The organism is Cytobacillus sp. FSL W8-0315 (assembly GCF_038002905.1).
GTDB classification, from domain to species: domain Bacteria; phylum Bacillota; class Bacilli; order Bacillales; family Cytobacillaceae; genus Cytobacillus; species Cytobacillus pseudoceanisediminis.
The window spans coordinates 115,343-171,990 of sequence record NZ_JBBOOC010000003.1 but is presented as its reverse complement, the minus strand read 5'-3'; the positions used below and the strand labels follow the sequence as shown (position 1 = coordinate 171,990).

The window sequence follows — 56,648 nt, the reverse complement described above, 5'->3', positions numbered from 1 at the left end:
ACTGCCAGGGAAACAGCAGTTATCGACCTGGGTTATCGCAAGGTTGAACGGAGCAGTGATGAAGAAACAGGAAAACAGAGCCTTAGGAACATCTCAAAAGGACAGAGCTTTACGGTACAAACGGCTGAATTGTCCGCCAAGCTTACTGAACCTCCTCTTCGCTATTCCGAAGCTGACATATTGACCCAGATGGAAAAATACAGCTTGGGAACACCTGCGACTAGAGCGGAAATCATTGAACGGCTCCTTGATACGGAAGCGATCGAAAGGCAAAATGGACGTCTGTTTCCGACTAAAAAGGGCAAACAGCTGATGGACCTGGTGAATGAAGATCTGAAATCACCGGAACTGACTGCTAAATGGGAACAGGAATTGGAGAAAATCGCACGCGGAAAAGCAGATCCCAAAGAGTTTTTGCAGAATATCCGCAAGCAGACACGGACATTGGTTTCAGAGATTAAAAAGAGCGATAAATCTTACCGTGCCCATAATCTCACGGGCTCAAAATGTCCAGAATGCGATTCCTTCCTAAAAGAAAGAAATACCAAGGACGGAAAAATACTTGTCTGTTCCAATCTTGATTGTAATTTCCGAAAGCGCAAAGATCCAAAGCTTTCAAACCGCCGCTGCCCTCAGTGCCGCAAAAAAATGGAAATCCACCAGGGCAAAGCAGGAGCCTACTTCCAGTGCCGGCCATGCAATGTGGTGGAAAAAGCACAGGACAAAAAGAAAGCCGTCAACAAACGGGAAGAGCGAAAACTTGTTCAGAAATACACCCAGAAGGAAGATTCCTTTGGAACAAGCCTTGGCGATTTGCTTAAGGCTGCCATGGAAGATAAGGATTAATATATAGCCCTGGCTGATGCCAGGGCTCTTTCTTTATGAACAGGCATACACAGCTTGTCCTCTCCATAGCATGTACTAATACTGAAAGGAGAGTGAAGAGATGTTAACCAGAGTGGCAGACCGTTTCTCCAAGCTTGTGGAAAGGTATCTCCCGGACGCCTTTGTCATTGCGGTATTAATGACTCTGTTTGTGTTTATTGCAGGGTTTTTCATGAAGCCTTCCGAACCTGTTGAGCTATTTAAATCCTTCGGTGACGGCTTCTGGGTGTATCTTGCTTTTACCATGCAAATGGTGCTCCTCCTAATGACAGGCATGGCGCTTGCTTCAGTTCCTTCTGTACAGCGTATACTTGAAAAGCTGTCCTCAAAAGCGAAGACAGCCAACCAGGCCTACGTGCTGACTTTTCTCGTTTCATCTGCTGCTTATTATATTAACTGGGGCCTTGCTGTTGTCGTTGGCGCCATTATTGCCCGTGAAGTTGGGAAAAGAAATCAGAACGCACACTTCCCCCTATTGGTGGCTGCAGCCTATGCACCAACTGCTCTTTATACGGCTGGTTTATCAAGCTCAATTGGTTTGACTGTTGCGACCAAGGGCCATTTTCTCGAGGAAGCGGCTGGCGTCATCCCCACTTCGGAGACCATTTTCCATCCTGGAACAATTGCGATTTTAATTGCTCTTGTAATGACTATGCCACTTTTCATTGTGCTGATGGCACCCAAAAAAGGCATTATCTCATACGTTCCCCCTAAGGCACCCAAGCAGGACGCTGAACAGAAGGAAGTTTTAAAAACTCCCGCCGGAAAGCTTGAAAGAACACCCTTTCTCGGCATCATTACCGGATTAATCGGGGTAATCTATATCATATTTGAGTTTGTAAACGGGCGTGACCTTGACTTGAATATTATCAATATTGCCTTTTTATCGTTAGGCCTCATCCTTCATAAATCGCTCGTACAATACGCCAATGCTTTTAAAGAAGCGGGTTCTGCCATTTCTCCTATCATTCTGCAATTTCCATTTTACGCCGGGATTATCGCCGTTCTCGGCAGCTCCGGGTTAGCAGAGTCTATAATTAATGGGATGGCATCCATAGCAAGTAAAGACACCTTTGATATATTCACCTATTGGTCCGCCGGTCTCGTCAATATTCTTGCTCCTTCAGGCGGCGGGCAGTGGGCATTGCAGGGGCCGCTTCAAGTGCCTGCCGGTCTCCAGCTTGGTGTGGATCCTGCCATTACGGCTATGGCTGTAGGCTGGGGTGATGCCTGGACGAATCTGATCCAGCCTTTCTGGGCCCTTCCTATACTGAGTGTGGTTGGCCTTCATATTCGTCATATAATGGGCTACTGTGCATTACTGGCCATATGGGTTGGCATAGTTACTACGGTCTTGATGTTTTTTGTATATTGATTAAGAAAAGCCAAGCCTAATCAAGGCTTGGCTTTTTTGGAAAAAGTCTTCTTGTGTTTTTTACAATTTTGGTAGTATGATAGCGTTATTCTGAGATTGAAGTTGGGGAAACAGCATGAAAATAAAAGATTGGGATAAGAATTTAAAAGTAAGGTTATTTGGGGAAGCGCTTATGAATATTACATTCTGGATGTTCTTCCCGTTTTTAACGATTTATTTCGCGGATGAATTCGGAAAAGACAAGGCTGGTTTATTGCTCATTTTTTCTCAGGTATTCTCCGTACTTGCCAACTTAATGGGCGGTTATACAGCTGACCGCTTTGGCCGCAAGAAAATGATGGTTCTCTCTGCATTTGGACAGGGACTTTCATTCATCATTTTTGGATTTGCCAGTTCACCCTGGCTCGATTCTCCGGTGCTTGGCTTTATCTGCTTTGCTTTTGTGGGAATATTCGGTTCATTTTATTGGCCGGCAAGCCAGGCAATGGTTGCAGATGTGGTCGAGGAAAAGGACAGAAGCCAGGTATTTGCTATTTTTTACACTTCAATTAATATTGCAGTTGTGGTGGGTCCCATTTTAGGAGCCATTTTCTATGTCCATTACCGTTTTCAGCTTCTTATGGCCGCCGGCATTATCTGTATCCTATTATCTTTCATCCTTTCCCGGTGGACAAGGGAAACATTGCCAATACAAATACTTATAGAAAGCGGAAATAGTAAATGGCATGCAGTTTTATTAAAGCAAACGAAAGATTATGGCATTATCTTCAGGGACAAAACCTTTCTCCTTTTTATCATAGCAGGTGTTCTGGCTGCACAGACTTTTATGCAGCTTGATCTATTAATACCTGTCTATACAAATGAAGCAGTTCATAATCAGGCGCTTTTTAAATGGAATGACTGGTCCTTTTCTGTTCAGGGAGAACAGGCTTTTGGCATTCTGCTGTCTGAGAACGGCTTCCTCGTAGCCTTATTTACCGTAGCCGTAACGAAAATGATGTTAAAGTACAAGGAAAGAAATGTCTTTATCTTATCATCTCTTACTTATGCAGCAGCCATTATCATGTTAGGGCAAACGCAATGGATATGGGGATTAATTCTGGCTATGGCCGTTTTCACTATGGGTGAATTAATGACAGCCGGCCTTCAGCAGAGCTATGTATCAAAAATTGCTCCAGATCATATGCGGGGCCAGTACTTTGCAGCTGCCTCCCTTCGATTTACAATCGGGAAAACCATTGCACCTATCTCCATTCCGCTTACAGTCTGGATCGGATATGACTGGACATTCTTCATACTGGCGCTGCTGGCTGTTGTAAGTGCGTTTTTGTATTGGCTGATGTTTGCTTTGCCTGAAAGAAATAATGCATCCCATGCCAAACAGGAATCTGTATAAGGTTCCTTTTTAATTATGTCTCCGTCCATAGATGGAGACCCAAGGTTCTCGAGCACGAATTTCAATTCAATAGGTTTCTTTTTGCGAACAGAACAGCTACAATGAAAATGAAGATTCTGACAAAGGAGAATACATAATGAGTCATTTTCAAACGAATTTAGAGAAATACGCAGAGCTTGCCGTAAAAGTTGGTGTAAACGTACAAAAGGGACAGACGCTTGTAATTAACACAACGCTTGATGCAGCTGAACTGGTTCGTACAATTGTTAAAAAGGCCTATGAAGCAGGAGCTCATAACGTAGTTGTGAACTGGAGCGATGATGCGGTCACTCGCACAAAGTACGACTTGGCACCGGATGAGTCTTTCTCCGAATACCCTGAATGGCGTGCGAAGGAAGTCGAAGATTTAGCTGAAAAGGGTGCGGCATTCATGTCAATCGTTTCGGCAAGCCCTGATTTGCTGAAAGGCGTGAAATCAGAACGAATCTCAAGCTTCCAGAAAGCTGCAGGACAGGCGCTGGCAAAATACCGCAAATTCATCCAGTCCGATAAAGTAAGCTGGACAGTCATTGCAGCTCCATCTAAAGCCTGGGCAAACATGGTATTCCCTGACGCACCGGAAGAATCACGTGTGGATATGCTTTGGGAAGCTATATTCAAAGCAACTCGCGCTGATTTGGATAACCCGGTTGAAGCCTGGAAAAAGCATGATGAAACACTTCATGAAAAAGTGGATTATTTGAACAGCAAGCGATATCAGAAGCTTCATTATAAAGCTCCAGGTACAGACCTGACAATCGAGCTTCCAAAAGGCCACTTATGGGTGGGGGCAGGCAGCATAAATGAACAGGGACACGAATTCATGGCTAACATGCCAACTGAAGAAGTATTTACGGTACCTTACAAGACAGGTGTTAACGGCACGGTTTCCAGCACAAAACCTTTAAGCTATGGCGGAAATATCATCGACAAATTCAGCCTGACATTTGAAAACGGCCGTATTATCGATGTGAAGGCCGAAGAAGGCGAAGAGATTCTTAAGCAGCTTGTTGAGACAGATGAAGGCTCCCACTATCTTGGTGAAGTGGCTCTGGTTCCTTTCAACTCGCCAATTTCACAGTCCAACCTGCTTTTCTATAATACTTTATTTGATGAAAATGCTTCAAACCACCTTGCGATCGGCAGTGCGTATGCATTCTGCATTGAAGGCGGCAAGAAAATGTCCAGTGAAGAACTGGCTGAAAACGGCTTGAACGAAAGCTTAACACATGTTGACTTCATGATCGGCTCCGCTGAAATGGATATCGATGGAATTACTGAAGACGGCAACGCTGAACCCGTGTTCAGGAAAGGTGATTGGGCATTTTAAAGCGGAACCGCATTGCCCGGAACGCAGACTAAGTACGCCACGTCCTGTGGCAACGTCTGCATGACCCACATCCTGTGGGCCTCAAGCACAAGACGAGCCTCCCGGAAAGGCGTCCTTTGCCTTTTGGGTGGCTTGCCCGAAATGTGGAGGCGACTGCCCAGGGACGACAGGCATAAGACGGTTCCTGTAAGAAGGCGTTATTCCTTCTGAAAGGAAATGGCTTATGACCCCGAGTCCCTAGGAGCCGGAGCTAGACAAGCTTGTGACCCTGAGGGGGTAGGCTGCTTGCGCTAGACGGTTCTTGAAGTTCAAAGTATAATACTTTGTTATTTTACAAAAAAATCATGCGGTCAATGTGCCGCATGGTTTTTTGTTTTCATCAATACTATTTCACTAACGTTTCCTTCTAAATCAGAAATGAATTCGATGGAATATTTATCTGCCAGGTAGGTGGAAATGGTTTTACCTGACAGCACCTCTTCCCTTACTTCAAGAGGAGTGCCAAACATAGCAGTAATCTCGTCAATGAAAGTTCTCACCCGCTGTCCAGGAATAGAAATTGCGGTTACATTTCCGGTTTCCCGTTCAAAATAATAGCTGATTTCAGGGTACATGACAAAAGGGCTTCCATTTTCAAACCCTTCCTTAATATAATTTGGATCTGACTTCTTAATTTCAGATATGTTTGTGCCAATTGGATAAGGGCTTCCGAGCGGAATTCCCTGTTTGGCTTTTTCAATGGCATCCACGCTGAGTGCCAGGTTTTTAAAAGGATAGTATAGGGCTTCCTCTTTTAACCACAGATTCATCCAGTCGATATCAGAATGATCTTCTTTGTTCAGCTCTATTCGGTCATGCAGGCTCATCGAAAGGGTTTCTTCATTAAATAGCCATGTTGAAATAACCCATCTATCATTCTTATTTTGGGCAGTTTGAAGATACTTCTGATTAATATTTTTTATTTTCGCTTTGGAGGAAGTGACCACTTCTTTTTCTGTATTGATTTTAAGCACTTCTCCATCTTTAATCGCCAGCAGCTGGCCCTTAACCGCATTTTCCCCCTTGGGCTGAAAAATCGAAATGATGGTTTTATTCCTCATTTTCTGAGTGTAAACCTGCTCCTTCGAAGGGTTAAATGACAATTCAGCACTGTTATTCAAAGCTTCCTGTCTATAAGCCTCTTTCGACCCTTTCTCAGCCAGGTAAACTGAGTAATGTCCTGTAAAATAAGAATCGCCTTTCTTCCCTTTCGCACTGTCCTCTTCCAGAATGGTTCTTCTTTCATCTTCAGCATATAGATAAACTGTATATTTCATTTTTCCATCTGTTGCGTCCACCTGGAATAGTGACTTGCCTTCAAGCCAAACAGTATCTTTTTTCTCTTTCCCGACCTCTTGTACAGCTGATGTATTCTGTTCAGCTTCCACTTTATCTTCTTTTTCAAATTTTATTTCTTCTGTATTTAAAGATGCATTTATTTCATTTGAACATCCTGCTATAACGGATGACAGCATGGCAATCATGATCATATTTATTAAACTTTTCATCATATTCTCCCTAATGTTATAAAAACATTTCCATTTAAAGTCAAATGTTACAATTACGTTTCAACTAATTAAGTGTAACAAATAGGGATCGTTTCTACAAACCTATCAATATGCTCATTTTTTTACAAAAACAAGGGTTTCCTCCCGTTTCCTTTATATATGACTCTTCTCCTGCTTTACTTACACGGTTGAATAAAACGCCATATGCCCTATTTATCAGCGTTTTACAGTAAGAGACAAGAGGCCCCGGAATAGTTTCCGGAGCCTAATGCTTATATTTCTGCTGGTGCCGATGCATGTTTTTCGGTCAATAGACTTACAGATACGTATGCAGCAAGTGACAAAGCAATAGGCAATACGACTGTATTCATGCCTAATGCATTTGGATAAAAAGTATGGAATAAAATATACGAAGCAGTTCCGGTTATCATCGAGGCCACAGCCCCATATCTATTTCCCTTAGCCCAATATAGGCCCAGCACAACTGGCCATATGAATGCTGCTTCCAGTCCCCCAAAAGAAAAGAGATTCAGCCAGATCAGCAAATCGGGCGGACTGAGAGCCATGATGCAAACCAGAATTCCAAGCAGGGCTGTAACCGCAAAACTCAGTTTCTTTATGGCAGCTTCTTTGGCATCAGGCTTAATGTAATTAATATAGACATCTTTCACAATCGCCGAGCTGACCAGGAGGAGCAGGGAATCCACTGTTGACATGATGGCAGCCATCGGTGCAGCCAGTACAATTCCCGCAAGCCATGGAGGAAGAACTTCCATGGCAATCAACGGCATAACTTTATCTCCCACTTCAATCCCCGGAAGAATAGGACGGGCAAATACGCCAATTAAATGCATGCCAAGCATGATAAAGCCGACTACTATTGTTCCGATTATAATGGCCCTGTGCATGGCTCTGGCATTTTTATATGACATGGCCCTCACTGCGACCTGAGGAAGGCCTACAACTCCAACTCCCACAAGAATCCAGAATGAGGATACATATAAAGGAGTCAATCCGCCATCAAAGCCAAACGGTGTAATCAGATTCGGATTTTCTGAAGACAGGTCGCTGATAATATTCGGTATTCCTCCACCTGCCACAATAACAGCAACCAGAAGGATCATGGTGCCGATGAACATGATTCCGCCTTGGACAGCATCCGTTACGGCAACAGCACGGAAGCCGCCAATAACCACGTAGACCATAACAGAAGCCGCAAAAATGAATAAAGCAGACAAATAGCTTAATCCTGTCAGTGACTCAATTAATCTTGCTCCGCCAACCCATTGGGCAGCCATGGCAGAAAAAAGGAAAATAATGATGCTGAGAGAGGATAGCCAGACAACCCATCTGCTGTTATATCGTTCTTTTAGGTAATCGATGAGCGTCACAGCATTATACTTTCTTGCTGTGATGGCAAACTTTTTCCCCAGCACCATGAGAACGAAATAACCTGTGACAACCTGTGACATCGCAAGCAGCACCCAGCCAAGCCCCTGTGTGTAAGCAACGCCGGGACCTCCAATGAAACTGCTGGCACTTCCGTAGGTTGCAATCATCGTCATAGCCAGAATAAAACCGCCAAGCTGCCTTCCTCCAAGAAAATAATCCTGCAGGAACGAACTCCCGGTATCAATCTTTCTGCTGGACCATAAGCCTACGAGAAAAATAATAATTAAAAAGATGAGAAGAGGAAAAATTACCTGCCAATTCATTCAGATTCTCCCCCTTCCCCGTTTTCTTCAAACGGCACTTCTTTAAACAGGAACTTAACAGCTGCTGTTACCAGAATCACCATTACGGCAAATCCTGCTGCGCAGCTCCAGAAAAACCAGGCAGGCAACCCCCAAATATATGTATACTCACCAGCAGGCCCAGACCCCATCCCATAGGCAAACCCATACCACCATACAAAATTGAAGAGCACCAGACCAATGCCAATCCACGCCTCTCTCTCTGCGATTTTAAAGCGCGGATCTTTTTTATGTATGCCTTTCTTCATTTTGTCCCCCTTCAGAGCTTTATTATAGTAACGTACCATAAAATACAGAATATTCCCTGAATATAATCCCACTTATGTATATTTTCTGCAACAAAAAAAGCAGATTGCTCTGCCTTTTTGATATTATTTTAAAATTTCACTTTAAGCAAGCTAGGATCTTAACGATTGTCAATTGTCTCCGGGTAAAGGTCATGGTTCATTAAACGGTAATCTGCCATTTTTTCATATTTCGTCCCCGGCTTGCCGTAGTTGCAATACGGATCAATGGAGATTCCGCCACGTGGCGTAAATTTGCCCCAAACCTCAATATAGCGCGGGTCCATTAATTCAATAAGGTCGTTCATAATGATGTTCATGCAGTCTTCATGGAAATCGCCATGATTTCTAAAGCTGAAAAGATATAGCTTTAATGACTTGCTCTCTACCATTTTCTGATCCGGAATATAGCTGATATAGATGGTCGCAAAATCCGGCTGTCCTGTTTTCGGGCAAAGACTCGTAAACTCAGGGCAATTAAACTTTACAAAATAATCGCGGTTTGGATGCTTATTGTCAAAAGCCTCCAGAATATCAGGCGAGTATTCAAAAAGATATTTTGTACCCTGATTTCCCAATAGCGTAATATCCGTTAATTCCTCATCTTTTCTTCCTGACATAAAAAAGCCTCCCTTTATACGATCCCGCTGATCTTAAGAAGAGGTCCAAAAGTACAGCTTAAAAAATAAAAACCATATCCTCTTATGGATATGGTTGATTCTTATAATCAAAGCCATAGTTTTTTATAGAGGGTGAAGCTATGAACCTCTCCCGCTCACACGGGAATATTCGAAATATAATTGTCATTGTTACTATAGAGAAAAAGCCTGTTTCTGTCAATAGGGGCTTCTTTATCTGGTTTTCATTTATTCTTCTATAGTATAATTACGTTAATTTTCTTAGAAAGGTGACATGTTATGTGGAATGAGTTTAAAAAATTTGCCCTGAAGGGAAATGTGCTTGATTTGGCTGTCGGGGTTGTTATCGGAGCTGCCTTCGGAAAGATTGTATCTTCTCTTGTAGATGATATCATCATGCCGCTTGTTGGATTGCTGATGGGCGGAGTTGACTTTACGGATCTGATGGTAAAAGTCGGAGGAGCTGAGGTCAAATACGGTTTATTCATACAGAATGTGGTTGATTTCTTCATCGTGGCATTCTCTATTTTCATCTTTATCAGGATTATCAACAATCGTTTTAAAAAGAAAGAAGAAGCAACACCTGCACCAGCTGTGGATAAAAACGTTGAGCTATTAACGGAAATAAGAGACCTTTTAAAAAACCAATAAATGATGAAACTTATATAATAGTTCTGACGTATATACATATACAAATGATTTTAGGGGAGAAATGAAACAAATGTATGTACAGCAAACCGCAAATAATAGTTATTTGCCTTCTGTTTTACGGGCATTCGCCTTATCATTGGGTATTGCTTTTATCGGAACGATGGCGGGTGTTTTCGTCCCTCCAGCCCTGTTTTTGCCGCTCATGATTCTTGAACTCGGAATGCTGCTTTTCGCTTTCCTGCTTCGCCGCAAAAAGGCCATCGGGTATCCATTCCTTTATGTATTTACATTTATTTCAGGGATGACGACCTATCCGATTGTTGCCCATTACCTGGCTGCCATTGGCCCGAACCCCGTACTGGTCGCACTTGCAGCGACAACGGTTGTGTTTACAGGCCTGGCTGTATACGCTACGACAACCAAGCGGGATTTATCTTTTCTTGGCGGCATGCTGATGGCAGCATTGCTTGCCCTTATTGCAATCTCTATTTTCAGCATCTTCTGGCCGTTAAGCTCTAACGCGATGCTGGCATTCTCCTTCATCGGAGTGCTTGTATTCAGCGGATATGTGCTATTCGATTTCAACCGCATGAAGCATTATGGAGTTTCACCGGAAGAAGTGCCTTTAATGGCTCTTAACCTATACCTTGATTTTATTAACCTGTTCATTAATATTCTTCGTATTTTTGGAATTTTGGGGAGCAGGGACTAAACAGGAGTGCGAACTCCTGTTTTTTTATGTGCAAGCTTCATTTCTTTATTCCTTCAAAAAGATTAGGTATGATCAGAAGTAAATCCGAAAGGCGGGATAATAATGAATTATATTTTGGAAACCCAAAATCCTGATAAAAATATTACACTTGAACAGGCCATTAATGGCCAATATACAATGGCTGTTTTCGTCCGCCATCTTGGCTGACCGGTGTGCAGAGAATATCTTGCGCAGTTGCGCGAGCGCATAAGTGAATTGGAAGCCAGAGGTTTTCAAGTCATTGTCATTGCTCCTTCTAAAGGAACATTCATCAATCAATTCCTTGAGCAATTCGGCCCGTTCCCTTTTCCAATCCTTGGCGATCCATCCCGGGAAGCTTATAGAGGAATGGGACATAAAACAATGCCAAAGTGGAAGCTCCTTTCAAAAGCAGCATTTGGATTTATAACAGGAAAAGTGAAGGGGTTTGTCCCTGATAATGAAAAACAGAAGGAATTTGTCATGAAATCCATGAAGACCCAGGATGTCTACATTCAAGGCGGGACATGGCTTTTCTCGCCACAGGGAAAGATTTTATGGAAGCATATTGATGAATCCCCTGAAAATCACGCAAAGATTGATGATGTTTTAAAGAAAATGGACGAAGTTAAAGCTTGAAAGGCAGTCAATTACTTGGCTGCCTTTCCTTTTGTTAACTCCCATATTTCACGCAAAACCGGCATCTCTTCCATTTCCTTCTCCGTTACAAGATCCCATTGAATCCCGTTTGGTTTTGGATATGGCGTGTTGGTTTTGATCAGTTCCTTTTCAGTGGCAATCCAGTCGACAGTCAGATCATATGGATCCCTCGGGATATCTGCCTCTATCACCTGAGCGCTATTCACTGTTCCAATTACAGGGATTTCTGGATTTCCCAGCTCTCTGATTATCGCATATTCACGGTCGGCATAGCCCTCCCCTTTTCCGACACGCCGCCCATCCCGGTGAAGGCCCACTGATCCGGCAAAAAACAAATCAATTTTCGGCAATTCGGTGAGAGGAACTTCTTTACCATATGAGTGGATATGCTTAAGACTCGCTGCTTTTCGCTCCTCCCCGGCTGGGACCCATTCCGGCTTTACCATAATAAATCCTGCTTTCAGCCTTGGAGTTGGAACCAGCAATGTCTTTCCATCTTTCAAAATTTGTGCACGGACCGGCAGCTGCGGAGAATCAGGATTTACCTTAATTACCTTAGCTTCTTTATATTCAGGCATAGTAAAAACAAATGCAGCCGCTTTTTCAGCTCCTTTGAAATTGGGGATTCTATTTTTTAAAGGAAACGGAAAGCGTCCAAGCTTGTTTTCCTCGAGAAAATTCCATATGTACTCACGGATTTCTTTCTTCGTATTCATTGCGTTTCACTTCCTTTCTTTTATTTTATCCATAAGGGATAAAACTGAATAGAAAAAGAACTTCATTTTTTAAAAGAAATAGGTTTTAAGTCAAGATCTCGTGGTAAACAAATAATGCAAGGCCAATAACAAAACAGAAGGGACTGGTTGACGATGAAAAGCGTAACAGCGACTTCAAGGTTCGTCATTGGCATTGCAAGAAACCAGGGAGGGTTTGCAGAGCGTTCGAAAGGCACTCTCGTCTATAACCGATATATTTAAGATCGGTTCGGCCCTATGCAAATCATAATCCTCAGGTTGTCCGTCATCGGACTTAAAAAAGGTGCAGACCAATCGGTTTGCATCTTTTTTAATGCCTTAAATCCCCTAAAACCCCTCTTCTTTTCTCCCTATCTGCTAAAAAAATTCCTGATCATTGTTTAGACATGTATTTTTTTCACCATAATGGCAAATAAAAGGAGGTTTCTAGATAAATGTCTGAACATGAACAAAAACAAGAATCAACCATGTCCCGGAGGAGATTCATCCGTAATTCCGGGTTAGTTGCCGGCGGTTTGGTAGGAGGCGGCATTCTTGGCGGCTTAATTGGCGCAAACATGAATAAAGACGGTACAGCAACGGAAGAGAATGCCCATACAAACGGGCATGATCAGGTTGCCTATCAGCAGTCACCTTTATATTTCACAAACCCCGAGATATTCGGAATCCTTCAGGCGGCCGTTGAGAGAATTTATCCAAAGGATGAAAATGGCCCTGGCGCTAATGATTTGGATGTTCCATTTTTTATTGACCACCAGCTTGCGGGCTCATGGGGAAACAATACAAGGGAATATATGCAGGGCCCTTTCTTCCCAGGCTCAAACTTTCAGGGTTACCAGTCCCCTTTAAAACGGCATGAAGTCTTTGATGTCGGCCTTGTTGCCCTGCAGACCTACAGCAATGATAAGTTCAATAAGCCTTTCGCTGAACTGGAGGGTGAACAGCAGGATGAAATCCTTACCGCTTTTGAGGAGGATAAAGTAGAGCTCCGGGGTGTTACTTCCAGGACATTTTTTAATATTCTCCGGGCAGCAACTATTGAAGGCGTTTACGCAGATCCTGCCTATGCCGGAAACAAGAATATGGAAGGCTGGAAAATGAAAGACTTTCCTGGCCATCAGATGAGCTATATCAATCAGATTGAGTCTGAAAAATTTGTGAAAATTGAACCAAATAGCCTCCATTCATATACGAAATAGAACTATCTCTTAAGGAAGTGATAAAAAATGGCTAAAACATTGCCTAAAACAGATGCCGTCATTGTAGGAGTTGGATGGGCCGGCGGAATCATTGCGGCTGAACTAGGGAAACAGGGATTAAAAGTGGTCGGCCTGGAGCGGGGAAAAGAGCGCGGTGTCAAGGACTACTATGTTGTCCATGATGAACTTCGCTATGGAATCCGCTATGAATTAATGCAGGACCTTTCAAAAGAAACGATTACCTTCCGTAACCAGGGGAAAGAAAGAGCTCTTCCGATGCGTCAGCTTGGTTCCTTTTTGCTTGGTGAAGGCTTAGGAGGATCCGGTGTCCACTGGAATGGCCATACTTTCCGCTTTTTGCCTTATGACTTCGAAATTAAATCACAGACGGTAAAAAAATATGGAGAAGCAAAGATTAAGGGGCTTCAAGTTCAGGATTGGGGCATTACATACGATGAATTGGAGCCTTATTTCTATGAATTTGAGAAAGCAGCAGGAATTGGCGGTGAAGAAGGTGAGCTAGGGCCAAAGAGAGCGAATCCGTTCCCAAATCCTCCAATGAAGGAAACACCCATTACAGCAAGATTTAAAGAGGCAGCGAAATCATTGGGAATGAAACCTTACCATATGCCATCCGGCAATATGAGCCAGGCATATGAAAATCAATATGGCGCCAAGCTGGCTCCATGTCAGTATTGTGCGTTTTGTGAACGCTTCGGCTGTGAATATGGTGCCAAGGCAGATCCGACCGTTGCCGTCATTCCGTTTGCCAAAGAAACTGGAAATGTGGATATCCGCAACTTTTCGAATGTAACAGAAATTATTCACGACGGCAAAAAAGCAACAGGAGTACGCTATGTGGATGTGCAAACTAAGGAAGAATTCATCCAGCCGGCAGAAATGGTTATTCTGACAAGCTATGTCATGAACAACACCCGCCTGCTGCTGACATCCAAACTGGGGCGTCCATACAATCCTGACACAGGGTCAGGGGTTATTGGAAAGAATTATTGCTACCAGATCCTTCCCGGATCAGCTGGATTTTTTGATGAAGAACAATTTAATACATTCATGGGTGCCGGTGCTCTTGGTGCTACTGTGGATGATTACAATGGAGACAATTTTGACCACTCGGATCTGGGCTTTATCCATGGGGGCTCCATTTCCCTCAACCAATCAGGATACCGTCCGATTCAATATAATATGGTTCCGACTGATACACCGAAATGGGGCAGCAAGTTCAAGGAGAATTCCATTAAGTATTTCACAAGGGCTTTAAGCATTGGGACACAGGGAGCATCCATGCCTGTGCAGCACAATTATATGGACTTAGACCCTTCTTATAAAGATGCCTACGGGCTTCCGCTGTTACGCCTGACATACGATTTCACCGAGCAGGATAAGAATCTTTATAACTATATTGGAAAAATCACCGACAACATCATGAAGGAGATGGGACCATCAAAAATTAATGACCGGCAGCAGCTGGAGCACTATGACATCGTCCCTTATCAGACAACACACAATACCGGCGGCGTGATCATGGGGGCTGAGCCCGAAACATCAGCTGTAAACAACTATCTGCAGATGTGGGATGCAGAAAATGTATTTGTCATTGGCGCATCCGCTTTTCCTCACAACGGAGGTTACAATCCGACAGGAACAGTTGGTGCACTCGCCTACCGTGCTGCTGAAGGAATCATCAAATACAGCAAAGAAGGCGGCCTGCTTGCATAAGAAAGGCGGAAGCGCCTTGCCCACCCCCGAAACCAAAGGGGGCAGGCGCACTTACTCACCTTTTTAAAAATCCACAAAAAGGAGTGAACATCATGGGGCTTTCAAATATCGGAATTCCCGGATTAATTATCATCCTTGTTATTACCTTAATTATCTTTGGTCCTAAAAAGCTTCCGGAAATCGGGTCTGCCTTTGGAAGGACCTTATCAGAATTCAAGAAATCAGCCAGAGAAATTATGAGTGATGATGAGGAACCCGATTCAAAAAAACGTCCAATCGAAACGGCTGACCGGAAGGATAAACCGCTTTAATAGGAGGGTTTAGATTGAAAACGGATGAACAAACCCTTGTAGAGCATTTAACAGATCTAAGAAAAGTGCTGATTCGATCACTGATTTTCTTTATAGCCAGCTTTGCCCTTTGTCTGTTTTTCATCAACAGACTGATCCCTATGCTCGCGAATGATCATGAGCTTGTCATGCTTGGACCGCTGGATGTGATTAAGATGTACACGGGAATTGCAGGAAGCATCAGCCTTGGGCTTTCGCTTCCTTTTATCTCATATCAGGTCTGGCTATTTGTGAGGCCCGCATTAACGGAAAAAGAAAGCAAAGTATCATTGATATTTTTTCCGGCTATTCTCTTCAGCTTTATCGGCGGTCTTTGCTTCGGCTTTTTTATTATATTCCCTGCTATTTATCAGTTTTTAATGCTATTGGGTGAATCACATTTTGCGATGATGATCACTGCCAGGGAATATTTTTCTTTTCTGCTGATGTCGACCATTCCTTTTGGTTTTCTGTTTGAAGTGCCTTTGCTGTTATTGTTTCTGACAACCATCGGCATTGTTACCCCAGTCATGCTCAGCTCGATGCGAAAATACGCTTACTTGATCATGGCTGTTGTATCAGCTCTAATTACACCGCCTGATTTATTTTCACAGATTCTTGTCCTTGTGCCCCTTATCGGGCTATATGAAATTGGCGTTATTATGTCAAAATTAAAATTCAAGAAATTGAAAGCTGTTCAGGAATCTCCATCCAGCGAGATATAAACAAGTTTAGGTTGGCCCCCAAAAGGATATTTAATAAGAAAACGTTCTTTTGGGAGGTCTGTTAAATGAATGAACAGGATCATGTAATCAAACAAGATGGTGAATTGGATACAAAAAATATCAAGAATGTAATGGACAAAATGTCAAATGAAAGGGCCGAAGATATTTTAAGCAATTTCGACGAGTTTAAAAGCTATCTGGCTGAAAGAATCGAGCTTGGCAAAAAGCTGGGATTAAATGAGGAACAGCTTGCGGTAACAGCGGAAAAGGTGGCTGGCTACCTGGCTGAAAATGTGGAGCCAAAAAACCGCGAGGAACAGCTTCTGAAAGAATTATGGAAAGCTGGCAATGATGAAGAGAAGCATAAGCTGGCCCATATGCTTGTACGACTGGCCGAACAGGCTTAATAACAAAGCCGGAATTGCTGTGCATGACAATTCCGGCTTTATTACTTTTTCAGATTTCTATAAAGATTTATAAACTGGTTTGGCTCAGACTTTACTTGAAAAGAGAATAGCCCCCGATTGGTATGAAGATAGAGAAAACCAATTTCGCAATTGGAAGATCTGTATGACATATCCCAAACTTCATCAAGGAGAAATTTATCCGTTGGCGAAAGGATGTGATCCTCAAATAAATGAAGATAAAGTTCCTTTTCAATGTATTGCTGCTGATTCCAATCGATCTTCCGGCTGACTGTTATAAAAGGATGGGAAGCAATGATCCGCACATGAACCTCCATATAAAAAATGATTTGCTTCCATTGAAACATAATGCGGACAGCGATTCAAATGGCTGAACCTTCCCCTATATATTCCTCCAGCAATATCGCATAATAAGTCAGGTCTACCGGCCTGCCGTCTTTCATTACATGCTGGCGCAAAATTCCTTCATGCTTCATTCCTGATTTCTCCATAATCCTCCATGATCCAGGATTGTCTGTAAAAGCAAGGGCATAAATGCGGTTATGGTTCAGCTCTTCGAATCCATATTTAATAACTGCCCTGGCTGCCTCTGTACCATACCCTTTTCCCCAGAACGGCTTGCCGATCCAATAGCCGATTTCTGCTCTTCTGTTTGCATTAGTACCTGTTATATTGATGAGTCCTATTAAGCTATTATCCTCTTTTTTCGTTATGGCGAAAATCGCAATTTTATCGTTTCTCTCTGCTTCCAGGATGCTTGTAATAAACTCCCTTGCTCCCCCTTCCGGATAGGGATGGGGAATATTTAGTGTTGTTTTGGCCACATCATAATCACTGGCATATTCTTCTACCTTGGGTGCATCGTCGTGGGTAAGACTGCGAAGAATTAGGCGGCTGGTTTCAATTAGGTCCATCTCATTGCCTCCTTTTTTGTTTAACAGCAATATTTCTATTCCTTGAAAGAATATCCTTTATTTTTCCAGAAGATTTTTCAGCTTATACAGCAGCTTTTATTTATCTCTAGATACTTTTAATTCTCACACAATTAAAAAAGCACACCACGTATTACAGTAGTGTGCCATTATCTTTTAATTATTCAACCGTCACAGCCAGTTCCCTGATTAATAAAGATGGCGAACCAATATAGCCTGTGGCCATGAACCCCATCGAAAATTCCAGATCTGAGCCGATGGCTTCAATATTATTCAATAGCTCATAGAAGTTTCCGGCAATCGTCATTTGGTTTACTGCATTTTGCACTTTACCGTCTTTGACATAATAGCCATTAGCCGCAATGGAGAAGTCCCCTGATACGGTGTTGGCACCGGAATGGAGGCCGGATAATTCGGTTATGATTATGCCCTCTGACAGCGATGATAACAGCTCGTCATAGCCTTGATCAGATGGAATGACAAGAAGGTTCGTTGGAGCTACCGTTAAAGCGCCCTTATAAGAAGCTTTGTAAGCATTGCCCGTCGATTCCACACCATCTTTTTGAGCCGTTTTGCGGTTATGCATCAAGGTAACAAGTCTGCCGTCTTTCACAATATCTTTCCTGGCAGTGGCGACCCCTTCGCTGTCGAAATTTGAGCTTAGCAGACCTTCCTCTAAATATGGATCATCCACTATATTCAATGACGCTGCCGCAATGATCTCCCCTGTTTTGCCCTTTAAAGCCGATTGCCCTTTTTGGGTATTTTCCGCTGAGAAGATAGGGATGTATGTCTGAAGGAGGGCGCTGGCAGCATCATTTCTCAATAATACGGGATATTTCTTGCTTTCAGCACTTCTGGCATTAAGCTGAGATAAGGCTTCTTCTACTGCATGCTTGGCAATTTCCTCAGGATTCAAGATGGAAAAGTCTCTCGTAAACTTGGAGTATTCTCCGTTTTTCACTAGATCTCCTTGCTTAACGATAACTGATACATAAATGCCGGCATGATTGTTCTTTTCGCTGAGTTTCAGGCCTTTGCTGTTGAGAAGAACCCTTTCCGTTTCACCGCTCCTCAGCATGAAATAATCAGTCCCGGTTACCCGCTCATCATATGCATAGATGTGTTTTTCTATTTCCTTAAGCAGGTTCATTTTTTCAGGGATTGTGACCTCCGCAAGATTAGCTGAATAGTAGTTTCCTTTTTCATATCTTTCGCTGCCGGCAAAGATTTCTTCCTGTACTTCATCTTCAATAAACTGAGAGTTTTCCTTTGCATTCTCGATCAGAAAAGACAGGGAGTCCTCATCCAGTTTCTCCGTAAAAGCATAGCCCATCCTGCCTTCGTAAAGGCCTCGGAAGGAGGTTCCGAACACTTCGGAAGTATCGTAGGAATCAATTTCCCCTTTGTAAAGCTCGCAGGCGAACTTCTCCTCTCTCTCATAATACAGCTCCATATCTGTAAAACCATGCTGCTCGCCAAGCTGAAATAGCTTTTCCTTAAATTCCTGCAGATTCATATTATTCGCCCCCCTTTGTTCCGCCAACAGTCATTTCGCTTACGCGGATCATCGGCTGGCCAACATTGACAGGGATGCTTCCGCTCAGGGAACCGCACATGCCTGCACCATGATCAAGGTTATTCCCCACCATATCAACCAGCTGGAGAGTTTTCGGGCCATTGCCTATTAAAGTAGCACCTTTTAAAGGTTTGCCGATTTTTCCATCTTTTACAAGGTACGCTTCCATGACGGCAAAATTATAATCGCCAGTTGTTGTATTCACCTGGCCGCCGCCCATGTATTTTGTATAAATTCCGTACTCTGTATTTGAAATGATTTCTTCCGGAGTGGATTTGCCGTTCGCAATATACGTATTGGTCATCCTCGAAGTCGGTGCATAGCGGTAGGACTGCCGTCTTCCCGATCCTGTCGACTCCATGCCCATTCTGCGTCCGCCGAATTTATCAATCAAGTAACCTTTTAAAATCCCATTTTCAATCAGCACATTTTTACGGGCCTTTTCGCCTTCATCATCTATCGTAATTGATCCCCACTCATTGGCAAGCGTGCCGTCATCTACGTATGTAACGACATCTGAGGCAACTTTTTCGCCGATCCGGTTTGCAAAAACGGAGTTATCCTTCGCCACAGATGTAGCTTCAAGGCCATGTCCGCATGCTTCATGGAAAATAACGCCGCCGAATTCATTATCGATGATGACAGGAAATTTCCCACTCGGGCATGGGTCCGCTCCAAGCATCGTAACCGCGATGCGGGAAGCTTCATTGGCATAATGTTCAAGGTTAAGGTTTTCCATGAATTCAAAGCCTTTATGGGCTCCAGGTCCATAGAATCCAGGCTGCATTTGATTTCCTTCTGCAGCAATCGACTGAATGGCAAGGCGGCTTCGCACCCGGCGATCTTCAACAAACTTACCTTCCGAGTTGGCAATCAGCGCATTCTGTTCTTCATCCAAATACCTGACCGTAACCTGCTGGATGCTGCTGTGATAGTTTTTGGCAATTTCGGATGCCTTTTTCATCACATCTACTTTGCGGATCTTCTCCACTTCGCGCGGATTCAGAGATATAGGATGTACTGCCGGAATAATTTCCTTTTGCAGCCGTGCAGGCTGTATGATTTTCTCACCTCTGATCGCCTGGGCAGCATTGCCCGCAGCTTTCAGCAAACCTTCCTTTGATCCATCCGTTGTGTAAGCATAAACACTCTGCAGTCCCTTAAACACGCGAATGCCTATCCCATAATCCCTGCCTGATAAGCTGCTCTCAATTTTCCCGCCCTGAAGTGCAAGGTTATTGGTGAAACGATCCTCAACAAACACTTCCGCAAAATCCCCGCCAGTGGCCAGGGCTGCTGTAATTACATCCTGAATGACTGATTGTGAAAGCATAAAAACCCTCCCTCTTTCTAACTCTTCAAACTATTCTAATCATATCGTACTGACCTTTATTTTAGTATGATTTTTTCCTTTTTTGACCAATAAGGAGGATGATTATGCCTCGGTCTGGAGACTTAAATGGGTTATTGGCAAGTTCGGATTTCTATTTGTACGGGGCTTGGTCTATTTGAAGGTTTATTTATTTATTTATTTATTTGCTAGGTTTGGTGCTCTATTTGCAATTTCGTTATTTATTTGCAAGTTGAGCCGCTTTGTTTGCAAGTTCAGCCGCTTTATTTGCAATTTCGTTTATTTATTTGCAAGTTCAACTGCTTTATTTGCAGCTTCACTTATATTTGTTAGTTATGTCGCTCTATTTGCCGCCTCACTAATTTATTTGCAAATTGAGCTGCTTTATTTGCAAAGCTGTTTTCCACACAAAAAAAAGCGCCACATCCATGGCACTTTCTTTATAAGACCCCGGAAAACAGCCGGGCGAAGGATTCCTTCGATCTTTCCGCCAATCCGCGTTTATAATACTGGACGGGGCTTATTTTTTCGCTTTCTTCCAGATCCTCCTCATAATGGGCGACAAGATCACGGATGGAGCTTGTACCGTATAGGAAGACGTTGACTTCAAAGTTCAAGTGGAAGCTGCGCATATCCATGTTCGCAGTTCCTATTGAAGCGAGGATTCCGTCAACGATAATGATCTTCTGATGCAAAAAGCCTTTTTTATAGGAATAAATTTCAACGCCATATCGAAGCAGTTCCGCAAAATAGGACCGGCTTGCGTATTGTGTCAGGAAGCTGTCATTGATCTCAGGGACCAGGATGCGCACTTCCACTCCTTTAGCCGCAGCCACCCTTAATGCAGTGCGAATGGATTCATCAGGGACAAAATAAGGTGTGGCAATCCAAATGGATCTGGTCGCGCAGGATATCATTGAATAATATAAATCGCTCATAATTCCCTGCTGTGTGTCGGGTCCGCTGGCCACCACCTGCACGGCACCATCGAGCACATCATCATCTATCGGATATTTTACATTTCTGTATTCCTCCAGCACATCTTCCTTGCTTACATATTCCCAGTCCAAGAGAAAGACCGTATGCAGTGTGTACACAGCCTCCCCCTTCAGAAGCATGTGAGTATCCCGCCAGAAACCGATTTTTTCATTTTCGCCCAGGTATTCAACGCCCACATTCAGTCCGCCCACAAAGCCGACTTTCCCGTCTATAACAACTATCTTGCGATGGTTTCTAAAGTTGAATTTCTGATTGAAAAAACCGTACTTCAACGGAGAAAATGGACGTATCTTAATGCCTGCATCCTCCATGGACTGCAAATCCTCCAGTGTAATCCCCATGCTGCCTGCCGCATCAAAAATAAACAGCACCTCCACACCCTGCCTGGCTTTATCCATCAAAATATTGATGATTTCCTTGCCAAGTCTGTCAGAGCGGAAAATATAGTACTCCATATGAATAAACTCTTCTGCTTCATGCAGCTTTTTCTTGATTTCATTAAAAGTCTCTTCGCCATTTTTGAGAATTTTTGCCCTTGAATTTGTGCTTAGGGGAGTCAGTGCTACATTATTGGCGAATTTTGCAAAGCAGTGCTGGCTGTCCTGCAGGAATGATATATCTGGCGTGTCTTCTCTTTTCATCAGCTTCTTCCATTCATCCCTGTCTCTGCTTCTTTTGCTTTTAAACAGGTGGCCTTTCAAATAAAGCTGTCCGGAAAACAAATAAAACAGATAGCCGGCAACCGGAAAAAATACAAGCACATACATCCACAGCAAGGTCTGGTTAGGGCTGCGATTCTCAAGCATCAAGGAATAGGCGCTGATAAAAATAACAGCTGCATACAGCATGACAGCACCGGTTTTTATTGGCGAACCGGCATCCGTGAAAAATATCGTATACACAGATGCAATCAGAATAAAAACAAATAGGGATTCCACTCTTCTTTTTTTCATAGCCCACTTCTCCAAATCTAAAAAGGTTACAATATGTATGTTTCCTTATACCCTTTTTGATGCCCTGTAGAAACCAGGCAATCTTAGCTTTTCCCATTTTCAGGAGAAGAAAGCATGATCCGGAAAAAAAGAAGAGCCTTGCTGATAACGCAAAACTCCATGGCTATTGTCCGCCTCCGGTATAATGATTATCACCCATCGTATAATTCGTGCTTTCCCCCGGTTTATCACTTGGGCTGATTCCTTTTTGGATCGTATTATTTATCTTTTTCCTTCTTCGGTCGATCCCATAAGCGAAGGCCAGAGTCGCGATAATTAAACCAAACAGCACTCCCATTCTGCATCCCCCTTTTTATATGTATATTCAATAGGAGTAACCCATTGCTTACTATTCGGGGCGGGAGTCATTTTTCCTTTTTAAAAAGAGAGCTATTCTTCATAGCTCTCTTAAAACTACTTCCTCATATTCTCCTGGTCCTTCAAACGGTTTTGCTGATCCGGCTTACGCTCCTGATCTTTCAATGACTGTTCTTGTTTCTGCGCGGAATTCTGCCCTTTTACAATATCCTTTAAGTCCTTGCTGTTTTCCTGAGACATTCCAATCCCTCCTGTACTTTTTTTATCCTGTTCCCTTATACAAGCAGAAAAAAACTTTTCTTAGAAAAATGTTAAAGGAGTTTGTCCTGTTAACTAGAATCTAAGGGTTAGGAAAAATAAAGGAGTGTCCAGGATGGAAATTAGGCTTCTGCGTCCGGATGATGCTGAAATCTACAAAGAGATTAGATTGGAAGGGTTAAAAAAGAATCCGGAAGCATTTGGTTCAAGCTATGAGGAGGAAGCCGGGAGGCCTCCTGAAGTGTATGGTGAAAGATTTAAGGGGGATAACTCCTTTCACTTCGGCGCATTTGAAAATGGAAAACTTATAGGTGTTGTCAGTTTAGTACGAGAAACCGGATTGAAAGTAAATCATCGGTCCAATATTTATGCGATGTACGTTACAGAGTCATGGCGTCAGAATGGCGTTGGCAAGTGCCTGGTGGGCAAAGCTGTGGAAAAGGCACGCTCCTGGGATGGGGTTGAACAAATCCACCTGGCTGTAATGTCTGAAAATATTCCTGCTAAAAAGCTATATGCTTCTTTTGGCTTCGAGGTTTACGGAAAGGAGAGGCACGCTCTTAAGATTGATGGAAAGTACTATGATGAAGACCTGATGGCACTGTTTTTATCATAAAATAAGGCAGCTTCCTGTTTGAGGGGGCTGCCTTATTATCATTGATATTTCTTTACAATTTCCTGCAGCTTCAGCGCCAGCCCCATTTTACCGTCTACTTTCAGGCTGCCTGTCATAAATGCCATGGTCGTGTTGAGATCATCTTTTAATAACTTAGAAAAGTTTTTGTCTGACAGTTTCAGTGTCACTTCAGGCTCATGGGAAGCCCCTTCTTCCACTATGACTTTTCCCTCCTTTAATAAAATCTGGATAGATCCGCTTTCTTCAAGGTCCACCTGAAATACCCGATTTTTCTCATCCTTGATATGAACGGGATCAGCGTTCATTTTATCTGCCAGCTGGTATAATTCATCTTTGACTGCCATGGCATGTTCCTCCTTCTTTTATGAATGCCTGCTTAAATTATATTTCAACAGATAAACATAAATTCCTGCCATAAAATGAACGACTATTCATTTCGCATCAAAAGAATAGCACCTTATTGATAAGGCGCTATTCTCACAAATCTTATTTGCTTTTCCCTTTTCCTTTCAAATCAACACCAATGGCAGCACCATTGCGGCTTGAATCTGCCACACCTTTGAAAATTCCTTTGTCCCGGTCGATCAAAATACTTTGGACGTTTCCAATCGTGGTCGGACTCGGACCGAAGCTATGCCCCATCCCTTTTAGCCTATTAATAACTTCTGAAGGAATGCCCTCTTCATAGCGGTAGGAATTCAGATTATTTGTATAGATTCGCGGTTCTTCAACTGCTGCTTTTAGCTCCATGTCATATTCAATGGCGTAAAGGATCGTCTGCAGTACTGATGTTATAATCGTTGGGCCGCCTGGTGAACCGACAGTCAGGACAGGCTCTCCATCTTCAAAGACAATCGTCGGGGTCATCGAGCTTAAAGGCCGCTTGTTTGGCTGGACTTCATTTGCCCCGCCCGGTACGGCATCAAAATCTGTCAGCTCATTATTCAGCATCAGCCCGTAGCCTGGAACCATGATTCCTGTTCCGAATACCTGTTCAATCGTTGTGGTATAAGAGACAACATTTCCCCATCTGTCCGTTACAGAAAAATGAGTGGTCTCACCGTATTGGCGGTCATTCGGCTGTTCAGCTGCTTCATAATTGGCTTCACTGTTCTCATATTTCCAAGGATCTCCCGCCTCCGGGCTTGGATTCACTTCATTCAGGCTGATCAGTTCCTGGCGCTCCTTAATATAATCAGGGTGAAGCAGCCCATTGACTGGGACATTTACAAACTCTGGATCTCCTGCATATACGGCGCGGTCTGCATAGGCAAGATGCATGGTCTCAGCAAGCAGGTGATATTTCTCCCAGGATTTTAAATCATATTGTGATAGATTAAAATCATCCAGAATCTTCAGCATCTGCAGCAAAAACACTCCGCCAGAGCTTGGGGGCGGCATGCTCGCAATTTCATACCCCTGGTAATCTCCCCAAATAGGCTCATCAATAGTCACTTCATATCCCGCAAGGTCTTCAGGTGTCATGGATCCGCCAAAATCCTGCACCACACCAGCAAGAGCTTCTGCGATTTTCCCATTATAAAAAGCGTCTGTCCCGCCAGCACGTATCATCTTCAGGGTTTTTGCAAGATCCTTCTGTACTAGACGCTCCCCTTCTTCAATAGGTTCGCCCTTAGGCAAAAACACTTTGCCGGCAGCTGTTCTGCCAAGCTTGTCCTGATTATCGGCAATCGCATCGGCTAATACAGAATCTATTGGGAATCCTTTATCTGCCAGCTTAATGGCAGGGCCGATCAGCTGCTGCATAGGGCGTGTTCCCCATTTTTCAAGGGCCGTTTCCAATCCTTTCAATGTGCCGGGCACACCGACTGCCGTACCGCCAGTTGAACGCTCCGCAAATGGAATCGGCTTTCCGTTTTCATCCAGGAACATATCTGGTGCGGCACCTGCTGGAGCGCGCTCACGGCTGTTAATAATGCTGGTTTCTTTCGTTTTGCCATCATAGACCATCATGAAACCACCCCCGCCAATTCCGGACATCATTGGTTCCACAACATTAAGGGCGAATTGGACTGCGACAGCCGCATCGATGGCATTACCGCCATTTTTCAAGACATCTGCCCCAATTTTTGATGCCAGCGGATGGGCTGAAGCCACCATTCCGTCCTTGCCAACATCAACCTGGCTATAGCCGCCATAGCCATCATCAGGCTTCGGCTTTTTCGCCTGCCCGGTTAAAGGCATGGTTCCGGCAACTAGTAAAATACTTAAAAGCATTAGGACACTAGCTTTCAAAACTCTTCTCATATTCATCCTCCTTCAGTTATGTTATACACGTCTAACTTAAGAGGAAGGAAAAGGATTATCAAGGAATAAGAGTTAATATTCTGAAAGTTAAATCTATTTTACTAGATTATGTGATACAAGCTAGGAAGAAATGAGGAGTTTATTTTTTAAAAGCAAGAATTTCTTCAACTCTGCAATCCCCAGCTCTGCAGAGGTTTCAACGTATCCGACAATCTGCTGAAATATAAACACTTCAAGGGGCTTCTCAGCGTCCTTTTTATCGTATTCAAATTCGTTTTAAACAAATGGAAGAAATAAGCTGACTTGTTTGGAAGAAATCTCTTCTAAGTCTGGCAGGTTCAAATTTCATAGGGCCGTAATGTCCAGAGAGCTTTGCATTACACAGGCGAAAATCATTATGATAGCGGGTAAGACCTCGTCATCTTTTTCCATTCTGTTTTTCAGCCTGGGAAGATAGAATCCTGTCAGCCAGACATGGTCTGCAATTAAGTGGATGTAATAGCCGAGGATGTAAGGTGAATGACTTATATTCCTGTATTTATAAACAATACTCTTATAATCATCCGTTCTCCCTTTATAAAAATGGGAAAGATCCCTTTGGGAGAAACAGCGTCTGGTGCTATTCCCCCCAATAAAAAAGCTGCTCTGTCCTCTATTTTCATTCTGGATGCAATTTCATTGTTGATGATGCTATGCATCACTTTGGAACCCATTATTCTCCCCCTTATTTACCAGGGCAGACCTGTACCGTATGTCTTTGCCCTGGCTTCACTGTCCTTTCTCCGTTTTTTGCGAATTTCCGCACGTTCTTTTGCTGATTCATATAAGCTCTTTTCTTCATCTGTCTCAGGCACAACCGCCGGCACCGGAGTCGGCTTTCCATTCTCGTCAACCGCAACCATTGTCAAAAAGGACATAGCACACACATTTCGGTCCCCGGTCAGCAGGTCTTCTGCAATTACTTTTACAAAGATCTCCATTGATGTCCGGCCTGTATAGGTCACAAAGGCCTCCAGGCAGACTGAGTTGCCTTCATAAACCGGATGAAGAAAGTCAACAGAATCTGTAGAAGCGGTTACGACATTTCTTCTCCCGTGCCTCATCGCCGCGATGGCTGCCACATCATCAATATAAGCCATTAGCTTGCCGCCAAATAGTGTTCCATATGTATTCGTGTCTGGCGGAAGCACAATGCTTGTTTTTACCGTAAAAGATTCTCTGCATGTTTTTGTTTCATTCATGTTGTTCCCTCCTGTTTTATTAAAGCATATCAAAAGCTGATGGCTAATTAAAATTATTTGGATAGATAGTAAAAAAACATTGCCAAAAATATCCTATCATCATATAATTTTATTGACCAGTGTTCAATAACGAAAGGTGATTCCATGAGTCCAAGAAAATCAGCCCATGACGAACTAACAAAAGAAGCCATTATTTCTGTAGCACGTGACCTGTTTGTTCAGGAAGGATATGCCGCAGCATCCATGAGAAAAATTGCGGACACCCTTCAGTGCAGCCATGGTGCCATCTATTATCATTTCAAAAACAAGGCTCAATTATTTTATGAAATTGTTGAAGCCGATTTTCAAAAACTTGATCAAGTCCTCGCCAGTGTCCTGAGAGAATCTGCAGATAGCAATGAACAAAAGCTTTTCAGCATTTTTTACCGTTATATACAATTTGGCCTGACCCATCAAAAACATTATGAGCTGATGTTTTTAATACGTGATGATGATGTGAAAGGCTATCTAAATGAAGGGCCAAACAAAAGCTACCTGCATTTTGCACAAGCGGTTAATTCACTCGCTCCCAAATCTCTCTCCATAAAGGATATTTGGTCTGTATTTCTAAGTCTGCACGGCTTTGTCACACATTATTGCAGAACGGAAACCACATTTGAAGAAGTGAAGGAACTCGCCTCTTCACATGCCCAATTTTTAATAAAAGCAATTTGTTAAAGAAATGTTATCGCATTTCTTTCATTTTTCCACTCAATTGAACAGTGGTCAATTAAATAAAAAGGATGATGACAAATGATGAAAACAGCTGCAGTATTAGGAGCAACAGGCGGAATGGGCTATGCTTTGACAGAAGCATTATGCCGCAGAAATATTAAAACTATCGCTTTTGCAAGGTCTAACGAAAACCTTCTTAACTTTAAAAAAAGCTGGGGACAAAATGCTGTTATCCATGCTGGTGATGCCTTGAATCCAGATGATGTTGAGAAAGCAGTGTCCGAAGCAGATGCAGTGTTCCATGCCATCAATATCCCTTACCCGGACTGGGATCCCACACTCTCAATTATCTTAAATAATATCCTGCAGGCCTGCAGCAAACATCATAAGCCTTTTATATATGCTGATAATATATACTCCTATGGTCTTCAATCCAGCCCTGCAAACGAAGTTTCTCCCAAGAATCCGCACACGAAAAAAGGCATGCTGCGCCAGGACTTGATTGAGACTATTAAAAGATCAGGGGTACCATATATCATTGCCCACTTCCCTGACTTTTACGGTCCTCATACAGGAAACACACTCTTACACTATACTCTCAGCCAAATTATTGAAAAGAATAAGGGCATGTTTGTCGGCAAAACCAATATACCGAGAGAATTCATTTTCATTAAAGATGGAGCAGAAGCATTAGCCGAGCTTGCATTGAATGAAAACTCATATGGTGAAGCTTGGAATATCCCTGGTGCAGGAACCATTACCGGAGAAGAAATAGCCAGTATTGTATCTCAGCATCTTAGCAGAGGCGTTTCCTTCAGACCTGTCCATAAATGGATGATACGTGCAATCGGCCTATTTGATCCCATGATGAGAGAATATACAGAATTGATGTATTTGAATCAGACACCTGTTATATTGGACGGCAGTAAATATGAAGCGAGAATTGGCACTCTTCCTAAAACATCATACGAGGCTGGGATTAAAGTAACACTGGATCATTTACTAAACGAAAGGAATGCCGCATTCTAACGGCATTCCTTTATTTGAAGAATGAATTCTTCTTTTTTCCCCTTAGGATATCACCCATCCAGCCTTTTTTAATAAGCATGATATAGAGGGCTGCGGTAGAAGCGATGATTATGATAATGGAGAACAAATACCCATACTTCCATTCCAGTTCAGGCATAACTTTGAAGTTCATACCCCAGAGCGCTCCCCATGTTGCGATCGGAGTCATAAGGGTGGTAATGACCGTGAGTGTCTTCACGATTTCATTTCCCCGGTGCATGGATACCATTTCTTCAAAATTAACCAGGTCATCAATTTCCTGCTGATACTCCCGCACCAGCGTATAGCCCCTTTCAATTCGCTTGCACGTTCTTTTAAATTCAGTTCCATCGGTGACACCTTCACCAAACGTCTCTTCTACACCCAGCCTGATTTCCTTAACAGGAATCATAATATTCTTCCAAACCAGGATCTGGTGACGGAGCTCATAGATTTCCTCCAGGCGGTTAATATTATTTTTCTCTTTTATTTTCCATAGCAGCTCATTTAACCGTACTTCAAACTTATCAATCTTCTGGATGTTATCACTTAGGATTTCGCCTAAAATCACGAAAAATCCATCAATAGCATTATGGGTATAATCCATTTTTTTTAATAGCAATGAATCATCAGACTGAATGACAGACGAATCAAAGCTGACAGTGATGAGAAAATCCCTTGTCAGAAAATAGTGGAACAAACTATTTTCATGCTGCTCCTTTGTTTTTTGCTGATAAATGAGCGAACCGCTAATAAATTCCTTACCGCGGACTGAAGTATCAATTTTCATTACATTTGTTTTATTCTCGGATGTATTCTTGGCCCATTCCTTTAAGACATCTTTATAGTCACCAGCCACCTGGTAATCTATTTCCTCCAAATGATCGTAACGGTGCCATTTCCAGTTATCTTCGTTATATTCTTTTTCCATCCCCATCTTCCTTCCTAACATCGTATCCTTATTTATATTTAATACATAATTCCCTTCTTGCTGCCTGAATAAAACCATTCATAAGGTGTAATTATTTCTAGCACTGGAAACAATGTAATAAAGATTAAATGTTTGCTTTTAATTACGCCGGGTAAATAAACACCAAGACATACAAATCCAATTATTTGAAGGAGGAGCATAATCATGAATTCTCGTCCGTTAAATCCATATCTATTAGCCGGTGTTGGCATTACAAGTATTTTATTGTTGGCAAGCAAAAATAATCGAAATAAGGTTCAGTCTCTTGCAGTTAAGATGAAAGGCCTGCTTCCGAACCGATTTATAAATGATACAGTGCCTGAAGAAAAACTTGGCCACCCGGACCCGCATAATATTGAAGATAATAAAATGGTTGACGAAGGTGCCATGTATTCAGTGAATTACTATAACGAAACCGTACAGCAATGACCTAAGGACTGGCTTCCTTAGGTTTTTTACATAATTCTAAATTTTCGGAGGAAGCAAGATGGGTGTTCTTTTCATCCTGATTTATTTGGGAATCGTTTTGGCTGTTATCGAAATTCATACGCTGATCTTCACATATACCGGGCTGGATAAGCCTATTGCGAGATTTCAGGTGATCAGCATGCTGACAGGAACCGGTTTTACAACCGGGGAATCTGAACTGATTATCGACCATCCAATCCGCAGAAGGTTCGGAGCCTTTTTAATTTTATTTGGCGCCTTTTCATTGGCAGTAATCATTTCGGCAATCAGCAGCATCCTCTCAGATGAATTCTTTACTGCCAAGATCTCGGTCGTCGCCGCTGTCCTGATCCTGGTTATTTTTATTTTAAAGATTCCTAAAGTGCGCGATTATCTTTCGGGGAAACTGGAGCATGAGCTCGAAGAACATTATGATTTTCGCGATCTCCCGATAAGAGAAGCGCTGCTTACGGATGATACGGATCATGTATTGGACTATACCATCAATGAATCATGCGATTTCATTGGTAAAGAATTAAGGGAATTGATTGAAGATGACGAAGATATTAATGTGCTGTACATCCAAAGAGGTGAAATAAAGATCAGAAAAGACCGGCTTATCACTGAGATTCAGGAGGGAGATCATATCATCCTGTACGGAGATGAACAAACGATTGAGAGCAAATTCGGGGAAAAAAATGAGGACAAAAAATAAAGCATCTGCCCATGACGGGAGATGCTTTCTCATTTTCAATTAAACTGCTTGGCTGGCGATAGATAGAGTGTCAGGCCAATTTTTCTGCATACTGTTACATAATGCATCATGGCCAGGAGGACAGCTCCCATATTCATGCCCATTATAATACCGTCCATCTGCAGGCTGTGCATGGATCCAAGCACGAACATGGCTGTAAATGAAACAACAGTTGACCATACTGAATGATAAAACGCATCTTTCATGAGGCCCAGGCCGATTAAATAAGCCTGCATCGGGATAATGAAAAAGTGGAGCAGAAAAAATGGCCACAGCAGCTGTAAATAAACGGCTGCATCTGTGGAGTGGAAAAACACCTCGGTCAGCGGCCGTGCAAAAAAATAGAAAAGAACGACCGATGGGATCCCGTATAAAAAGGTGACAAAGAACACCTGCTGAAGAAGTCTCCGAAGCTCCTCCAGATTTTTATCCGCATATTCTTTGGAGACTGTCGGAATCAGCATGATTAAAAATGAATGGGCAATGAAGGATGGGAAAAAACCGATCGTCATGGCGACACCAGCAAGCATTCCAAAATGTTCTGTTGCGACTTCGCCCGGCACTCCTGCCTTTAAAAGCGCCCCCTTAATCAAGAATGGCTGAACAGCATGTGTCAGGGCATGGAAAACTCTCAAAGCAGTCGTCGGCACTGAAACAGAGATTAAGTTCTGCCTGACACTACTTCCGCTTACAAACTCAGATGGCTCTTTTTTAATACGGTGATACTGGATAATAAACATATTCAGCAAATAGAGAAAAACAACAATCTCACTTCCTACAAACGTACAAAATGCAATAAAGACTGCTGTATTGACATCAAATTGAAAGGCCTGATAAAGAACCACGAGCAGAAGGAGCTGAACGGATTTGCGCAGAAAATTGGAGGCTGCAATTTTCCCCATTTGATGCTTGCCCATGAAAAAGCCTCTGGCAATTGAGGAAAAAGACACGATTGGGATGAACCCGATTACAACCCATCTCAGGAGCGGATGGTACTCATTAAAGACACTGACAAACGGAATGATTGCCGCTGCAATCGGAACCAAAACCGCTGTAAAGATAATGGTCAGCTTGATGACATGATGGAGCATACTGAGATGATACCTTTTATCCTTTTCAGCTATGAACTTGGAAATAGAGATTGGAAGCTCAAAACTGGCCAGCAGCACAATTAGAAATATGGTCGGCAAAATCGACATGTACATGCCGAGTCCCCTCTCCCCCAGTTCCCGGGCAAGCACCATATTTACCACAAACTCTATACATTCGCTTGCAAAAGCAGCCAGTGCAAGCAATATGACTCCTTTGAAGAATTTACTCATTGCGCCTCTCCTTATATAATGCAGATTCTATATAAGATATGAGACATGCCCCAATAATATATTGCCCTTTTTGAACTTTTAAGAAAATTAATATAACGAAAAGGAGGGCAGGCTACCTGCCACCCTCCTTCCAACTAAAATACAAAAACATGTGCAATCAGTACAATAACAGGTAACGTAATAACCGTTCTTTCAATAAAGATAACGAATAAATCCATAAAGCTCAGCGGAATGTTTGAACGCAGGATCAGGATCCCGATTTCAGACATGTATACTAATTGTGTTAATGACAAGCCCGCCACGACAAATCTTGTCAGCTCGCTCTCAATCCCGCTTCCGATAACGGCAGGAAGGAACATATCAGCAAAGCCAACAAGCATAGTTTGTGCTGCTGCTCCTGCTTCCGGCAATTGCATAAACTCCAAAACAGGGATGAGCGGGTATGAAATAAACTCAAATACAGGCGTGTATTCCGCAATAATCAGGGCTGCTGCTCCCAAGCTCATAACAAGCGGAATCAGTCCCATCCAAATATCTAAAACGGTTTCGATCCCATTGGTTAATAGCTTTTTGGGACCCGGGGCATTCCTGGCTTTATCAATTGCCTGCTCCCATCCCCATTTCAATTTCGAAACCCCTTCCGGAATGGTTTCATCAATCTGCTGTCCTACTGGCTCATAATAGGTATCCGGCTTCCGGGATAATGGCGGAATTCTAGGCATAATCAATGCTGCCACGACACAAGCTGCAGAAACGGTTAAATAAAAGGGAATGAATAAATGCCCAAGGCCAACCACGTTCGCAACAACAAGACTGAAAGCAACTGATGCAATCGAAAAGGTCGTCGCAATGACCGCTGCTTCTCTTTTTGTATAAAAGCCTTCATCATATTGCTTCGTGGTAACCAAAACACCTACAGTTCCGGCGCCCATCCAGGACGCAAGGCAATCGATGGATGACCGTCCGGGAAGTGTAAAAAATGGTCTCATAAATTTTTGGACAAGTGCCCCAATGAATTCCATTAATCCAAATTCCACTAAAAGCGGCAGAAGGATGCCGGCAAAAAGGAACCACGTAAGCAAAACGGGAGCCAGGTCATAAAGAACCACTCCGCCTGTATTCCGTGACCAGATAAATTCAGGCCCGATCTCAAACAAAGTCATGATTCCTGCTGCGAATCCAAGAATTCTCATGGTTAATCCAAACTTGCCGGTATCAAATAATCCTTTTAAAAACTTATTATCCAGTATAAATGCGGGTTTTGCTGCTTTTGTCAGGATGGAAAGAAAAACCGATACTCCTAAAATGAAAATGATAATGGCAGGCATCCGCTCACTGAACGCATTACCTACTAGTGATGCTAAAATACCAACACCAATGGTTACGTCTCCCTGAAATTTAACTGGAACCAGAAATAGGAGCGACCCAATTAATGATGGAATGATAAATTTCCAATACTCTCCTGTGACAGCCTGCGTCTTAACCCTTGTCTCAGCTTTCATTCTCATACCTCCTTATGAATTGGAAACAACTGCTTCATGCTCTGTAAGTGCTTCTTCCAATACTTTCAGTCCCTGGTCGATTTGCTCCTTTGTTACGATAAGCGGCGGAATCATCCGAATCACTTCCCCTGAATTTCCGCAGAGATAGAAGAGGACGCCTTTATCAAGTGAAGAGTTCAGAATATCCATTACCGCTTTTCCATCCGGTTTTCCGGTTTGCGGATCGATTATTTCAATGCCAATCATCAGTCCCAGCCCTCTGACACTGCCAATTGCAGGATGTTCGGCTTTTAAATCCTGTAATTTCTTTAATGCATACTCTCCCATCTGCTTTGCGTTTTCCAAAAGATTCTCCGTTTTTAGTATTTCAAGAGAAGCTAAAGCTGCAGAGCAGGCAATCGGATTTCCGCCGAAGGTTGTTCCATGGGCACCCAGCGGCCATTTTTCCATCAGTTCTTTTGATGCTGCAGTTGCGCTTAACGGCAGCCCTGCCGCGATTCCTTTTGCAATCGCCATGATATCCGGCACAACATCAAATGCCTGAGCGGCAAACCATTCTCCAGTACGCCCAAAGCCTGTTTGCACTTCATCAAATATCAGCAGGATTCCATGCCGGTCACATATTTCCCTGATCTTCAGCATCCATTTCTTCGGAGGAATGATATAGCCTCCTTCTCCTAGAACCGGTTCAATGATCATGCAGGCAACCTCTTCAGGGTCCACCTGATGCTTGAACAGGGTTTCAGCATCCTTTTCCAGCTTTCTTGGGAAGTACTCCTCAGGATCTTCACCAAAAGGGCAATCGCGCTCATCCGCATATGGAAGCTGATAGGTCAGCCAGGACGGCTGCTGAAACTTGCGGTATTTGCTCTTCGATGTAGATACACTGAGTGCCCCCATCGACCTTCCATGGAAACAGCCTGTAAAGGAGACAACATAGGGCCTCCGCGTAACATACTTTGCCAATTTAATTGCACCCTCAATTGCCTCTGTCCCGCTGTTTGCAAAGAAAAAGCAATCCAGATTTCCCGGCGTGATTTTTCCAAGTTCATCTGCGAGCCGCAAAATTGATTCATAGATGATAACGCCTGACGGGCCGTGCACCAAATGATCTGCACTGTCTTTAATGGCCTGTACAACCTTAGGATGACGATGGCCAACATTCTCCACTGCAATTCCTGATGTAAAATCCAAATACTCTTTTCCGTCGACTCCGTAGTAATAGCAGCCTTCCGCCTTGACCACCGGCAAATTCGGGTGGTCCTTTGCCATGCTTGGTGCCAATAAGTTTGAAATATTTCCGACAAGATGACTCCAATTTTCTTCGTTCATACTAACCCCTCCTGAATCCTGCATAAGATGTAAATGCTATATTTGCTCTGCTATTCTTTAATGCAATATTCATGCCAAAGTATGTATTAACAATCATATTTTTTTAATTTTCTTACTACTGAAGGCTGACTGATCCCCAGGGCCCCCGCTATTTCAGTAGTGGTTCGGTAACGCTTCCTTGCATTGATTAATACTTTCCTCTCTACATCTTCCAAAATAGCAGGAAGAGATTGCCCCTCAAAATCTATAAAACCATCTTTTTTTCCTTGCATATGGTATTCATAAGGCAGGTCCTCTTTCGTGATCATCAGGCTGGTGCTTGTCACGATAAGGCGTTCCATCAGGTTTTCAAGTTCTCTTACGTTTCCCTTCCATTCCAGCTGCAGTAAGTGATCGACCAGGGGTCTTTCCAGCTGCCTTTCCCGATTATGCCGTTTGGAGATAGAGTGGAGAAAATAATGAATGAGCGTAAACAAATCCTCTTTCCTCTCCCTTAAAGGCGGTATCTTCAATGGCACCACGTTCAGCCGGAAGAATAAGTCCTGCCTGAAATCCTTGGATTCAACTGCTTTCTCGAGATCTTTATTTGTAGCCGCAAGGAGCCGAAAGTCTGCCTGAACAGGCTTTGTTCCTCCCACTCTATAAAACTGCTTGTCTTGTATGAATTTCAGCAGCTTTGCCTGCAGATGGGCTGAAAGTTCGCCAATTTCATCAAGAAATAGCGTGCCTCCTTTTGCCATTTCAGCAAATCCCATTTTTCCTTTATTCTTTGCCCCTGTAAAAGCACCGCCTTCATACCCGAAAAACTCAGCTTCAAAGATGGATTCTGGAATGGCACTGCAGTTTACTTCTATGAACGGTCCGTCTTTTCTCGTACTGTTTTGATGAATCCATTTGGCGAGAGCCGATTTTCCGACACCAGATTCACCCAGGAGCAGGACTGTGACATCTACATCCCGGATTCTTCTGATGGTTTCGGCTATATTTTTCATCGCCAGACTGTCAGCTATCATGCCATCCAATTTGATGCTCTTATTGCGCAGGAGATCCAGCTCGCTCTTCACCCTTGCCATTTCTTCTTCGACACTGTTCAGGTATTCTTTTATAACAAGAAGCTCTGAAACATCGTAGGAATAGCTGACAATATGTTCGATTTTTCCAGTTTCATTGAATACGGGAATACCAGTAACCAGGATCTTTTTTCCTGAGCCGGCTTTTTGCACTAGAATGACTTTTTTCTTTTTCTTTAATACTTCAGGAGTAATCGCAGGCTTGAAGACCCCTTTTCTTTCCAGATCATAAACAGATTCGCCGAGTAGAGATTCCGGTTCAACGCCATAATGACTGCCGCTGCCTTTACTGACTTTTATAATTATGCCGTCTGCATTAGTAACCATAATGTCTTCTTCCATTGAAGATATGACTTCTTTGTCATTATTCCAATCCATGAAAAAGCTGTTCATTTGGGTCCTCCGAAAAAATTATTCAATATTGAATAGCGGTTCTTCTTTTGAAAGATCTTATTATTAAAAGAAAATCTCGTGAAATTATTCAGATTTAAATAATTATTCAAATTTGTATATTACTATACAGGAAATAGATGAAAACTGAAAGGTTTATTTGAAAAAAATTTATATTCATTCGATAAAATGCATAAAAAAAGGCTAACTCATTTGTTAGCCTTAACTTTTCTTTATAAAATAGCATCCAATTTCCTGTACAGCTCTTCCCTCTTCTTTTCAAGCTCTTCTTTTTCATTATAAAATGTTTGCAGTTTCTCCAGGTCCATTTCCGATTCCAGAACCGTTTCTAATTTCATAAGAGTTGTTTCAAGTTGTTCAATTGCGTTTTCCAATTCCTCTGTTTCCTGCACTTTATCCTTTTTTTTCGGAGAAACAGCTGCTATTTTAGCCTTTTTCACAGGAGGAACTTCCATCACTGCTCTCCACTTCTCATCCATTTTCTTTCTGGCCCGATCATAATTCCCTTCATAGTAATGAAGTTCTTTTTGATCAATCCAGTATATTTTGCTGAATATTCGATTGATAAAGTAACGATCATGGGAGACAGCCAAAATGGTTCCATTGAATTCTTCCAATGCCTCTTCGAGTACCTCTCTAGATTCGATATCAAGATGATTGGTCGGTTCATCAAGAATAAGAAAGTTAATGTCCCTGTGCATAAGCTGAGCCAAACGAAGCCTCATTTTTTCACCGCCGCTCAATTGTGAAACTTTACGAAAAACAGTGTAGCCATAAAAGAGGAAACCGGCCAGAATATGGCGTGCCTCTCCCTCTGTTACAGCAAGCCCTTCCCTAAAGGCATCAATCACCGATTGATCATCTGCATCTGCGAAAACATGCTGTGACAAATAGCCGACTTTCAGGTTGCTCCCTCTGCGAATTTCCCCTGCATCAGGTTCTAGCTCTCCCAGGATCATTTTGACCAAAGTCGATTTTCCAGTCCCATTATCCCCCACAATAGCTGTCCGGTCGCGGAATTGGATGTGTATGCTGACGTTTTGGAATAAGTGCTTACTCCCAAAAGACTTGCTTACTTCTTTCATCAAGACCACATCTTTTCCGCTCCGTTCAGATGCTTCAAGATCCATATTCATTTTTTTGCGGTTTAATACAGGCCGGTCCAGCTTCTCCATCCGATGGAGGGCTTTTTCCATGCTGCTTGCCCGTTTATGAAGGCCCGCGTTAGGCGGAGTGCATTGATTGGCCCACTCTCTTAACCTCTTGATGGCTTCCTTCATCTTCTTGATTTTCTTTTGCTGCTCCTCATATTGCTGAAACTCTCTCATTAGCCTTTCTTCTTTCTCTTTTACAAAGCCTGAATAGTTTGTCTGGTAAAGAGTGATCTCTCCACCTTCCAAATCCAGAATCCTGCCGGCCGTTTCATCTAAAAAATAGCGATCATGTGAAATGAGCACTACTGTCCCTTCATAATTCTTTATAAAATCAGCCAGCCATTCCACTGCCTTAATATCCAGGTGGTTGGTCGGCTCATCCAGCAGAAGCAGATTCGGGCTTTTCAGGAGCATGTGGGCGAGACATACCTTTGTTTTTTCACCACCGCTTAGAATGCTGAAATCCTTGTTCAGAAGACTGCTGATATCAAGGCCATTTGAGATGCGTTCTATCTGGCTATCCATTTCATAACCATTGTTCAGTGCAAACTGATCCTGCAGCTCTCCATACTCTCCAATAAGTTTATTTAATTGATCCGGAACATTTTCATTTGCCAATTGCTGTTCCATTTTCTTCATTGTTTTTTCCATCTCCAGCAGATAAGTAAAAGCTGTTTTTAAAACATCAATTGCCTTCATACCTGCCGGATAGTCCGGAATTTGTGCCAGATAGCCAATCTCACACCCCTTTCGCCAATGAATCTTGCCTGTATCCGGGACTTCTGCTCCAGCCAGCAATTTAAACAGAGTCGTTTTTCCGCTTCCATTTCTTCCTGTCAAACCAACCCTGTCCCTCTCATGAATTTCAAAGCATATATTTTCAAACACGGTATTTCCGCCGTAACTTTTTCCGACTTGCTGTGCGCTGCATGCGATCATAGATATTTCCTCCAAATTTATAAAAATATACATAAAAAAGCCATAGGAAACATACTCCTATGGCCTGGGTAAAATCTGATAAAATGAAGCTTTCACTGGACGATTTTCTGCTCACAGTTAGCTGTACGGCAATGCGCCGGCCACTCAGCTGCTGCCAAAATGCGGCTGCTTTATACTGAGTTCATTTAATCGGACTTTTATCGGAAGCTTGGTGCAACAAGATTTCTTAATCTTGCTGCAAAGCTAACCGCAATGAAACGGGATAAAAAAAGAGAGCTTGAAGAAGCTCCCTTCACCGTTCTATATAATGGCGTAAAAGAAATGTTCTCACTGTTTTGTTTTCATATAAAATTTGCTAAAAAAGGACAGACTTGTCCCGTTAACAGCAAAACCATGAAAAATCGCACGGTAAATTGTCAGGAATTCAATCCATTCACCTCGTGCCAAAACAGTTCCACTCATCTCTTCTCCACCTCCATTTCAAATAAGTTAGTTTTATTTTAATATTTCTTCAATTTAAAAGCAATGGGTATTTTTCCAGCATAATGAGCGCTAAAAAAGGAAGCCTTTAGTGCGGGCTTCCTTTTCAATATTATTTCCACGTCTGGATTTGATCTGTCTCAAGAATACCAAGTGTTACATCACTGATATCAGGGTCATCAAGCAGCTGATCTCTAACACCAATTTTTATATCATCCGCATCGGCAAGCGTGAGGCCTTCGACCAGCTCAATGTAACCTTCCACATGATATCTTCTTCCCTCCTGAATCAGCCGCAGCTGTTTAATATCCACGACCTGAGGATCTCCGAGAATAATTTGGGCGATACGGTCTTCAATATCTTTTGGTGCCGCTACACCAATCAGGCCTAGCGTATTTTCAAATCCGATTTTTACAGCGATCCCCACCAAAAGCAGTCCAATTAAAATTGTGCCGACTCCATCCAGGAAGTAAAGTCCTGTAAAATGAGCAATTAATATCGAAACAAGGGCAAGCAAGGCGCCAAATGTCGCAATAATATCTTCATAAAAGACCAGCCGTGTTGGAGGGGAGGCTAGCCTGACATTTTTAAAGGCAACAGGAACAATGCCAAATCCTTTGGCAGGATTCCTGGTTTCATGGCCGATTTCCTTCATGGCTTTTAATAAAATAAAACCATCGACAGCAACGGCAAGAAGCATAACTCCTACATTGAGCCAGAGGTCGGTTGATTCCTTTGGATGCTGAATCAATTCCCAGCCTTTATGTATCGTTTCATAGGCCATGATGGAAATAACGATAACAGCAATTAATACGAACAGGTTGATCACCCGGCCAAATCCTGTGGGGAACCTTTTGGTTGGCGCCTTTTCGGCAAGCGCACTGCCAAAAAACACAAACCCCTGGTTCAGTGCATCAGCAAGGGAATGGAGGGTTGTGGCAAGCATGGCCCCGCTGCCGCTTGCAAAAGCTGCCAGCCCTTTAGCAATCGCCAGTGCCGTATTTCCGATTGCTGCCATTCCCGATGATTTATTTCCTTTTTTCAATAAAGCAATCACAGACATTTCATCACCGCCAAATTTTTTTGTTTGGTTTTATTGTTACCCTCATGAACAGATTCTGAATCATTTTTTTCTGGTTCATCATTCAGGCAAAATAAAAAGAGCTAATATCACAATTAGCTCTCCAGAACATTATTTAACCAGCGAGTGCTTGAAGGCATAAATGACTGCCTGGGTTCTGTCCTGCACCTGCAGCTTGCTTAATATATTGCTTACATGTGTTTTGACTGTTTTTAAGGCAATGAAAAGTTCGTCGGCGATGTCCTGATTCGTTTTGCCTTGTGTCATTAAAAGAAGGATTTCCATCTCGCGGCTTGTCAGCTCTTCATGGGGCAGCTGGTGATTTTTCTGCCTCATTTTCACCATCATTTTGCCGGTCACTTCCGGTTCCAGCACCGATTGTCCATGATAGGTCGAACGGACTGCCTCAGCTATCTCACTGGCTTTCGAGGTTTTCAGCATATAGCTTGTCGCCCCTGCCTCCAAAGCCGGATAAACCTTTTCATCATCAAGGAAGCTTGTCACAATAATGATCTTAGCTTCCGGCCATTTCTCGATGATTCTTCTTGTCGCTTCAATACCATCCATTTCTTTCATAACAAGATCCATCAAAATGATATCCGGCCTCAATTCGAGTGCCAGATCAATAGCTGTTTTCCCGTTATCCGCTTCTCCTATAACCTCAATATCCGGCTGTGCCGTAAGGTAGGAAGACACTCCAATCCGAACCATTTCATGGTCATCCACAAATAAAACTTTAATCATTGGCCTCACCCTCAGAATTTAGTCTTGCCTAACAGCAGACATTATTTACATAATCGGAACCTTAACTTCAAGACGGGTTCCTTTGTTTCTTACACTGATGATTTTCATGCTTCCGCCAACTTCAGCGGCACGTTCATACATGTTCTGCAAACCGTAGGAGCCAGCCCTCGTCTCCTCTACATCAAAACCGACTCCATCATCAGCTACACGGAGTATGGCATAATCATCTCTTTGAATCAGGAGCACTTCAAGGTTTTGCGATTTGGAATGGCGGAGTGTATTGGACACCGCTTCTTGGAGGATGCGGAATAGGTGGTCTTCCACCCCTTTATCAAGCGGAAAATCCTCTACCTTCCATTCAATCTCCATCGCTACTTTTTGAAGCAATTCGACCAGAAGCTCTTCAATTCCTTCCTGCAGGCTTTTGCCCTTAAGGGCCGCTGGACGAAGGTGCAGCAGCAGGGCTCGCATTTCCAGCTGTGATTGATGGATCATTTCTTCCACCATTTTCAGCTGCTTTGCCTGCCTTTCTTCCGGATCCTGCTGGGTTTCAGTAATCGCAGACATCATCATGGATGCTGCAAACAGCTGCTGGCTGACAGAATCGTGAAGCTCGCGTGCAAGCCTGTTCCGTTCCTGGGAAACAATTTCCTGCATCCTGTTCTCGAAATCTTCCGCTTTTTCATTTGCCAGCTTTTGAGAAATCTTTGCCTGATCTGCCATATGCTGTTGAATCTTCTCGGCCCTGACTGCTATGGAATGCAATTCTTTACCTGTTTCCTGCACATCCAATTGACGGCCTTCCTCCACCTGGTGGAGCATTGTATCTACGGCAAAAAGCTGCCGGCGCCAGTAAATGCCTGACAATAATCCAAAAATCAGGCCAAGAGCCAGGCTTACGCTCGGCACAAATAGGATAAACGGAATATCGAGTATTTCCGTTTCCCACAGATCCCGCCATCCGGGAATGGGAAACATCGTAAAAAAAGAAGCTGTCAAAACAGCAAGAATACAAAGGGACATGCCCGCTCCCCATGCAATTTGCCGCTGAATGATACTCATACGCGCTTCACCTCGATATCCCCTACTGCAAGTGAAGTGAAAATCTTAACGCGCTGTCCTGATTGATCATAGCCGGGAGTCTGAAGCTGAAGGAGCTGGTTAAACATCTTTGATTCCTCGTGCTCTAATATTCTGGCCTTACCCACAATAGCTGAATGGCTGACACTAACCTCAACGTCATAGGGAACAAGCACCTGCACGTTTCCGATGAAGTTCCGGATGAAAATAACGGTTTCTCCCTTGGGAATAACCGTATAGCTTAAATCTATGACCGTATCACCAATACCGGTCTGGATATTGATATCATTCCATTCGTATACTTGCTCAGGTGTTTTTTGCTGGCCGACAAATATATTGGAAAAAAGAGGACTCTTCTTTATGACTGTTTCTTTCTGGAGATTTACTGCCGGTTCATTGAACTCCGGCTGAATCCGTTTAGGATCCTTTTTGGACTGCCCAAACTGAATCAGCAGGTGAATCAAAATCGCCAGGAGGAAAAATTTCAGCGTCATCATGCTGAAAATATTGATGAGCAGAAAAATTAGCCCCAGCCAGAAAAGCCATTTTCCGGAGCTCTTAGGCATCCTCTTCCTTCCGATATATACCATTCCAATTGGCACAAGAAGAGAGAATATCACACCGCTATTAAAAAAGGCTATTTCCACAAAGAGAAAGACAATGCCCAATATGATAATCCAGCTCATATAATCGCTTTTGTTGTTAATGTTCATGTGGCATCCCCCCTTTTGTGTATATGGAATGATAAGAAATGCGGCAGCGCCTTCGGAACAAGCCAAAACGCTTGTTCCTGCGAAGAACATCCAAGGAAGCCTTGCTTGGTGCTAACCCCCGACAAGCACAAGACGAGCCTCACGGAAAGGCGTCCTTTGCCTTTTTGAGAGGCTCGGCTTGTGACCTCGAGGGGGTGGCGCTGGAGCTAACAGTTATAGACTTAAAAGGCGCAGTATCTCTACGCCTTTTTAGAATACCATTTTTTGTTCATAAAATAGAAAGAGTTTTTATCTTTTTTGGGAAAAAGATAATACAGGCAGGCTTCATTTTTGTTTTATTGCATGTTCCAAACTATTTCTGACTTATTTTCGAATATTACAATACAGGCTTCTTCTCAAGCTCTTTTTCCAGCTGTGCGATGCGGGCATCAATTGTGCTGCGGTGATAGGAGCTTTTCACCTGATGTTCAAGATGGTCAAGATAGGATTCGATTTCCTGGAATCTTGTAAAGTTTTTATCATTGTTTTGATCAAGCACCTTATCCATTTGGTGATTTGCGCGTGTGATGTTTTCACGGCCCATCAGCTCCATGCGGCGGATATGCATATCCTTCAGTTTATGCTTCATTTCCTCGTATTTTCTTTCAAGGTCACCCATTTGCTGTACAGCCTGGTTCAGAAGATCCTTCAAACGGCTGGCACGCTCTTCATACTGCATTTGCTCCTGAGCTGCAAACTGATAGAGTTCTTCCTCACCTGCCTGCGATGCAACCTCTGCCTGGCGCTTGCGTTTGTCTGCAAGGTTTTTCGCCTGCTCGTATTCTCGAGTGAACTCTTCTTTCAATGTATATTGACGTTCCAAAAGCTTGCGGACCTTTTCGGTTTCACGCTCACATTCACGAAGGTATTGGTTTAAAAGTGCGATTGGATTCTTTTTCTCCTTTTTATCCAACACTTCGTGAAGGTCTGCCATTACTGTATCTTTGATTCTAATTAATAGGTTTGCCATATCTATCTCTCCTTTTTTAGTTTCTGTTTAAATCCGCCCATTGCTTTTCAAAGTTAGCAAAAGGGTCATTTTCCTCTTCCACTGCACTTGAGCTTGAATCGTTCCATTTTTTATATACCAGATATAGAACATATGCAGCTGCAAGCCCTAAAATTGCCGGGAAGTTGGAAGCGGTTGCCATCAAAGCGATGAACCCGATGATTCCATAGCCGATTTTTGCCATCGTGCTTTCTGCTTTTATAAATTGTTTAAACACAAAGTATAGAATCGCCGCGCTTACTGCCAGACCCACTATTGGTCCAAGATTTGAAACCAGCACCATGGCTGCAATTCCACCTGCTATCAGTAATCCAAGTTTTTTCATTTTCGTTTCCTCCTTTCTTGATTTCATCTTACCTGTTTCGTGTAAATGCTATAACGAGCCTCAGCTTTATTTTCAAATAAGACCTGAGACGTAGCAGATAGTCGGCCTCTTTCGACCCAGATGGGAAATATGGAAAAAGAATGTACGTTAATGCGGAAAAATGCGGGGTACACATGGGGTAGGCAAACAAATAATGAAGCTGCATCGCGCAGATTTTTCATACAGCTATGGAAATGGAGGTCCTCCCATGTTTGGGTATGATGATTTTTTGAAATTTATTCAAGCCTTTTTTGTGGTTTACCCGGCGGTCACACTGATTCATTTATTGGGGCATATATTCTTTGCAGGCATTTTTGGCGGAAAAGGGATCCGTGTTATCATTGGCACAGGCAAAATCCTATTCTCAATGAGGTTTTTAGAGGTTAGACGGTTTTACTTCTGGTATGGAGGATGTGAGTTTTCAGCATTAAAATACAGCAATAAACTGACCAAATCTCTTATTTTTTTAGGAGGGTCTATTTTTAACATAGGCAGTATTTTTATTGTGAATTACCTGATCCGGCTGGGCATTCTGGATGCAAACATGCTGTGGTACCAATTTGTATATTTCTCCTTTTATTACGTCTTTTTCGCCCTGCTGCCAATGGATATGGCAGATGGCACACTTAGTGACGGGAAGGCTATGTACAAGCTCTTGTTTAATAAAAATAAAGATGATTCCTCAGCAGACTGCCAGCTGGTTGATGAGGAGAAAAGATAGGTGAGCTGCCAAAATTCTGTTTTTTTGGACGGAATTACAAAGTTATGAGCGAAACCTCAAAATTATCCGCAAAAACCCTGATTAATAAGCCAATAAAAAAGGAAGCCCCGATCATTCGGAGCTTCCTTTTTGCATGAATTTCATTTCATAATGGCCTAGTGCCAATAGCGGCCAAATATACCGGTAACTGTGATAGTGCATGTATAGGAAACCGGCCATTCCCTGACCTTTTGGGTAATTTGTCGTCCAGTCATTTCTTTGGCCTTCGCGAATCAGGAAAGCCATGCCTTTTCTGATCTCAGGGCTGTTTTCATGAGAAACGGCAATTAAAGCATCAACGGCCCAGGCAGTATGTGTTAATGTACTGCTTCCCAATGGAACATAGCGTTTTTCAATATCGCTTCTGCAGGATTCTCCCCAGCCGCCGTCCTCATTCTGGACAGACTTCAGCCACTCAACCGCTTTTCTGATGTACTTCTCATCTTCCTTTTCCCCTGCAGCGGCGAGGCCGGTAAGGGCTGCCCAGGTTCCATACAGATAGCAAACCCCCCAGCGCCCATACCAAGAACCGTCTCTTCTCTGATTCTTTTTCAGCCAGCTTATTCCTCTTTTAATTGAAGTTTCAGCTCCTGTAGTGAAAGTACATAAATATTCAATGGTTCTGCCAGTTAAATCTGCTGTGGACGGATCAGTGAGAATAAACTCTGCTCCTTGAATAGGAATTAGATTCAGAAGGCGGTTATCTACGTTTTTTTCAAATGCCGGCCATCCTCCATCACGGTTTTGCATGGATAGAGTCCATCGGTCTCCTCTCTGCCTGGATTTCTTGGCAGCTGCTCCCGTTTGATTGTGAAGGCTCCTCAGACTGGCGGTCGTATCATCCACATCGGGATGCATGGTATTGAAGTCTGAAAATCCCCAGCCTCCAGGAAGCCCCTTGCGGTTGTGGACCGTCCAGTCTCCGTGACGGGTTTGCTGCCTTGAAAGCAAATAGTTATTCGCGTTTAAAATCGCCGTATCTGATTCATCTACACCTGCCTCCTGGAGAGCGTGGGAAATTAAAGCCGTATTCCATACTTTAGCTTCTGTTAACTGAAAATGGATATGTCCATCTATTGTGCAGGACATTCCCTTTAATCCCTTTACCGCCTTGATGATCACTGGATCTTTTGGAGAGCAGCCGAGAGCGAGGAGGGCAAATATCATATAAAAAGTGCTGCTGAAATAATTTAATGATGTTCCATCCGGTTCAATCCGCTCTAGCAAATATTGCTTTGTTCCCTCATATGCCATGCTGCGGAGCCGATCAGGCAATCCAATTAAGCTTTCGGCCATATCGGTAAGAATATCAGCAAGTTTTCTCCATTCATCAGAACGGCTTTCTTCCCATAGTTCTTCCCTGTCCCTTGTTCCATAGATTTCATCCAAATCAGGACTATTTTCCGTTCTTCGCCTGAATTTTTTGCTGCCAAGCAGGATCACCGGCAAGAGATGAATTCTGGCAAAGCTCGAAAGCTGGTAGATGCTGATTGGGCTGGATGGAGGAAGCAGCACTATTTCGATTGGCACTGGAAAAACAGCCGGCCATGGATATTGGCCTGTCATGGCAAGCATGATTTTCGTAAATATTCCTCCTTTTTTTATCCCGCCCTTTGATAAAATAAATTTCCGTGCAGCTGAAAGAGCCGGGTCATTCTTCTGCCTATAGCCTGAGTACAAAAGGGCGTAGTACGCTTCAATGGTCAAAGATAGATTTCCTTCTTTTTCGTCTCTAAAAAGCTTCCACGCACCACTCTCATCCTGGCGGCTTTCTATTCTTTCCGCCAGTTTCCGAATTAGCTCTTCATCCTTCGTTTTGAGCGTCCTCAGCAGGATAATCATATAAACATCAGTCATGATTCCAATTTCAAACGGATATGCCCATGAGCCATCCTGTGATTGGCTCCTTTTCAGCAAATCGGTTAGCCGGGTAATTTCTGCCTTGACTAGCTGCACATTCCTCATTCCCTCACTAAAGTTTTATTACACTATATTCCTTAATCAATTAAAGAATTCGGCCTTCCGGGAGAATGTGCCAGGGGCTTTTTAACGGACAGAGGATGCAGAAGTCCGGGGGCATGATGACAGAGCTTCATGGCAGCTTCAAAGTGAAGCCAATATTCAATCATTTTTTCGGCACATGAAACAATTCTCTCCTGTCCATACTAAGGGCGGAGGTGCACCTGCGATATGAAATTCTCATGGGTATTGGGGATCATGCTATTAACACAAACACAAACTGCCAGTCTTCCTGATGACTTATCCATTGAAAATGACGGCAAATCCATTGCAAGAGTCAACAGGACGGAATATGAAATGCCTTTTCCCGGGCTTCCGCTAGTGGACGGTGAACGGTTCACTCAGCTGCTGGAAAAATTAAATCGCCAGACGTATATTCCGCCTAGGAACGCGTACATAGGCGAAAGCGGACGCATCGTTGCTGAGAAGCCTGGAAAAATACTGCACCGCAAAGCATTCACAGATATTTTTTATACATATTTTTATAATAACGGGCCAGCCAGAATTGAGATCCCAACGCTCCCCGTATACCCGAGAGTGGATCGTGATCTTATCTCCCATATCCGAGTTAAAATGATCGGCCAGTACGTTACGTATTTTAATCCGAATAACACCTCACGCTCCCATAATATTCAGCTTGCAGCCGAAGCCCTTGATAATTATGTTGTTTTTCCGAATGAAGTATTTTCTTTTAACCGTGCTGTCGGCAAAAGAACGGCGGGGAAAGGCTATCAGCGTGCTCCGGTCATCGTTAGAGGAGAACTGTCAGAAGATATCGGGGGCGGGATCTGCCAGGTATCCTCCACTCTGTTCAATGCAGTTGACCGGGCAGGTGTCAAAGTGATCGAGCGTTATTCCCACAGCAAAAAGGTTCCCTATGTACCGCCTGGCCGGGATGCAACTGTAAGCTGGTATGGCCCAGATTTCACCTTTAAAAACCGTTACAGTTCTCCCCTGCTCATTCGGGCACAAGCTATGCATGGCCAAGTGGTAATCAGAGTATACTCCTCTGATGAAATTGACTATGAGCCCCGAAGGGTCCCGAAAGCTTCAACAATGCTGCCGGAAGAAATCAGCATTGAAAAGGAAGCAGTTTTAGAGAACTGATAGCTTTGTCAGCTGCATTCAGGCAGGCATCCAAATCTGACAAATTTAATGTCATCTATAAAATAAGGCTGATGACCATTATTGCCAGCCCGAAGATCGCAGAGCCGCGCTTCACGCTTCTATTTTGCCGGGGCTTTAGGAATAAACTGATTATAAAACCAGCTGGCAATACAATGCCATTAATGCTAAAAGTAAATGTGCCTAACAAATAATAACCAATCAGTTTCAGGATCAAATGCTCTTCTTCCTCATTCCTGCTGCGGAACAAAAGATAAATGCCGGCTGCCCAAAATAGTATAAATATTATAAACATATGTGCACCCCCTCTTAATACGGTATTCTGTGCTAAGCAGGAAAGTGCTATAAAAAGGAAACACCCGCTTTTCAGCGGGTGTTCAGCTTTATACAAGGGCTTTTGATGAGACAATCACACCATCTTCATCTGCATAGACATATTCTCCCGGCTTCCAGTCAATCCCTCCGAACGTAACTGGGATGTTTCGATCCCCTTTTCCTTCTTTTCGGCTTTTTAAAGGATTGCTGCCTAGTGCGAGGATGCCTGTATCAAGGCTTCCGAGCTCTACTGTATCCCGGACGCACCCATAAATGATCACACCGGCAAGCTTTCTCGATTGAGCAATTTCACCAAGCCTGTCACCCATTAAGGCGCATCTTTTTGATCCGCCGCCATCCACCACCAGCACACTTCCCTCTGGAATGGACTCCAGTGCCTCTACTACCAGCACGTTATCTTCAAACACTCTAACCGTTGAAATGGGACCGGAAAACTTTCTTTTTTGCCCATAAGATTTAAACTCCTGCTGACAAATGAGCAGTTCTTTGCTGTGGTCATCACATAAATCGGCCGTTTTGAAATCCAAAAGAGATCCCCTCCTTTAGCGCTTTTGGCTGTAAAACACTTTATGCCATCTTCTTTACTTCGATATGCAGCACCCTGTTCCCTTCCTTTTTTAATAATCGAAAGGGAAAGATTGAAGATTTCAGGCATATACCTTTTAGTAAGGAAACGCTCTTGGTTCAGAAAAGCGGAAGCGCCTTGCCCACAAATGTATGCAGACTCGCTTTCGGTCGTGCGATGTTTATGCTTTCGAAGCCTTCCCTGTCCTGCGGGCCTCAGGCATAAGACGGTTCCTGTAAGAAGGCGTTCATCCTTCTGATAGTAAAGGCATAGATCTGAGAGTCCCTAGGAGCCGCAACAAGACATGCTTGCAGCATTGGGTGGGCAGGCGGCTGCTTGCGCTGGACAGTTATCGGCGTTCAAAATTCTATCTTTTAAAAATATGGAGGTTAAAGGATGGCTCTAATGTGGGCAATTACAATCGGTTTTATGGTTTCATTGGGACTGGCCGGATTTATGCTTGTCCATTTTTTAAGGGGTGCAATGGATTCCAGTGATTCCACGACAGTTGATAGGATTCAGAGTGATCCGGAAGAGTAGAGAAAAGAGGCTGCAGTATGCAGCCTCTTTCTTAGTTTTGGCAATTTGCGCAGTAGAATGTTTTCCGGGAAGAAATTTCTTCTTTCACTATAGGGCTGCTGCAGCGGAGGCAGGGTTCTCCTTCTCTGTCATACACTCTGCACTGCTCATTATATCCCCCGGTTTTGGCATCTCCTTTAAACAAAGGCTCTTCCATATAGCCCCCAAACTGAATGGCCCGGGTTAATACGCCCTTCATGGACTGATACAGGATTTTTATTTCATCCTCATCCAATTCATCTGCTTTTCTCATAGGCAGCAGCCCAGCCTCAAAACAGATTTCATCGCTGTAGCAGTTGCCGATTCCCGAAAGAAACTGCTGATTGATGAATGTCGTTTTCAGCATGCCTCTTCTGGTTCCGATCCGTTCGCGGAAGGCCGGAAATCCCAGCGTTTGACCCAGAGGCTCCGGCCCAAGATCTGAAAGCTCCTTTTCCACCTCTGTGTCTGTCAGCAAGTGCAGATAGCCAAGTCTTAGTCCAATAAAATAGAGCTTTTTATCTCCAAAAGAAATAATAACCTGTTTCGTGCGGTCAGGATTGTCCGCTTCATTGCCAATATACATCCAGCCGCCCAGCATCAGATGCAGCAAAAGATTTTTACCGGAACTCAGCTTGAAAATAAGATGTTTAGCCCTTCGGGTGATTTCGGTTATTTGTGCATTTATCAGCTGACTTTTTAATTGGGCAGGCTGCACGTTGATGGACTTTTCCCGATTTACTTCTACATCAGTAATGACTTTACGGGCCAGCTGCTCCGTTAACAGCCTTCTGTAGGTTTCCATTTCCGGAAGTTCAGGCATAGTGTCAGCTCCTTCCTCAAATACTGTATCCTTAGTATTTAATGGAAGGAATCACTTCATTCCTGAAAACTGCCACCTTGAATTTTTTTACAAATGTTCAATATTTCGCAACAGTAGTTTCCAATATTTTGATGTTGGAAATGTTGAAATTAAAGGGAGGTTTTTCCAAATGAAAAAGAACTATTCCAGCAAGCAAACTTTTATGTTTTTTATTATTTATTTTGCGTTATTATGCTGTTTAATTTTTGCGGCTGTCACCCTTAAACCTTCTTTTCAAAAAGAACAGACTTCAGAAATTTCTTCTGCTTTTTCAAAAGAACTCCAGATTCAGAAGAACAAACAGGAAATGAAAGCAGCTGAGAATGAAGGGAAATGGCAGCCATCCAATACCTTTGTGATCACAGCCATTTCCATTGGCTCTTGCCTGGATATCATCATCGTGCTTCTTTGGGCCCGTCATGAAAACAAAAAGAAACAGCAAGGGCAAGTCTCTAACCCGAATAGATTGACCAATAAGAAGTGGTTCTGGTACTTGGTTTCAATGGGGATTGTTCTGCCCAAGGATGGCAAATTGACATTCAGCCTGAAAAACTTCGTCTTAACTGTTACCTTGTTGGTTTTATTGAAGCATTGGCTGTTTGACCAGCTTGAGAGCATCTAATAGTCATCCCAGACTCCGAATAATAGCCTTATTCAGCTGCGCAATAATATCATCCGCATGTTCAATTCCGATGGATATCCGGACCAACTGCTTAGTAATGCCAAGTTCCCTGCATACTTCAGGAGGCAGTGTCCTGTGCGATGTGGTCAGAGGGTGGGATACGGACGTTTCAACACCCGCAAGTGTCGGCACAATTTTAATCCACCCCAGCTCTTTAAAAAACTCATTCACATCAGCACTGTCAGCCAATTCAATCGTAACAATGGCGCCGAATCCTTCTTCACCGTGCTGAAAAGGATAATAGACATTTTTTATTTCTTGATTTTGCCTTAATGCCCTTGCCACTCTTCCGGCATTTGCTGACTGCTGCTTCATTCTGAGAGCCAGAGTTTTCGCTCCCCTGCATGTCAGCCAGGCTTCAAACGGACTTAAATTAACCCCGAGGTTTACAATTTTTCCGCGTGCCTTTCCGATCAGCTCTTCATCTCCAGCCAGGACACCTGCTGTAATATCGCTATGCCCGCCTAGATATTTGGTTGCACTATGGACGACTAAATCAATGCCTATCAAATAAGGCTGGCAATGAAATGGAGTGGCAAATGTATTATCGATCAGGGTAACGAGATTATGCTTCTTCGCCAGGCGGACGACTTCTTCAAGGTTTTCCACCCGCAATAAAGGATTTGTGATGGATTCAGAATAAAGAAGTTTTGTATTCTCCTGTATGGCTCCCTCCACCTGCACAGCATCAGAGAATGGAACAACGGTTACTTCTATGCCGAGCTGTGTCAGCTCTTCCTTGATTAAATGGAAGCTGCCGCCGTACAGGTCATCTGCTGCCACAATATGGTCGCCGCTTTTGACTACAGCAAGCACTCCCGCCAGAATGGCGGATAAACCGGATGAGGCAGCCGTCCCGGCCGGTGCTCCTTCCAGGGTGGCAATTAATTCACCAAGCTCATCCGTATTCGGATTGCCGACCCGGGAATAAAGATAATTGCCGTTTCCCTGATAAAATCCCTCCAGCTCATCCAGATCATTGAATGCGAAGGCGGAAGTTTGATAGATCGGTGTTACTTTACTTTTAATCTTGCGTTTGCTCTTATTTTTCAAGTGCAGAACAGAAGTCTCGAATTTCATTTGGCCTTTCCCCTTTAAAAGAAATAAGGGCTGGACAATGCCCAGACCTTCAAAAATTAGCTGAATTATAGAAAAATTATATCAATACAGCTTTTATGCGTCAATGAAGGAAAGAATCTCTATTTTACTTCCTTCAGAAAGCTTTTAGTCCTGATGCCTGTTCGCCGAATGATTAAAGTTGTGTCTACATTTATATCAGCATCAGCAAATTTTTCGTCCCAGTTTTTCTGGACTTTTTTGAAATTCTGATAATCCTGTCTAAGCACATCTTCACCAAAGCCAAAAATATCGGTGCCATATTCCTGCTGAACCTTCTCAATCGTTTTTGTGACCATTTCATTAATCTGTTTTTGGGCAGTTTCTCCACTTTCTTTATATGTCTTTGCTTTATCAAGCTGATTGTTGCAATGAGTTCCGTCAATATATGCCTCTGCTCTGATTTTTACATTAATCTTTGCTTTCCCATTTTCGAGTTTCCCTTTAATCTTTGTCCTTGTATCATATACTCTAAGCCCCATATACTCGCTTTCACTGCATTTTACGGTAATGGATGTTTTATTGATTTTATTCTGAATCCATAAGTAATTTCTTGAATCCTCCAGTGTCAGAAATCCTTCGAGCTTATCACCTTTGAATATAGCCAGTGAGTCCAGGACCACAAGCGCATCCGGGGTGACCTTCATCATATTTTCCGCACTCGCGCCAGCTTCCGGGTCACCCTTAATCCTGACAGCGGCCATTACAGGCTGACGTCCCGGTGCTGTCCAGGCTGTAATGACATCATTCATCCTCACTCCTGGGTCTCCCCCCCAATCCTTCATCATGGTGTCCAGCTGAGTGTGCAATTTTAAAGAAGTAGATTTCTGAAATTGATACGTCACTTTTAATACATCCGATCCCTTCCCCCCCCTTGCAATCAATATATTAAAATCATCCCGGATTTCCCGATTTCTCTCCAGAAAATCAATAAAGTCAATAATGCCTTCTTTAGCAAGTTCCTCCCCAATAATCAAAGTGCGCATGTGGGAATAGATCAAATGCCTGGATATCCCTTCATTCACTCTATAGGTCAGTTCTGCCAGAGTGTTTCCTTCAGCAGAATAAACAATAGATGGCGCATTTCCGCTGGCGGTGCGGTTATTCAATTCTGTCGCATTTATGCCTTCTACAGTCAGGATATACTTATCGTCCTCGCCCTTATCCACAGCCATTCCTGTTACAACAGTTATTTCACTCAGCTCTCTCTGATCCCAGCATCCTGAAAGCAGAATAGCCGTCAAAATAACGGCAAACATCACACCATATTTTCTCAATTGGACTGCTCTCCTTCCATTGGAGGAGGAGAAGGCGACCCGGTCTTTGGAAACTTTTCAGGATTCTGTGACTTTAGATAAGCTGGCCGCTTCCTCATGCTCCAAACCGGGAATCGGAAAAAGACATCTTTCTGCTGCTCGATGATAAATGGAGCAACCGGTGAAAGATACGGAACGCCAAAGGATCTGAGTGAGCTTAAATGGGCGACAATAAAAACAAGTACTATCAGGACCCCATACAGGCCCAGGAAAGCCGATACAATGATCAGCAGGAATCTTAACAGCCTTGCTGCTGCAGCAAAACTATAAGTGGGTGATACAAAATTGGCAATGGCTGTAATGGCAACAATGATGACCATTATATTCGATATAATCCCTGCTTCAGCTGCAGCCTGTCCGATGACGAGCGCGCCAACAATTGAAACAGTCTGCCCGACAGCCCTTGGCATTCGAACACCGGCTTCACGCAGAATCTCAAAGGTAACTTCCATCAATAACACTTCAATGACTGCCGGAAATGGCACCCCTTCCCGCTGTGCAATGATCCCGAGAAGCAGAGGTGTAGGCAGAAGCTCATGATGAAAGGTTAAGATTCCGACATATAAGGATGGCGTAATCAAGGCAATCATAAACGATAAATACCTGATCATTCTTAAAAAGCTTCCCATCATGAAGTTTTGATAATAATCTTCTGCAATGGAAAAGAAATCTACCAGAACAGCCGGAACCACCAGCACAAAAGGAGTCCCATCAACAAGGATGGCAATTTTCCCTTCAAGCAAATTGGATGCCACGGCATCAGGCCTCTCTGTATTCAGTGCCAGCGGAAAGGGTGTAGCGGATTTGTCTGCAATCAGCTCTTCAATATTTCCAGATTCAAAGATTGCGTTCACTTTGATTTGACCAAGCCTTTTGCGGACTTCCTGGACGATCTTCTCATTTGATATGCCTTCCATATATCCGATGTATACGGAAGTATTAGTCTCAGATCCAATGATGAATTTTTCAAAACGAAGATTTCTGTTCTTAATTCTTCTCCTCAGGAGACGAACATTTGTTGAAATCGATTCTACAAACCCATCCTTTGGACCCCTTATCACGGTCTGGGTGCTTGGCTCTGTTACTGACCGGTCTTCACCTGAAGCCATGGAAAGGGAAAGCGCTTTTTCCATATCTTTAAAAAAGATAATGATGTTTCCATAAAGCAGAGCAGTAATGATATTATCGAACGATTCAACCAGCTGGTAGCCTGCCCCTCCGAATTTCTCCTTGCATAGTGATTTCAGATCGTCCTCCGTTGTTAACTCAATGCCATCCTCCTTCCCGCTGAGTGATTGAAGAATCGTTTCCTTTAATAACTTTGTATCAATCATAGTTGTAAGGTAGATGAGCAAAGCATCTTTCCCTTCTGTTTTCAGCTCATCCATGCTTAAATCAACCGTGCTTCCGAACTCTGCATTTATTCTGTTTTTCAGCTGTTCCAGGCTCATGCTTTTAAGATCTGGGTCAGTGTTTGCAGCTTCCTGAGGCTGAACAGGATATTCTTTTTTGCGCATTTTTAATAGTGATTTAAGAATACTCAAAACTTCATCCCCTTCACGCCGGGTTTAGCCTTTTTCTTTCGCCGCTTCCATAAAACCGCGATCAGCAGAAGTGATGGCAGTCCGAACTGCAATGGCAAGTGCAAAAAGTATGGGACCATCTCAAGCCCCTCCTGCCAATGATCACCGAAGTTCACGGATATTAATATAGAAAAGGATGAAACAATCATGGCTACAGGCAATGAAAAATACCGGTAAGGAAGGCGGAAGGTGTACTCAAGGCCTTTCAATCCTGCAAACATGAACACAGAACCCTTTACCAGAATCCCCAGCATCATAATAAATACAACGAGTGCATCAATTCTTTCAATGAAATTGCCGATGGAGACCTCACGAGCTGAGCTGAGCATGGGAAAATTGGAACGCTGCAAAGCATCAGCCCCCAGTGTGACAATCATCAGAAACATTGCAAATAATAAAAGCGCACCTGCAATTCCCACTCCGAGCATGGACACACGCAGGCAATATTTAAAGTTGGTTACAACTGGAAGAATGAGTGTAAATGCAATAAGCTCTCCGAAAGGGAACACGATCAAAGTTGGAAATAGCGCATTCAAAACCGGTTTAAGCCCATCTCCGAGCACAGGCTTAATCTCATATAAATTGGCATTGCCGCTTGCAAATAATAGGATGGTCAAAAGAAACAAAAAGCCGAATAAATAAGGAGTAAAAATTTCCGAGGTTCTGCCAAGGACTTCAAGACCGAGATATAAAATATAGGCCATCAGCAGACAGATAGTCAGCGAGATAATTTCAATCGGCGTCGACGGCAGAATGGCCGAAGCAATCAATTCGCCAAAATCACGGACCACCCTGCAGGCAAGGTATAAGAAATAAACCACGTAAGTAATAGAAAAAATAATTGCAATCGGCCTTTTAAAGCCAAACTCCATAATCTCGAAAAAATTTTTTCCAGGCACACGGCTAATTAGGAGGTAATAGAATAGCATGACTCCAAACCCTATCATTATGGCGGCTGCGATCGCAATCCAGGCATCCTTCTTGGCATCCCCGCCTACTCCGACAACAATGGCGCTTCCTAAAAGGAAATTGATCAACAATGTCAGCAGCTGGCTGAGAGAGATATTCTCTTTTAACATTCCATCACCAATCCCTTTTAAAATGTTCGTTCAGTTAGCATGTCCCAGCGATTCCTTACCTGGATGACCCTGATTTTTTTTTCGCTTTAAAAAGACGAAAATCAATGACTGCACTTGAAAGCAGTCCAATAAGTACAGAAACAACAACGATCATTCTTCCAGTGGCAATTTCTGTATACAGTAAATTCCTCAAAGCTTCCAATATCGTATAATCAAATATTTTCATATCAAAAAGTGCAGCTAATATAGTCAATAGCAGAAAAATGCTCAGATAGCTAAATGTAATCATGACTGTACCCCATTAACATTCGATACTGTATATCTTTTCTCGGCCTGCACATTTTATCCAGAAATGATGAAAAAAACAGTGAAAAACCGGTTTCACCCTTCCACCTGATTAATTAACAATTTAATGGGTATGGTTATAGAAGGAGAATTTGT

59 protein-coding genes and 1 riboswitch (1 of these 60 cut by a window edge) are annotated in these 56,648 nt (G+C 43.1%); of the genes, 21 read left to right on the top strand and 38 right to left on the bottom strand.

The annotated features are described in order from the left end of the window. From MKY20_RS26615 to MKY20_RS26600, 4 genes are all read left to right on the top strand, one after another. A protein-coding gene (locus MKY20_RS26615) for a DNA topoisomerase III (protein WP_251267352.1) crosses the window boundary here: on the top strand, positions 1-846 show its final stretch. The gene continues 1,248 nt to the left of window position 1, outside the view; 846 of the gene's 2,094 nt are visible here — the last part of the coding sequence; its start codon lies beyond the left edge, outside the window; it ends in the stop codon at positions 844-846. A gap of 100 nt (positions 847-946) precedes the next feature. Next, positions 947-2,260, top strand: coding sequence for a short-chain fatty acid transporter (locus MKY20_RS26610; RefSeq protein WP_251267353.1), 1,314 nt, complete (start codon positions 947-949; stop codon positions 2,258-2,260). 115 nt (positions 2,261-2,375) lie between these two features. Continuing rightward, positions 2,376-3,656: an MDR family MFS transporter gene (locus MKY20_RS26605; RefSeq protein ID WP_251267266.1), complete on the top strand. Its 1,281-nt coding sequence runs from the start codon at positions 2,376-2,378 to the stop codon at positions 3,654-3,656. A gap of 136 nt (positions 3,657-3,792) precedes the next feature. After that, on the top strand, positions 3,793-5,025 hold the full coding sequence (locus MKY20_RS26600; RefSeq protein WP_019380276.1) for an aminopeptidase: 1,233 nt from the start codon (positions 3,793-3,795) through the stop codon (positions 5,023-5,025). A 350-nt stretch (positions 5,026-5,375) separates the two neighbouring features. Here MKY20_RS26600 and MKY20_RS26595 read toward each other — a convergent pair whose 3' ends face one another. From MKY20_RS26595 to queF, 4 genes are all read right to left on the bottom strand, one after another. Then, the gene (locus MKY20_RS26595; protein WP_341004379.1) at positions 5,376-6,572 is read right to left on the bottom strand and encodes a hypothetical protein; all 1,197 of its coding nucleotides are present in this window, start codon (positions 6,570-6,572) and stop codon (positions 5,376-5,378) included. A 272-nt stretch (positions 6,573-6,844) separates the two neighbouring features. Then, positions 6,845-8,287: a sodium/pantothenate symporter gene (gene panF / locus MKY20_RS26590; protein WP_251267265.1), complete on the bottom strand. Its 1,443-nt coding sequence runs from the start codon at positions 8,285-8,287 to the stop codon at positions 6,845-6,847. Then, a complete protein-coding gene (locus MKY20_RS26585) occupies positions 8,284-8,574 on the bottom strand; it encodes a YhdT family protein (RefSeq protein ID WP_251267264.1) in 291 nt (96 codons plus the stop codon). The genes panF and MKY20_RS26585 overlap by 4 nt, the downstream gene beginning before the upstream one ends. Positions 8,575-8,732: 158 nt before the next feature. Continuing rightward, on the bottom strand, positions 8,733-9,230 hold the full coding sequence (gene queF, locus MKY20_RS26580; RefSeq protein WP_217033487.1) for a preQ(1) synthase: 498 nt from the start codon (positions 9,228-9,230) through the stop codon (positions 8,733-8,735). Positions 9,231-9,339: 109 nt separating this feature from the next. Further along, a riboswitch (PreQ1 riboswitch) is annotated at positions 9,340-9,385 on the bottom strand. 142 nt (positions 9,386-9,527) lie between these two features. Between queF and mscL the strand changes: the two genes are divergently transcribed. The 3 genes from mscL to MKY20_RS26565 all read left to right on the top strand — a co-directional run bounded on the left by mscL (position 9,528) and on the right by MKY20_RS26565 (position 11,268). Next, a complete protein-coding gene (gene mscL / locus MKY20_RS26575; RefSeq protein WP_019380280.1) occupies positions 9,528-9,899 on the top strand; it encodes a large conductance mechanosensitive channel protein MscL in 372 nt (123 codons plus the stop codon). A 70-nt stretch (positions 9,900-9,969) separates the two neighbouring features. Further along, positions 9,970-10,611 carry a Bax inhibitor-1/YccA family protein gene (locus MKY20_RS26570; protein ID WP_009334934.1) on the top strand — a complete coding sequence of 214 codons (642 nt, stop codon included), beginning with the start codon at positions 9,970-9,972 and terminating at the stop codon, positions 10,609-10,611. Positions 10,612-10,821: 210 nt separating this feature from the next. Beyond that, the gene (locus MKY20_RS26565) at positions 10,822-11,268 is read left to right on the top strand and encodes a peroxiredoxin-like family protein (protein WP_217033484.1); all 447 of its coding nucleotides are present in this window, start codon (positions 10,822-10,824) and stop codon (positions 11,266-11,268) included. Between the two features lie 11 nt (positions 11,269-11,279). Here MKY20_RS26565 and MKY20_RS26560 read toward each other — a convergent pair whose 3' ends face one another. After that, positions 11,280-12,005, bottom strand: a complete 726-nt coding sequence (locus MKY20_RS26560; RefSeq protein WP_251267262.1) for a 5-formyltetrahydrofolate cyclo-ligase — start codon at positions 12,003-12,005, stop codon at positions 11,280-11,282. A 473-nt stretch (positions 12,006-12,478) separates the two neighbouring features. Between MKY20_RS26560 and MKY20_RS26555 the strand changes: the two genes are divergently transcribed. From MKY20_RS26555 to MKY20_RS26535, 5 genes are all read left to right on the top strand, one after another. Then, positions 12,479-13,243: a gluconate 2-dehydrogenase subunit 3 family protein gene (locus MKY20_RS26555; RefSeq protein ID WP_251267261.1), complete on the top strand. Its 765-nt coding sequence runs from the start codon at positions 12,479-12,481 to the stop codon at positions 13,241-13,243. Positions 13,244-13,270: 27 nt separating this feature from the next. Then, positions 13,271-14,980: a GMC family oxidoreductase gene (locus tag MKY20_RS26550; protein WP_009334938.1), complete on the top strand. Its 1,710-nt coding sequence runs from the start codon at positions 13,271-13,273 to the stop codon at positions 14,978-14,980. Positions 14,981-15,072: 92 nt separating this feature from the next. Then, on the top strand, positions 15,073-15,291 hold the full coding sequence (tatA, locus tag MKY20_RS26545; protein WP_009334939.1) for a twin-arginine translocase TatA/TatE family subunit: 219 nt from the start codon (positions 15,073-15,075) through the stop codon (positions 15,289-15,291). A 14-nt stretch (positions 15,292-15,305) separates the two neighbouring features. Further along, positions 15,306-16,034, top strand: a complete 729-nt coding sequence (gene tatC / locus MKY20_RS26540; protein WP_009334940.1) for a twin-arginine translocase subunit TatC — start codon at positions 15,306-15,308, stop codon at positions 16,032-16,034. A gap of 65 nt (positions 16,035-16,099) precedes the next feature. Next, the gene (locus tag MKY20_RS26535) at positions 16,100-16,441 is read left to right on the top strand and encodes a DUF3243 domain-containing protein (RefSeq protein WP_251267260.1); all 342 of its coding nucleotides are present in this window, start codon (positions 16,100-16,102) and stop codon (positions 16,439-16,441) included. A gap of 41 nt (positions 16,442-16,482) precedes the next feature. Here the strand turns inward: MKY20_RS26535 and MKY20_RS26530 are convergent, their stop codons facing one another. From MKY20_RS26530 to MKY20_RS26500, 7 genes are all read right to left on the bottom strand, one after another. Further along, positions 16,483-16,764 (bottom strand): hypothetical protein, encoded by a 282-nt coding sequence (locus MKY20_RS26530; protein WP_009334942.1) that lies wholly within the window; start codon positions 16,762-16,764, stop codon positions 16,483-16,485. 57 nt (positions 16,765-16,821) lie between these two features. Continuing rightward, positions 16,822-17,373, bottom strand: coding sequence for a GNAT family N-acetyltransferase (locus MKY20_RS26525; protein WP_341004366.1), 552 nt, complete (start codon positions 17,371-17,373; stop codon positions 16,822-16,824). A gap of 178 nt (positions 17,374-17,551) precedes the next feature. Then, positions 17,552-18,910 carry a TldD/PmbA family protein gene (locus MKY20_RS26520; RefSeq protein WP_251173984.1) on the bottom strand — a complete coding sequence of 453 codons (1,359 nt, stop codon included), beginning with the start codon at positions 18,908-18,910 and terminating at the stop codon, positions 17,552-17,554. A 1-nt stretch (position 18,911) separates the two neighbouring features. Continuing rightward, complete coding sequence (locus MKY20_RS26515) at positions 18,912-20,303, bottom strand: TldD/PmbA family protein (RefSeq protein WP_341004362.1); 1,392 nt, start codon at positions 20,301-20,303, stop codon at positions 18,912-18,914. 458 nt (positions 20,304-20,761) lie between these two features. Further along, positions 20,762-22,273, bottom strand: coding sequence for a cardiolipin synthase (cls, locus tag MKY20_RS26510; RefSeq protein ID WP_251173986.1), 1,512 nt, complete (start codon positions 22,271-22,273; stop codon positions 20,762-20,764). 163 nt (positions 22,274-22,436) lie between these two features. Then, positions 22,437-22,610, bottom strand: a complete 174-nt coding sequence (locus tag MKY20_RS26505; protein WP_009334947.1) for a hypothetical protein — start codon at positions 22,608-22,610, stop codon at positions 22,437-22,439. Between the two features lie 116 nt (positions 22,611-22,726). After that, positions 22,727-22,870, bottom strand: coding sequence for a hypothetical protein (locus tag MKY20_RS26500; protein ID WP_019382565.1), 144 nt, complete (start codon positions 22,868-22,870; stop codon positions 22,727-22,729). A 133-nt stretch (positions 22,871-23,003) separates the two neighbouring features. Here MKY20_RS26500 and MKY20_RS26495 point away from each other — a divergent pair, with 133 nt between their 5' ends. After that, complete coding sequence (locus tag MKY20_RS26495; protein WP_009334948.1) at positions 23,004-23,504, top strand: GNAT family N-acetyltransferase; 501 nt, start codon at positions 23,004-23,006, stop codon at positions 23,502-23,504. A gap of 38 nt (positions 23,505-23,542) precedes the next feature. On the opposite strand, the gene MKY20_RS26490 is transcribed toward MKY20_RS26495, so the two are convergent. The 4 genes from MKY20_RS26490 to MKY20_RS26475 all read right to left on the bottom strand — a co-directional run bounded on the left by MKY20_RS26490 (position 23,543) and on the right by MKY20_RS26475 (position 27,034). Further along, positions 23,543-23,869 (bottom strand): SCP2 sterol-binding domain-containing protein, encoded by a 327-nt coding sequence (locus MKY20_RS26490; protein WP_251173987.1) that lies wholly within the window; start codon positions 23,867-23,869, stop codon positions 23,543-23,545. A gap of 142 nt (positions 23,870-24,011) precedes the next feature. Next, positions 24,012-25,793, bottom strand: coding sequence for a gamma-glutamyltransferase (gene ggt, locus MKY20_RS26485; protein ID WP_251173988.1), 1,782 nt, complete (start codon positions 25,791-25,793; stop codon positions 24,012-24,014). Between the two features lie 524 nt (positions 25,794-26,317). Then, positions 26,318-26,506: a hypothetical protein gene (locus tag MKY20_RS26480; protein WP_306219769.1), complete on the bottom strand. Its 189-nt coding sequence runs from the start codon at positions 26,504-26,506 to the stop codon at positions 26,318-26,320. A gap of 15 nt (positions 26,507-26,521) precedes the next feature. Further along, positions 26,522-27,034, bottom strand: a complete 513-nt coding sequence (locus MKY20_RS26475) for an acyl-CoA thioesterase (RefSeq protein ID WP_009334951.1) — start codon at positions 27,032-27,034, stop codon at positions 26,522-26,524. 144 nt (positions 27,035-27,178) lie between these two features. On the opposite strand from MKY20_RS26475, the gene MKY20_RS26470 reads away from it, so the two are divergent. Then, positions 27,179-27,751, top strand: coding sequence for a TetR/AcrR family transcriptional regulator (locus MKY20_RS26470; RefSeq protein WP_251267257.1), 573 nt, complete (start codon positions 27,179-27,181; stop codon positions 27,749-27,751). A gap of 75 nt (positions 27,752-27,826) precedes the next feature. Further along, entirely contained in the window at positions 27,827-28,777 is a 951-nt protein-coding gene (locus MKY20_RS26465; RefSeq protein WP_019382570.1) for an SDR family NAD(P)-dependent oxidoreductase, read from the top strand. Between the two features lie 10 nt (positions 28,778-28,787). On the opposite strand, the gene MKY20_RS26460 is transcribed toward MKY20_RS26465, so the two are convergent. Beyond that, positions 28,788-29,726 (bottom strand): magnesium transporter CorA family protein, encoded by a 939-nt coding sequence (locus tag MKY20_RS26460; RefSeq protein ID WP_019382571.1) that lies wholly within the window; start codon positions 29,724-29,726, stop codon positions 28,788-28,790. Between the two features lie 204 nt (positions 29,727-29,930). Here MKY20_RS26460 and MKY20_RS26455 point away from each other — a divergent pair, with 204 nt between their 5' ends. Both MKY20_RS26455 and MKY20_RS26450 read left to right on the top strand, forming a co-directional pair. Then, entirely contained in the window at positions 29,931-30,194 is a 264-nt protein-coding gene (locus MKY20_RS26455) for a hypothetical protein (protein WP_251173990.1), read from the top strand. Between the two features lie 58 nt (positions 30,195-30,252). Further along, the gene (locus MKY20_RS26450) at positions 30,253-30,927 is read left to right on the top strand and encodes a TrkA C-terminal domain-containing protein (RefSeq protein WP_251173991.1); all 675 of its coding nucleotides are present in this window, start codon (positions 30,253-30,255) and stop codon (positions 30,925-30,927) included. Between the two features lie 35 nt (positions 30,928-30,962). On the opposite strand, the gene MKY20_RS26445 is transcribed toward MKY20_RS26450, so the two are convergent. The 12 genes from MKY20_RS26445 to MKY20_RS26390 all read right to left on the bottom strand — a co-directional run bounded on the left by MKY20_RS26445 (position 30,963) and on the right by MKY20_RS26390 (position 44,167). Then, positions 30,963-32,288: a polysaccharide biosynthesis protein gene (locus MKY20_RS26445; RefSeq protein WP_009334957.1), complete on the bottom strand. Its 1,326-nt coding sequence runs from the start codon at positions 32,286-32,288 to the stop codon at positions 30,963-30,965. Positions 32,289-32,422: 134 nt separating this feature from the next. After that, on the bottom strand, positions 32,423-33,790 hold the full coding sequence (locus MKY20_RS26440; RefSeq protein WP_217025773.1) for a YjiH family protein: 1,368 nt from the start codon (positions 33,788-33,790) through the stop codon (positions 32,423-32,425). Positions 33,791-33,802: 12 nt separating this feature from the next. Further along, positions 33,803-35,122, bottom strand: coding sequence for an aspartate aminotransferase family protein (locus MKY20_RS26435; protein ID WP_217025774.1), 1,320 nt, complete (start codon positions 35,120-35,122; stop codon positions 33,803-33,805). Between the two features lie 86 nt (positions 35,123-35,208). Further along, positions 35,209-36,585, bottom strand: coding sequence for a sigma-54 interaction domain-containing protein (locus MKY20_RS26430; protein WP_341004348.1), 1,377 nt, complete (start codon positions 36,583-36,585; stop codon positions 35,209-35,211). Between the two features lie 230 nt (positions 36,586-36,815). Next, on the bottom strand, positions 36,816-38,696 hold the full coding sequence (gene abc-f / locus MKY20_RS26425; RefSeq protein ID WP_251173993.1) for a ribosomal protection-like ABC-F family protein: 1,881 nt from the start codon (positions 38,694-38,696) through the stop codon (positions 36,816-36,818). 327 nt (positions 38,697-39,023) lie between these two features. Next, positions 39,024-39,158: an RAxF-45 family protein gene (locus MKY20_RS26420; protein WP_284521346.1), complete on the bottom strand. Its 135-nt coding sequence runs from the start codon at positions 39,156-39,158 to the stop codon at positions 39,024-39,026. Between the two features lie 130 nt (positions 39,159-39,288). After that, the gene (locus tag MKY20_RS26415) at positions 39,289-40,239 is read right to left on the bottom strand and encodes a cation diffusion facilitator family transporter (RefSeq protein ID WP_071155820.1); all 951 of its coding nucleotides are present in this window, start codon (positions 40,237-40,239) and stop codon (positions 39,289-39,291) included. Between the two features lie 129 nt (positions 40,240-40,368). Continuing rightward, positions 40,369-41,001 (bottom strand): response regulator transcription factor, encoded by a 633-nt coding sequence (locus MKY20_RS26410; RefSeq protein ID WP_251173994.1) that lies wholly within the window; start codon positions 40,999-41,001, stop codon positions 40,369-40,371. A 45-nt stretch (positions 41,002-41,046) separates the two neighbouring features. Then, the gene (locus MKY20_RS26405; RefSeq protein ID WP_251173995.1) at positions 41,047-42,063 is read right to left on the bottom strand and encodes a sensor histidine kinase; all 1,017 of its coding nucleotides are present in this window, start codon (positions 42,061-42,063) and stop codon (positions 41,047-41,049) included. Next, positions 42,060-42,794 carry a cell wall-active antibiotics response protein LiaF gene (liaF, locus tag MKY20_RS26400; RefSeq protein ID WP_009334965.1) on the bottom strand — a complete coding sequence of 245 codons (735 nt, stop codon included), beginning with the start codon at positions 42,792-42,794 and terminating at the stop codon, positions 42,060-42,062. Before liaF ends, MKY20_RS26405 begins: the two co-directional genes overlap by 4 nt. 376 nt (positions 42,795-43,170) lie before the next feature. Continuing rightward, a complete protein-coding gene (locus MKY20_RS26395) occupies positions 43,171-43,803 on the bottom strand; it encodes a PspA/IM30 family protein (RefSeq protein ID WP_341004346.1) in 633 nt (210 codons plus the stop codon). Between the two features lie 16 nt (positions 43,804-43,819). Beyond that, positions 43,820-44,167: a lmo0954 family membrane protein gene (locus MKY20_RS26390; RefSeq protein ID WP_009334967.1), complete on the bottom strand. Its 348-nt coding sequence runs from the start codon at positions 44,165-44,167 to the stop codon at positions 43,820-43,822. Positions 44,168-44,414: 247 nt separating this feature from the next. Between MKY20_RS26390 and MKY20_RS26385 the strand changes: the two genes are divergently transcribed. Then, positions 44,415-44,927, top strand: a complete 513-nt coding sequence (locus MKY20_RS26385; protein ID WP_009334968.1) for a hypothetical protein — start codon at positions 44,415-44,417, stop codon at positions 44,925-44,927. Positions 44,928-45,038: 111 nt separating this feature from the next. Here MKY20_RS26385 and shc read toward each other — a convergent pair whose 3' ends face one another. Beyond that, positions 45,039-46,931, bottom strand: a complete 1,893-nt coding sequence (gene shc, locus MKY20_RS26380) for a squalene--hopene cyclase (RefSeq protein ID WP_341004345.1) — start codon at positions 46,929-46,931, stop codon at positions 45,039-45,041. Positions 46,932-47,156: 225 nt separating this feature from the next. Here shc and MKY20_RS26375 point away from each other — a divergent pair, with 225 nt between their 5' ends. Continuing rightward, a complete protein-coding gene (locus MKY20_RS26375; protein ID WP_009334971.1) occupies positions 47,157-48,092 on the top strand; it encodes a VanW family protein in 936 nt (311 codons plus the stop codon). A gap of 55 nt (positions 48,093-48,147) precedes the next feature. Here MKY20_RS26375 and MKY20_RS26370 read toward each other — a convergent pair whose 3' ends face one another. Then, positions 48,148-48,405 (bottom strand): hypothetical protein, encoded by a 258-nt coding sequence (locus tag MKY20_RS26370; RefSeq protein WP_251173997.1) that lies wholly within the window; start codon positions 48,403-48,405, stop codon positions 48,148-48,150. A gap of 88 nt (positions 48,406-48,493) precedes the next feature. Further along, positions 48,494-48,973 (bottom strand): ribonuclease E activity regulator RraA, encoded by a 480-nt coding sequence (gene rraA, locus MKY20_RS26365; RefSeq protein WP_251173998.1) that lies wholly within the window; start codon positions 48,971-48,973, stop codon positions 48,494-48,496. A 434-nt stretch (positions 48,974-49,407) separates the two neighbouring features. On the opposite strand from rraA, the gene MKY20_RS26360 reads away from it, so the two are divergent. Next, entirely contained in the window at positions 49,408-49,551 is a 144-nt protein-coding gene (locus MKY20_RS26360) for a hypothetical protein (RefSeq protein WP_251173999.1), read from the top strand. Between the two features lie 31 nt (positions 49,552-49,582). Here MKY20_RS26360 and mutM read toward each other — a convergent pair whose 3' ends face one another. Further along, positions 49,583-50,392 carry a bifunctional DNA-formamidopyrimidine glycosylase/DNA-(apurinic or apyrimidinic site) lyase gene (gene mutM / locus MKY20_RS26355; protein ID WP_251174000.1) on the bottom strand — a complete coding sequence of 270 codons (810 nt, stop codon included), beginning with the start codon at positions 50,390-50,392 and terminating at the stop codon, positions 49,583-49,585. Between the two features lie 169 nt (positions 50,393-50,561). On the opposite strand from mutM, the gene MKY20_RS26350 reads away from it, so the two are divergent. Next, positions 50,562-51,053: a hypothetical protein gene (locus MKY20_RS26350; protein WP_251174001.1), complete on the top strand. Its 492-nt coding sequence runs from the start codon at positions 50,562-50,564 to the stop codon at positions 51,051-51,053. Between the two features lie 3 nt (positions 51,054-51,056). Here MKY20_RS26350 and MKY20_RS26345 read toward each other — a convergent pair whose 3' ends face one another. From MKY20_RS26345 to MKY20_RS26325, 5 genes are all read right to left on the bottom strand, one after another. Beyond that, positions 51,057-52,193, bottom strand: a complete 1,137-nt coding sequence (locus tag MKY20_RS26345) for a trans-sulfuration enzyme family protein (protein WP_251174002.1) — start codon at positions 52,191-52,193, stop codon at positions 51,057-51,059. A gap of 119 nt (positions 52,194-52,312) precedes the next feature. Then, positions 52,313-53,506: a Ger(x)C family spore germination protein gene (locus MKY20_RS26340; RefSeq protein WP_251174003.1), complete on the bottom strand. Its 1,194-nt coding sequence runs from the start codon at positions 53,504-53,506 to the stop codon at positions 52,313-52,315. Continuing rightward, a complete protein-coding gene (locus MKY20_RS26335) occupies positions 53,503-55,089 on the bottom strand; it encodes a spore germination protein (protein ID WP_019382589.1) in 1,587 nt (528 codons plus the stop codon). The genes MKY20_RS26340 and MKY20_RS26335 overlap by 4 nt, the downstream gene beginning before the upstream one ends. Then, on the bottom strand, positions 55,086-56,207 hold the full coding sequence (locus MKY20_RS26330) for a GerAB/ArcD/ProY family transporter (RefSeq protein WP_009334982.1): 1,122 nt from the start codon (positions 56,205-56,207) through the stop codon (positions 55,086-55,088). The genes MKY20_RS26335 and MKY20_RS26330 overlap by 4 nt, the downstream gene beginning before the upstream one ends. 55 nt (positions 56,208-56,262) lie before the next feature. Then, entirely contained in the window at positions 56,263-56,496 is a 234-nt protein-coding gene (locus tag MKY20_RS26325; RefSeq protein WP_019382590.1) for a hypothetical protein, read from the bottom strand. Between the last annotated feature and the right edge of the window lie 152 nt (positions 56,497-56,648).

What these genes read in the sequence shown, in the direction of transcription:
- abc-f (WP_251173993.1), bottom strand. Translation starts at nt 38,696, where the DNA reads ATGATCGCATGCAGCGCACAGCAAGTCGGAAAAAGTTACGGCGGAAAT.
- queF (WP_217033487.1), bottom strand. Translation starts at nt 9,230, where the DNA reads ATGTCAGGAAGAAAAGATGAGGAATTAACGGATATTACGCTATTGGGA.
- MKY20_RS26440 (WP_217025773.1), bottom strand. Translation starts at nt 33,790, where the DNA reads ATGAAAGCTGAGACAAGGGTTAAGACGCAGGCTGTCACAGGAGAGTAT.
- MKY20_RS26375 (WP_009334971.1), top strand. Translation starts at nt 47,157, where the DNA reads ATGAAATTCTCATGGGTATTGGGGATCATGCTATTAACACAAACACAA.
- MKY20_RS26325 (WP_019382590.1), bottom strand. Translation starts at nt 56,496, where the DNA reads ATGATTACATTTAGCTATCTGAGCATTTTTCTGCTATTGACTATATTA.
- MKY20_RS26500 (WP_019382565.1), bottom strand. Translation starts at nt 22,870, where the DNA reads ATGTCTCAGGAAAACAGCAAGGACTTAAAGGATATTGTAAAAGGGCAG.
- MKY20_RS26450 (WP_251173991.1), top strand. Translation starts at nt 30,253, where the DNA reads ATGGGTGTTCTTTTCATCCTGATTTATTTGGGAATCGTTTTGGCTGTT.
- MKY20_RS26535 (WP_251267260.1), top strand. Translation starts at nt 16,100, where the DNA reads ATGAATGAACAGGATCATGTAATCAAACAAGATGGTGAATTGGATACA.
- MKY20_RS26600 (WP_019380276.1), top strand. Translation starts at nt 3,793, where the DNA reads ATGAGTCATTTTCAAACGAATTTAGAGAAATACGCAGAGCTTGCCGTA.
- MKY20_RS26455 (WP_251173990.1), top strand. Translation starts at nt 29,931, where the DNA reads ATGAATTCTCGTCCGTTAAATCCATATCTATTAGCCGGTGTTGGCATT.
- cls (WP_251173986.1), bottom strand. Translation starts at nt 22,273, where the DNA reads ATGAAAAAAAGAAGAGTGGAATCCCTATTTGTTTTTATTCTGATTGCA.
- MKY20_RS26585 (WP_251267264.1), bottom strand. Translation starts at nt 8,574, where the DNA reads ATGAAGAAAGGCATACATAAAAAAGATCCGCGCTTTAAAATCGCAGAG.
- MKY20_RS26515 (WP_341004362.1), bottom strand. Translation starts at nt 20,303, where the DNA reads ATGCTTTCACAATCAGTCATTCAGGATGTAATTACAGCAGCCCTGGCC.
- MKY20_RS26390 (WP_009334967.1), bottom strand. Translation starts at nt 44,167, where the DNA reads ATGAAAAAACTTGGATTACTGATAGCAGGTGGAATTGCAGCCATGGTG.
- MKY20_RS26550 (WP_009334938.1), top strand. Translation starts at nt 13,271, where the DNA reads ATGGCTAAAACATTGCCTAAAACAGATGCCGTCATTGTAGGAGTTGGA.
- MKY20_RS26435 (WP_217025774.1), bottom strand. Translation starts at nt 35,122, where the DNA reads ATGAACGAAGAAAATTGGAGTCATCTTGTCGGAAATATTTCAAACTTA.
- MKY20_RS26430 (WP_341004348.1), bottom strand. Translation starts at nt 36,585, where the DNA reads ATGAACAGCTTTTTCATGGATTGGAATAATGACAAAGAAGTCATATCT.
- MKY20_RS26350 (WP_251174001.1), top strand. Translation starts at nt 50,562, where the DNA reads ATGAAAAAGAACTATTCCAGCAAGCAAACTTTTATGTTTTTTATTATT.
- MKY20_RS26370 (WP_251173997.1), bottom strand. Translation starts at nt 48,405, where the DNA reads ATGTTTATAATATTTATACTATTTTGGGCAGCCGGCATTTATCTTTTG.
- MKY20_RS26330 (WP_009334982.1), bottom strand. Translation starts at nt 56,207, where the DNA reads ATGTTAAAAGAGAATATCTCTCTCAGCCAGCTGCTGACATTGTTGATC.
- ggt (WP_251173988.1), bottom strand. Translation starts at nt 25,793, where the DNA reads ATGAGAAGAGTTTTGAAAGCTAGTGTCCTAATGCTTTTAAGTATTTTA.
- MKY20_RS26475 (WP_009334951.1), bottom strand. Translation starts at nt 27,034, where the DNA reads ATGAATGAAACAAAAACATGCAGAGAATCTTTTACGGTAAAAACAAGC.
- MKY20_RS26360 (WP_251173999.1), top strand. Translation starts at nt 49,408, where the DNA reads ATGGCTCTAATGTGGGCAATTACAATCGGTTTTATGGTTTCATTGGGA.
- tatA (WP_009334939.1), top strand. Translation starts at nt 15,073, where the DNA reads ATGGGGCTTTCAAATATCGGAATTCCCGGATTAATTATCATCCTTGTT.
- mutM (WP_251174000.1), bottom strand. Translation starts at nt 50,392, where the DNA reads ATGCCTGAACTTCCGGAAATGGAAACCTACAGAAGGCTGTTAACGGAG.
- shc (WP_341004345.1), bottom strand. Translation starts at nt 46,931, where the DNA reads ATGAGGAATGTGCAGCTAGTCAAGGCAGAAATTACCCGGCTAACCGAT.
- panF (WP_251267265.1), bottom strand. Translation starts at nt 8,287, where the DNA reads ATGAATTGGCAGGTAATTTTTCCTCTTCTCATCTTTTTAATTATTATT.
- MKY20_RS26520 (WP_251173984.1), bottom strand. Translation starts at nt 18,910, where the DNA reads ATGAATCTGCAGGAATTTAAGGAAAAGCTATTTCAGCTTGGCGAGCAG.
- MKY20_RS26595 (WP_341004379.1), bottom strand. Translation starts at nt 6,572, where the DNA reads ATGAAAAGTTTAATAAATATGATCATGATTGCCATGCTGTCATCCGTT.
- MKY20_RS26555 (WP_251267261.1), top strand. Translation starts at nt 12,479, where the DNA reads ATGTCTGAACATGAACAAAAACAAGAATCAACCATGTCCCGGAGGAGA.
- MKY20_RS26445 (WP_009334957.1), bottom strand. Translation starts at nt 32,288, where the DNA reads ATGAGTAAATTCTTCAAAGGAGTCATATTGCTTGCACTGGCTGCTTTT.
- MKY20_RS26490 (WP_251173987.1), bottom strand. Translation starts at nt 23,869, where the DNA reads ATGGCAGTCAAAGATGAATTATACCAGCTGGCAGATAAAATGAACGCT.
- MKY20_RS26605 (WP_251267266.1), top strand. Translation starts at nt 2,376, where the DNA reads ATGAAAATAAAAGATTGGGATAAGAATTTAAAAGTAAGGTTATTTGGG.
- MKY20_RS26410 (WP_251173994.1), bottom strand. Translation starts at nt 41,001, where the DNA reads ATGATTAAAGTTTTATTTGTGGATGACCATGAAATGGTTCGGATTGGA.
- MKY20_RS26385 (WP_009334968.1), top strand. Translation starts at nt 44,415, where the DNA reads ATGTTTGGGTATGATGATTTTTTGAAATTTATTCAAGCCTTTTTTGTG.
- MKY20_RS26570 (WP_009334934.1), top strand. Translation starts at nt 9,970, where the DNA reads ATGTATGTACAGCAAACCGCAAATAATAGTTATTTGCCTTCTGTTTTA.
- MKY20_RS26505 (WP_009334947.1), bottom strand. Translation starts at nt 22,610, where the DNA reads ATGGGAGTGCTGTTTGGTTTAATTATCGCGACTCTGGCCTTCGCTTAT.
- MKY20_RS26480 (WP_306219769.1), bottom strand. Translation starts at nt 26,506, where the DNA reads ATGGGTTCCAAAGTGATGCATAGCATCATCAACAATGAAATTGCATCC.
- MKY20_RS26395 (WP_341004346.1), bottom strand. Translation starts at nt 43,803, where the DNA reads ATGGCAAACCTATTAATTAGAATCAAAGATACAGTAATGGCAGACCTT.
- MKY20_RS26420 (WP_284521346.1), bottom strand. Translation starts at nt 39,158, where the DNA reads ATGAGTGGAACTGTTTTGGCACGAGGTGAATGGATTGAATTCCTGACA.
- liaF (WP_009334965.1), bottom strand. Translation starts at nt 42,794, where the DNA reads ATGAACATTAACAACAAAAGCGATTATATGAGCTGGATTATCATATTG.
- MKY20_RS26405 (WP_251173995.1), bottom strand. Translation starts at nt 42,063, where the DNA reads ATGAGTATCATTCAGCGGCAAATTGCATGGGGAGCGGGCATGTCCCTT.
- MKY20_RS26415 (WP_071155820.1), bottom strand. Translation starts at nt 40,239, where the DNA reads ATGTCTGTGATTGCTTTATTGAAAAAAGGAAATAAATCATCGGGAATG.
- MKY20_RS26460 (WP_019382571.1), bottom strand. Translation starts at nt 29,726, where the DNA reads ATGGAAAAAGAATATAACGAAGATAACTGGAAATGGCACCGTTACGAT.
- mscL (WP_019380280.1), top strand. Translation starts at nt 9,528, where the DNA reads ATGTGGAATGAGTTTAAAAAATTTGCCCTGAAGGGAAATGTGCTTGAT.
- MKY20_RS26345 (WP_251174002.1), bottom strand. Translation starts at nt 52,193, where the DNA reads ATGAAATTCGAGACTTCTGTTCTGCACTTGAAAAATAAGAGCAAACGC.
- MKY20_RS26465 (WP_019382570.1), top strand. Translation starts at nt 27,827, where the DNA reads ATGATGAAAACAGCTGCAGTATTAGGAGCAACAGGCGGAATGGGCTAT.
- MKY20_RS26495 (WP_009334948.1), top strand. Translation starts at nt 23,004, where the DNA reads ATGGAAATTAGGCTTCTGCGTCCGGATGATGCTGAAATCTACAAAGAG.
- MKY20_RS26525 (WP_341004366.1), bottom strand. Translation starts at nt 17,373, where the DNA reads ATGGACCTAATTGAAACCAGCCGCCTAATTCTTCGCAGTCTTACCCAC.
- MKY20_RS26470 (WP_251267257.1), top strand. Translation starts at nt 27,179, where the DNA reads ATGAGTCCAAGAAAATCAGCCCATGACGAACTAACAAAAGAAGCCATT.
- MKY20_RS26610 (WP_251267353.1), top strand. Translation starts at nt 947, where the DNA reads ATGTTAACCAGAGTGGCAGACCGTTTCTCCAAGCTTGTGGAAAGGTAT.
- MKY20_RS26560 (WP_251267262.1), bottom strand. Translation starts at nt 12,005, where the DNA reads ATGAATACGAAGAAAGAAATCCGTGAGTACATATGGAATTTTCTCGAG.